Here is a 57,671-nt window from a genome sequence, read left to right on the forward strand (position 1 = left end):
GTCTGCAAGCTTTCCAACAGCGAGTGACCCGATCTGGTCCTCGACGCGCATCGAGTAGGCACCATTTATCGTGGCCATACGCAGCGCCGAATCCAGTGGGACTACCTCCTCAGGCTGGAGAAGCCCCACAGAGCTGATCTGGGTACAGGCAAAATCCAGTTGCGCGAGAGGGTTATCAATTGTCGGTCGGCTAGCCGGCCAATCACTGCCCAGCGTGACCGTAATCCCAGCGTCGGACCACGACTTGATTGGAAGCCCCCACTCCTCGATAACGCGTTGGAACCCTTCGCTCTTGTGAACTGCCCCAGGTTTGACAAGGCCCAGTTTGTCCATTTCAGCGCCCATGCTCACGGTTCGGGCCGCGGCGGCGGAGCTCAGGGTCGGCTGGCAGGAGATGATGACGCCCAAGTCTGCAATTCGGCGAATAAGGTCGGGATCGAACAATCCCAGACCGTGCTCCCACGAGAACCGCCGAGTCGTGATGTCACGTTCCTTATTCGCCAACTCCAGGATCTCGACCAGCAGAGAGTTCACCTCGTCGGTATCGCCCGATCCGGCATGGAAGGCGAGATCCCATCCACGCTTGTTCGCCTCCAAGACGATGTATTGAGCCTTGTCAGCAGAAACCGACTGCCAACCATCGCTCTGGATGATCACCTTCACACCTGCGATGCGCATCCAATCATCGATCACCAATCCGTGGAGGCGTTCATAGCGATCGAGCGTGGGAGCAATTTCGTCTTTGGTCAGGTAGTTCGCCGGCAGCCCGATGGTGACCTCCGTTCTGCAGGTCGCAGTTCCCGTCGAAGCCACATGGGCGTAGGCGTCAATTTCTTCCTCCGTGGCGCCCAGATCGCGAAAACTGGTGATTCCCACAGAGTTGAACTCGAGCATTTGCAATTTGATCGCACGAACCGCGTCATCGAAGCCCAGATGCGGGAACCCGAACAAGCGAGGCGGCTTGCCCATGAGTTTCCACCACTGAGCCTTCCCCACGTCGCCACCACCAGCAATCAGGTGACCGGTTGGCTCGCCGTTCTCGTCACGGACGATTCGACCTTCCGCACCGTCGGGAATTCCGGTCGGATCGGGAGTGTCCCGATCTATTCCCGCCATCCCGAGCGCGAGCGAATTGACAATGATATTTCTTCCAGACTGCGCGACGAACACAGGATGATCTACAGTCGCCCGATCGAGATCCCAACGATTGGGCATGCGCCCTTCCTCGAGCGCCACCCGCGGCATCGCGGTGGTCATGATCCACTCTCCCGGCGGAGTCGTCTTGGCCCGCTCAGCGACCCGCGTGACGATCTCCTCGACGCTGCTCACACCCGCCAGTTGAACCCCGATCCCCGTCAAGAATGCTCCGGCGATCAGCGCGTGCGTATGGTTGTCGATCAACCCCGGGATTATGGTCCTCCCGCCCAAGTCAACAACCTTGGTTTGGGGACCAGCGAAAGCAGATGCGTCCGACTCGCTACCAACCGCCACCAGACGTCCAGCCCGGATGGCCAATGCCGCCGCTCTCGGAAGCCCCTCGTCCACCGTGATGACATTGGCATTGCGCAGGATCAGGTCTGCTGGCCTGTCGTCATTCTGTGTCATTGCTATCTCCGTTCTTCTGAGTCTGGTGAGACAGCAAGACTCAACGCGTCCAGTTGTATTCGCTGGGCTCGAACGTTTTAGTCATATTCCAGTAATCAACAAGTCGCCACGGCAACGTCGACGTCACGCGACCCGCGGCATTCCTGTACCAATTGTTAACCTTGACGTTCGACCAGACCATGCGCGAGTTCTGATCGTCGAGCCGCTTGTTGTACTCGTCGTGCACCGACTGCTGGCACTCGACGGATGTGTAGCCTTCCTCCAGCAGTACCCGGATCGCCTGAAGCAGGTAGTTCAACTGACACTCGGCAACGAAGACGAAGCTACCGCCGTGCGCGAGAGCGCTGTTGGGACCGAACAACGTGAAGAAGTTCGGCAGGTGCGGAATGGCCGCGCCCAGATACGCACGCGGATCATTGTCCGCCCAAAGTTCCCTTACGGTGACCCCGTCCCGGCCGATAACTTCGTACGAGCCGAGCATCTGTGTCATGTCGAAGCCCGTTGCGAAGATAGTGACATCAACATCATGTTCGACACCATCGGCGGTCAGAATGCCACGATTGGTGAAACGCTCGATTGGCGATGTAACCAAGGAGACGTTCTCCCGACGAAGCATCGGAAACCAATTGTTGTAATAGAGCATACGCTTCGTGAACGGAAGAAAGTCCGGCGTGACGGCGGCGCGCAAGTCGGGTCGATCTTTGAGCTCATGCTCGATGAATGTGGTCAACATCCCGCGCAGGGCCTCGATTTCCGGCGAGTCACTGTGCATCATGGGCCACGCACGGTCGAATCCGGCCCACATCACAAGGAATCTACGCCACGACGCAAAGTACGGAACGTTCTCGGCTGCCCATATTTCACCCGGTGTGCGATGTTCGTGATAGGCCGGATCGGGAGCCGACCAGTGCGGCGACCTCTGAAACACGCGGAGGTGCTCTACAATTGGAGCAATAGTCGGCCCCGTCTGCATTCCGCTGGCACCGATTCCAATCATCGCGACTCGGCGGCCGGTAAGGTCTGCTTCCTCATTCCACTGCGCGGTATGGAGAACTTCTCCGGAGTACTCCTCGAGCCCCTCGAATGCAGGCACCTTGGCGTTGTTGAGTGCGCCAACCGCCGAAATGACGATGTTGGGCGTCAGGGCGTGTTCGACACCATCCTTGGTGTATTCGACCTGCCAGCGCTTCTTGTCTTCCAAGAACTCAGCCTTCGAGACTTTTGCACCCGAGACGATGAATTCTTCAAGTCCATGGGCAGCAATGGTCGACTGCAGGTAGGCAAGGACCTCATTGCGCTTGATATAGGGGCCTGTCGTGGACTTGTTGGGGTAGAAGGTGTACTGATAGGTGTCACTGGGGGTATCGAGACCACACCCCGGGTATTTGTTCTCCCACCAAGTGCCGCCCGGGGCCTCGTTCTTGTCGAGGATGACAAACGGGATCCCAGCCTCGCGAAGCCGTACTCCGGCTGCGATCCCGGATACTCCGCACCCGATCACCACGACCGAGAAGTCGCGGAGGAGGTCAGCCGGATCCTTTGTCCAGGCAAATGGTTGACGGTACTTGTGTTCGATGTCCAGGTGGTTCTCGCTCAGGCCCATCGGGACGTATTCGTGCGGAACTTCTTCACCGGCACCGATATTCATGATCTTGTGGAGTTCAGATTCGGCGAGGTCGGGAATGGAACCGCCCCTTGCGAGATCACGCAGGACCCCGATCAGCTGCTCAACAGCCTCTTCATGCAATGACCGTGGGACCCGCCGTCCATCCGGGGAAGGCCCGGTGATGTATTCCTGTGCACGCTCGAGGAGCGTCGAGTCTCCCGACAAATGCGCGAGCACCATCAGGCTCGTGACAGCGTCCGCGTCGAGCAGCGCTGCACGCAATGCCGACTCATCCTGGACTGCACTAGCAAATGCGTCGCGGGTGGTCTCTTCCATAAACACCGATCCTTGTTGAATGAGCCGGACACCTAGTCGCGGATCCAGGAGATATCGAGCATTGCTACAGCGTTGCGCCCGGCCATAGCCACAACCAATGCCCGGTGATGGCGCCTCACGTTCGCACGCCTCGAAGTCATGCCCGAGGGGGCGAGACTTCGAATCTGTTCGCCAATACTCCCCCTTGGTGACATGTCTTACCAATGCAAGTTTCAACACTTGCCATGCCTTTCAGGGCATGTGTCGATTGACTGTCAGATGCGCGTTGGTGCAGCCCTCACTGCACCGTTGGTGCAGGTGGAGCTTGAAGGCATCGAGCAGACCGCGGCGGCGTCCGGTGCCGTTGTTGACCAGCAGTTCCTCGACGAGGCCGGCTGGGCGCAGCGTCCCACACGCGAGGCCGAGGCGTTTGCCGATGCCGCGCAGACTTCACCCTCGGCGATCAGTGCGTGAATATCGTTGTAGCGCTAGCGGGTTCGCATCGCCGTTCGGTCGGTGCGCTGTTGCGGTGACAGCACGGCCATCGGCGCGGCCGGGTCCTGATCGCCGCGACCGTGTTGTTGCGCGATGCCGCCCACGATCAAGCTGGCGATCTCGCGAATCGTGCGATCGCGCCCCGGTGCCTGCTTACCCGCCGGACACACCCAGCCCTCCAAGACGACCAAGCCGATGATCATGGGGAACAGCACCGATCGTCGCGGGGTTCTTTTCTCCCCCAGCAGGCCGTATCGCGCGGCGATACTGCCCGAGGCGTCGTGCACCACCGCAACAGCTCGAGCACTCCGCATCCCGAGGCTGAACCCGATATTCCGGAACGTGGGCGCCCCGCCACGGTCACGCCTACCTTTGGACCGATTCGTGTTCAAGTGCTTGAGTAAGCGCGGTTGCTTCGACTCGGAGATGTTCGAGCAGGGCCGAGGCAGGCGCGATCAGGGGTCTTTCGGTGGCCCACGACACGCCAACGACTTGTCGGACCGACTTCAGCGACGTCCCGATGAACTTGAACCGTTCCTCTTGCAGTGCGATCGATGCGGGTAACAACCCGATCAGGTCATTCTGTACGAGAAGCTGCCACATCGTGAGCACCGCAGGACATTCGATCCGATCCCTGGGTATTGCGACGCCCGCAGACACAAACACTTCCTCGAGCTCCCAGCGGAGGGCGGTTCGGTCGCTCGGAAACACCCATGCGTATGAAGCGAGTTCGCTTAATGTTGGATGGACCAGCGCGTGCGCAGGGTGAGTACTCCGGGCGACTATTTTGATCGGCTCCAAGTAGAGCTGCTCTTGGGTCAGTCGGGGCGGCGGTGCCGCGAGCAGGCGTCCGACCGTCAAGTCGATCTCGCCAACGAGTAAGTCGGCTTCCAGAACGTCAGGCGTGGCTTCGACGACGACCACGGTCAACAAAGGGTGGCTCGATTTCAGAGCGGCGATGGCCCGAGGGAGAAGAACGTTTGAGCCGGCGAGGTAGGTACCGACGGTCACTGTTCCGAGGTCCGAGGACTGCAGCAGCGAGATCTCCTCCCCCGCGTGCCGGATTTGAGCAAGCACGGCTCGAGCATGATCCACAAAGGACTTCCCGTAGACGTTCAGCGTCACCCCACGGCTATAACGGTCGAACAATGGAACACCGAGGACTTCTTCCACTTCCCGCAGGCTGCGGGTCACGACGGGTTGCGTCACATGCAGAGCCTCGGCGGCGCGCATGATGCTGCCGTGCTCTGCAATCGTCACAACGAGCACCAGATGCCGCAGTTTGAGGCGCCCATCAAGCAGCTTTTCGGTGGCCTTAGCGTCCAACACCATGTGCGCACCCTATGCCTAGAAGGGCATGTCCACAATGCGAAAGGCTGAGGCAAGGGCATATCCTACGCCGCGGCTCGCCCGCAATAGTCCGGACGACTCCACCGAATCGCACGGTAGGCATCGAGATATTGCGAAGCGGGGTAACCGCGAACTGTTTCAAGTACCGACCCAAACTTCCATAGCCGTGCGGGCATATCTAGTACGCCGATTGGCATTGGATTGGCATGCCATTGTGCGGCAGTCTTGGGCAGGTGCAGCGATGCAGGCAATCACCCGGGAAGAGGTGGTAATCCCTTGGCTCCGCGAACAGTGCGAAACTTCATCGGCGGGCAGGCTATCGAGGACGGAGCGGTCGCGTCGTTCTTCGACAAGATCGATCCGGTAAGCGGATCGGTCAGTGCAAGGGTTCAGGAGGCTGACCGGAGACTGGTCGACGATGCTGTGCGCGCGGCCCGGCGGGCCGTCGAGGGAGCCTGGGGTGCAACGCCGGCGGGTCAGCGATGCACACTGCTTCGCCGCGTCGCCGACCGTATCGAGGAACGATTCGAGGACTTCGTCGCTGCCGAGATCGCTGACACCGGCAAGCCGGTCACACAAGCGCGAGAACTCGATGTTGCGCGAGCAGTGCTGAACTTCCGCTCCTTCGCTGACACGATCGCCTCAGCCGGGCAAACGTCCTTTCTGACCGACCTTGCGAACGGTCGCCAGGCCCTTAACTACGCGATGCGCAAGCCTCTCGGTGTGGTGGCCGTCATCGTGCCCTGGAACCTTCCCCTGCTGCTTCTCACCTGGAAGGTGGCACCTGCCCTGGCGTGCGGCAATGCCGTCGTCGTCAAGCCGAGCGAAGAGACCCCCTCGACGGCGACCCTGTTGGGTGAGGTGCTGACCGAGGTCGGTATCCCCGACGGCGCCTACAACGTCGTGCACGGTTTCGGCGCAGGCTCGGCCGGTGAGTTCCTCGTCGGACACCCCGGCATCGACGGTGTTACCTTCACCGGCTCGACTGCGACCGGCTCTGCGATCATGGCTGCGAGCGCGCCTCGAGTACGTCCCATCTCGTTCGAGCTCGGCGGGAAAAATGCGGCCATCGTGTTCGACGATGCCGACATCGAGTCAACGTTGGACGGGCTGACTCGATCTGTGTTCGCCAATACAGGCCAGGTCTGCCTGTGCACCGAGCGGATTTACGTCCAGCGCGGAGTGTTCGAGGAGATCGTCGAAGGTCTGGCCGCCCGAGCGCGAGCGCTGACGCTCGGCAACCCGTACGCGGAAGGGACGACGACCGGTCCGCTGATCTCGACGGCGCATCGGCAGAAGGTGCTCGCCTACTACGCGCTCGCCGAGGAATCCGGAGCCAAGACCATCGTCGGGGGCGGCGTGCCGACCCTGGCTGATGATCTCAACGGGGGCGCGTGGATCGAGCCGACCCTGTGGACCGGCCTGACGAATGCCGATCGGCCCATGCGCGAGGAGATCTTCGGACCGGTCGCGGGTCTGGTTCCCTTCGACACCGAGGAGGAGGCGATCGGCCTCGCCAACGACACCGATTACGGACTCGCGGCGTCGGTCTGGACGACCAACCTGTCCCGAGGCCATCGGGTCGCGCAGCGGATGAACGTCGGCATGGCTTGGGTGAACACTTGGTATCTGCGGGACCTGCGCTCGCCCTTCGGGGGTGTCGGGCTCTCCGGCATCGGCCGCGAAGGCGGAACGAACTCGCTGGACTTCTACACCGAGCAGACCAACGTCTGCGTGCAGCTATGACCATGGTCGGTGGGCAAGAAGACATGATCCTTGATGTTGCGCTCACCATGGTCAACGCGCGAGAGGAAGCATCGTCATGAGCACTTCGATCTACTCATCAGCGTCCATCGAACTCGACGATGCGCAACAGCATTCGACCGCGATACCGCAGCTACCGGAAGGGCTCGACCTCGAATCGGCCTATGGGATCCAGCATGAGCTGATCGCGCGGCGCTGCGCTCGTGGCGAGCGGCTCGTTGGTGCCAAGCTGGGCTTCACCAGCCGGGCGAAGGCGCTCCAGATGGGTGTCTCCGACGTGATTGTCGGCCAGCTCACTGATGCGATGCGAGTGGCGGATGGAACTGATGTCGACCTAACGAGGTTCATTCATCCTCGAATTGAGCCCGAGGTCGCGTTCAGGCTCGCCCGCGACGTCGATGTCAACGATGCACTGACCGACCTCGGTGACGCGGTTGACGCAGTGGCGCCGGCGCTGGAGATCATTGACTCCCGCTATCGTGACTTCCGATTCAGCCTGCCTGACGTAATCGCTGACAACACGTCCGCCGCGGCCTTCGTGATCGGCCAATGGCAGCCATTTCATGTCAGCCACCGAACCGATGACATCGGCAATCTCGCCGTCGAGCTGCGCATAGACGGTGCTCTGGCCGATGTCGGATCCACCGCCGCAATCCTCGGCCATCCACTCCGAGCGCTGCCCGCGCTACTCGCAATGGCTCGCCGAAACAAGATCGAACTCCGCGCCGGACACGTCATCTTGGCCGGCGCGGCAACTGCTGCGGCGCCCTTCACGGCCTCCGTCGTCACGGCCCACATTGCGCGACTCGGCACAGTCACCGTACGAGGCGTGCGGCGCTCACATGGCTGATCACACGGTGCAGGCCCGACTGGTCTCGGGCAAGGCCAAGCCTCGTGGCCGATTCCCCCACGTCAAGGTGGTCGGTAGCTTCGCGTTCGTCTCCGGGACCTCAGCGCGAAGGACCGACAATTCGATCGATGGGGCAGAGGTAGACGACCTAGGAACGACGTGCCTCGACATTCGCGTCCAGACTCGCGCGGTGATCGAGAATATTCGCGACATCCTGCGTGACGCCGGCGCCGATCTCAGCGACCTGGTTCAGGCCACCACGTACCTCGTGTCCATGAACGACTTCGGCGGCTACAACGAGGTCTGGGCCGAGTTTTTCGACGAGACCGGACCAACTCGAACCACCGTCGCGGTGCATGCGTTGCCGCACCCTCATCTGCTTATCGAGATCCAAGCCGTCGCATACGTGCCGCATAAGGAGACGACGTGAATCAGTCACCGGTACCGCCGACCATCAATTTTGCCGGGTGGATCGCGGACAACCAGCACCTGCTGAAACCGCCAGTGGGTAACAAGACAATGGCACTCGGCAAAGACTTCATCGTCCAGGTCGTCGGCGGACCGAACCAGCGCACGGATTTCCACGTGGACCCCTACGAAGAGTGGTTCTACCAAATCAAGGGCAACATCCACGTCAACATCATCGTGGCTGGGAAGCTGCAGCGAGTAGACATCGCCGAAGGCGAGACGTGGCTCCTTCCCGGTGACATCCCGCACTCGCCGCAACGACCCGAGACCCGGTCCGTGGGCTTGGTCATCGAGCGAGTTCGCGAAGAAGGCACGCTCGAGAAGTTCCAGTGGTATTGCCTGAACTGCTCGGCGCTGGTCCACGAAGTCGAGCTTCAGGTGCGTGACATCGTCGCTGACCTGCCGCCGGTGTTCACCTCCTTCTACGACGACGGCGCCGCTCGCACGTGCACTAATTGCGGCGCCGTGCATCCCGGGAAGGGCTGAGTTCTGAACGATGAACGACATCATCGACGTGCACACCCACTACATACCGAGAGGCTGGCCCGAGCTGCCCTCCTCGAATGGCATCGACGTCCCTTGGCTCCGCATGGAGTCCGAACGAGACGCGATGGTCATGGTGGGATCGGCCGAGTTTCGCCGAATCCAAGCCAACTGCTGGGACGCAGAACAGAGGCTCGCAGACATGGACTCCGACGGCGTCACTGCGCAGGTCGTCTCGCCGACCCCGCTTTTCTTCGCCTATGGCAATGAAACCAAGGACGCGACGGCAATCTCACGAATCTTCAACGATCTCGCCCTCGAAATTTGCGAGCCTGCACCGTCTCGATTGCTCCCGTTCTGCCAAGTCCCACTGCAAGATCCGGACGCGGCATGCGCAGAGCTGGAACGGTGCCTTGAAGCCGGGCACGTCGGCGTGGAGATCGGCAATCACGTAGGCGACCGAGATCTCGACGACGAGGGCATCGTCACTTTCATGCAGCATGCCGCTTCACTCGGCGCACCAATCTTCGTCCACCCCTGGGACATGGCCGACTCCCCGCGTCTGCGGCGCTGGATGGCGCGGTGGCTCGCCAGCATGCCCGCGGAGACACACCTATCGATCCTGGCGATGATCCTCGGGGGTGTCTTCGATCGTGTAGGTCCAGAGCTACGCATCTGTTTTGCCCATGGGGGAGGGTCATTCCCATTCTGGGTCGGGCGGATGGACAACGCCTGGCGCGAGCGCAACGACGTCATCGGCACTTCGGAGTTGCAACCGTCGGACTATCTCGGTCGGTTCTACGTCGACTCGGTAGTCTTCGACGACCGGGCGCTCCGCCTCCTCGTCGACACAGTCGGAGCGGACCGCGTCGTCGTAGGAAGCGACTACCCCTATCCGCTCGGCGAACGACCGGCTGCCGGATTGGTGCGCTCATCCACCGTCCTCGACGACGCCACCCGGACGAAAGTCCTGTCGAGCAATGCCCGCGAATTCCTCGGCCCTGCGGCTTTGAAGCGGATGGAGCCGGCTACTGACTTCCCGCCGCCTTTGAGAACACAGGCGAGTAGGCACCGGTCCGTCGCCGCACCAAGCTGGCCAAGGTACCCGACTGTTTCTCGAGACTGACGCGGATGCCGCACGCACATTGTGGAGCTACAAGATAATGCAAGTACGGACATCGTCGAACGGCCGCGTCGGCTGGGATATTTCGGTGGAGAATCCGGTTCTGAACGGCGAACTGCCCGAGGATCTGCCCTCCCAGGACGATATCCAGGACGCGAAGAGCCGCTTCACCCTCATGGTGAATCCGGCTCGGCGCGAACGGCATAGGCTGTGGCAGCTGATATTCCGGACCGAATCTACCGAGACCACGCTGCGCGGGCACTACGGCCTGACCTGGGTCGGTAACCACTCCTCGGCGACAGCCGAGGTCGTGGTCGCCGGATGACTCGCGATTGCGTTCTTTCCGTCAACGCGGTCACTGGTGACCGCGCCGACGGCTGGGTGCGATATCTGCTGCGGCGCTGCGCATCCCATCGGCGGACGGCGCTCATAGCGGGTATCGGCTCGGTGTTGTCGGGAGTTCTGACCGCCATCCTGCCGCTGCTGGTGCGACATGTGGTCGACACCCTGACGGTCACCGCAGCATCGGTGCTGCCGTGGGTACTGGTGCTGCTCGCACTCGGGTTGGTGCGTTTCGTCGCGAGCTGGGTGCGCCGGGTCGAGTCATCCCGGTTATCCCTGGATGTGCAGCACGATTTGCGGCGTGACCTGTTCGCCTCGCTGCTGCGCATGAACGGGCGGCAGCGCTCCGGTCTCTACACCGGGCAGGTGGTGAGCCGTGCTATCACCGACGTGACGCTCATCCAGATGTTGCTGCAGTTGGTTCCGCTGGTCGCCGGCAATGTGGTGATGCTGGCCGCGTCGCTGATACTGATGACTTCGATGTCACCGCTGCTGAGTGTGGTTGCGCTGCTGGTGGTTCCGGCGCTGTGGCTCGTTGTCTCGCGCAGTCAGCGGGAACTCTTCCCCGCCAACTGGGATGCCCAGGCCCGGGCCGCCGATGTCGCCATGCGAGTGGAGGCCGCGGTCGCGGGCGTGCGGGTGGTGAAGGGCTTCGGCCAGGAATCGCACGAGCTGGACCAACTGGCCGCCGCCGCACGGAACCTGTACCGGTCCCGGCTGCGCATTGCCCGGATCACCAGCCGGTTCACCCCCGTCATGCAGGCGGTGCCCGCCGCGGGGCAGGCGCTCATCCTGATCGTCGGTGGTCTGCTCGCGCTGCGGCAATCCATCACGCTGGGCACCTTTTTGGCGTTCATGACCTACCTGGGATCGTTTGTCGCTCCGATTCGCATGTTCGCGATGCTGCTAACGGTCAGTCAGCAGGGCAAGGCGTCATTGGATCGGGTGCGCGAGGTGATCGAGGGTTCGACCGCAGTCGAGGGGCCGTTGCCGGATACCGATCCCGTGCACCGGCCGGACAGCCCGCCGCGCATCGAATTCCAAGGTGTGCGTTTCGGATTCGACGGTCAGCCGCCGGTGCTGGACGGCCTGGAGCTCGGTGTCGAGCCTGGGGAGACCATTGCGATCGCGGGTGCGGCCGGTTCCGGGAAGTCGATTCTGACGCTTCTGCTGCCGCGCCTGTTCGATCCGGATGCGGGGCGGATCCTGCTGGACGGCACTGATATTCGCGAGTTGCGGGACCTGCGCTCGCGGGTGGCGATGGTCTTCGAGGACACCTCGCTGATAGCGGATACGGTGCGCGCCAATGTGTCCTACGGTTATCCGGACGCGGATGACGAACAGGTCTGGCACGCTTTGCATCTGGCCGCCGCCGACGAATTCGTCGCCGCGCTGCCCGAGGGTTTGGACACCATGATCGGAGACCGTGGGCGGCGGCTTTCCGGCGGCCAGCGCCAGCGCCTCGCCCTGGCCCGGGCGCTGATCACCGACGCCCCGATCCTGGTGCTCGACGACGCCACCTCCGCCATCGACGCACAGGTCGAGGAGGAGATCTTCGCGCGCATCACCGTAGAGGTGCGGCGGCGCACCACCATTGTGGTGGCACACCGGATCTCGACGCTGGCGCTGGCGGATCGGGTCGCGGTTCTGGACGGTGGCCGTGTCGCCGAGCTCGGCACGCTGCACGAGCTGCAGAGCTCAGCCGAGTTGTTCCACGCGCTGTTCACCCCGCCGGATCCGTCTGGTTTCGCCGAGGATGCGGGCGTAGCGGCCGAGACGGTACCCACGGCCGAACTGTGGGCGGCGGCCGAGGCCGACGGCGACGAGTCGCGCACCCTCGAACAGATGGCGAAGGCGTTCTCGCAGCGGGCCGCGGCCTCCCCGCACGCAATAGGCGGCGGCGGGGTATCGAGCGCGCCGCCCTCTGGCGATGTGGGCGCGCTGATCGACCGGCTACCCGCGCTCAGCGGCGAACCCGAAGTGCCCGAAGACTTCTCGCACACCCCAGATTCGGATTTCTCGCTGGTCCGGTTGCTGCGGCCGTTCGCACTGCCGCTGCTGGCCGGACTCGGCCTGGTACTTCTGGATGCGCTGGCCCAGATCCTGATTCCGGTCCTGGTGCGCTACGGAATCGACCGCGGTGTACTGGCGGGCGCGCGGGACGTGCTGCTGATCGCCGCCGGTTCGGCGTTCGTTATCGTGATCGTGGACTGGGCTATCACTGTCGCGCAGGTGCGCGTGACCGGGCGGGCCGGCGAACGCCTGCTCTACGGATTGCGGGTCAAGGTATTCGCGCAATTGCAGCGCCTGGGTCTGCAGTTCTACGAGCGAGAACTAGCCGGCCGCATCATGACTCGCATGATCACCGATGTGGACGGACTGTCGGCATTCCTACAGACCGGGCTTTCGGTGGCCTTGACCAGCACACTCACCATCGGTGGCGTGGTCGTGGCACTGGTCGTCATCGATGCCGGGCTGGCCCTGGTGGTACTAGCGCTGATGCCGGTGCTGGTGGCTGCCACCGTCGCCTTCCGACGGGCCTCGGTGCCCGCCTACAACCTGGCGCGTGAACAGGTCAGTGCCTCGAATGCCTATCTGCAGGAGAACGTCGACAATATCGCGGTCACCCAGGCTTATCGCCGGGAAGCAGTGAACCAGCGGGAATTCGAGCGCCGCTCCTGGGGCTATCGTAATGCGCGGATGCGCAGCCAGACCTTGGCGTCGCAGTTCTTCTCGTTCATCGAGTTCATGTCGGTCATCGCCACGGCCGCCGTACTCGTCTTCGGTGTGCACCAGCTGCGTGAAAGTATGCTCACCGCAGGCACATTGATCGCCTTCCTGCTCTACACCGATCTGCTCTTCTCACCCATCCAGCAGTTGTCACAGGTTTTCGACAGCTATCAGCAGGCGGTCATCGGTGTGGAACGGCTCGGCGGGCTGATGCGTGAACCGGTGGCGACGCCGGATGCTCCCGACGCCCGCCCGGTGCGGAGTTTGACGGGTGCGATCGAATTCCGTGATGTCGGCTTCGCCTACGATCCGACGGGCGCGCGGGTGTTGTCGGGCATCGATCTGCGTATCTCGCCGGGGCAGAAGGTCGCAGTGGTCGGGGAGACCGGTGCGGGTAAGTCGACGCTCGTGAAACTGCTTGCGCGCCTGTATGACACGACCGAGGGCGCGGTGCTCGTCGACGGCGTCGACATCCGGCACTATCGCCTGCGGGACTTCCGCAAACGATTGGGTGTGGTGCCGCAGGAACCCTTCCTGTTCGGCGATACCGTGCAAGAGGCCATTGCCTACGGCAAACCCGATGCGGCCCCCGCCGATATCGAATGGGCCGCCCGGGCAGTGGGTGCCCACGAGATGATCGCCGCCCTGGAACACGGTTACCGGCAGCCGATCGGCGCACACGGTGGCAGTCTTTCGGCGGGCCAGCGTCAGCTTCTCGCCTTGGCGCGGGCGCAATTGGTAGAACCCGACATCCTCATACTCGACGAGGCCACTGCGTCGCTGGATCTGGCGACCGATGCCAGGGTCCGTGCGGCCGTCGATCTGCTGACCGCCGGCCGCACCACCATTGTCGTGGCACACCGCCTGGCCACCGCCGCGGACGCCGACATGATCGTCGTTGTCGGCGAGGGCCGTCTCCTGCAAACCGGTCGTCACGCCGACCTACTCACCACCGACGGCCCCTACCGCCGTCTCTGGGCGGCATACGTCGGTGACGAGGCCGCAGCCAGTCTCGAGTAGCACTGACGACGGTCGGCCTGACGAGATCTGTTGGCATCTACGAAATCTGACGTCGATGGCGAGTGCGTCCGGATGCCTGGGCGTGTCCGGCCTGCGCACGGAAAAGTCGATTTCCGTGCGCAGGCCGACCGAGTTTCGGTTCTCGAACAGGGTCACCCGACAGAGTCGCGCGTGCGGCTGTCACCGTTCGAGGGGACCGAGGCGATCGATGGAGATCGCGCTCGGACCATGCACCGAGGGTCCGGCCGGCCGGGTGCAACGATCGGGACTCAACTCATTGAACTCCAAGTCCCGATCCCAACCGACTACTCTCCTAGTACCAAGGCCGCGCAGTTAACGCGTGAGCTGGTGTGTCAAGCGGGGTGGGGTGGTGAGTGGGGACAGCGGAACTGTTGGTAGAGAGGTGTTGTCCGCCAAGACAATCCGCTCGATCGAGGAGTTCCGCTGTCAGTTCAGTGTGTCATTGATCGTTCCTCGCCGGTCGCGGAGGGTGTGTTCGCGCCGGGGCATCTGGGGGAACTGACCCGGATCGTGTCGTTCGACCTGGTCGACGCGGCGCTGGAAACGGCCGGTGCCGTGCGGTCACGAGTGCGGCTGCTGCCGTCGCGGGTGGTGGTGTATCTGCTGCTGGCCGGAGCGTTGTTCTCCGATATCGGGTATCGGCAGGTATGGGCGCGGTTGTGTGCCGGGCTGCCCGGCGGATCGTTCGTGTGTCCTGGTTCCCCGGCCTTGTCACAGGCGTTGCGCCGCGTCGGGGTCAAACCCCTGAAGGCGTTGTTCGATCTGCTCGCCGGCCCGGCCGCCGGGACCCGGCGGTGGCGGGGACTGCTGGTGTGCGCGATCGACGGCACCAGTGTGTTCGTGGCTGACAGTCCAGGCAACGTGGCCGAGTTCGGGCGTCACGGCGGCGGTCACGCCCAGGCTGGGTATCCGATGCTGCGGTTGCTGACGGTGGTGGCGTGTGGCACCCGCACCGTCGTCGATGTCGTGTTCGGCCCGTTGCGGATCGCGGAAACAGCCTATGCACCACAACTTTTGGGGTGCCTGCGCCCGGGCATGCTGTTGCTGGCCGACCGGAACTTCGCGGTTACGGCGTTGATCGAGCAGATCACCGGCACCGGAGCAGATCTGCTGATCCGCGCCAAACTCAACCGGCGCGTCCCCGCGATCGCGCGGTTGGGTGACAGATCGTGGCTGACCCGCACCGGTACGGCGACCGTGCGCGTGATCGACGCCGAGATCGCCGTCAGCTGCGCCGGCGGGCCACGCCGGGTCGAGCGGTACCGGCTGATCACAACCCTGACCGACGACAAGCGTTATCCAGCAAAGGAATTGGTGGATCTCTACCATCAGCGGTGGGAGATCGAAACCAGCTATTTCGAACTGAAATCGACCATCCTCGGCGGGCGGGTGCTGCGCGCCCGCACCCCGGCCGGGGTCGCCCAAGAGGTCTACGCCTTGTTGATCACCTACCAGGCGCTGCGCACCGCGATCGCCGATACCGCGCTCGCCACACCGAGTTTCAGCCCCGACCGCGGCAGTTTCACCATCGCCGTGCACACCGCCCGCGATCAGCTCATCCAGGCCACCGGAGTTCTCGCCACCACCACGATCAACCTGATCGGCACCATCGGCCGCGCGGTCCTGTCCAGCCCGATGCCACTACGACGCCAACGCTCCAGCCCCCGCATCGTCAAACGTGCCATCTCCAAACACCGCGCCAAGGGCGAGGTCGACCGCAACATCTACAAAACCCAGATCAGCGTTCATATCCTGCCCGGTTGACAACCGAGCAGAAACCCAAACTGCGCGGCCTTGCTCCTAGCACGACAGTTGTATTTCGTTGTGTCACAGTCGTTGTCGATGGTATCTGGTTTGTCGGACGCGGGTTTGGTGGCGTCGGCGCCAGCGGGAGGCGGCGAGTGCGTGGGTGAGGGTGCGGGCTGGGTGGAGCACTATCGCCAGGAGACGGCGGATTTCGGCGACTGTGATCGGGCCCAGCCCGCGTGGGCTTTTGGGTCGGTGGCGGCGGTGACTGCGAGGAAGGCGTGGGCGAGCATGGCCAGGGTGATGTGGCGGTACCAGGGGTCCCATCGGCGTACCTGGTAGTGGTCGAGGCCGCATTGGTCTTTGGCGGCTTGGAAGCATTCCTCGATCGCCCACCGGGCTCCAGCGACGGCGACGATCTGCTCACGAGTCACGGTGTCGGGGTGAAAGCACAGGTAGTAGGCAATATCGGCGGGGTCCTCGACCGATCGCCGGGCGAGTAGGGTGCGCACGAACCCGGCCGGGAGGTCACCGAAGCCGGGCAGCGTGGCCCACGCGAAGTCGTAGACGCGCTCGCCTCGAACCCCAGGTCCGCACGAAACCCGGTGCCATGCCTCGGCGGGAGCACGGCCGATGAGAGTGTCGACCCGACGACGCCCGTCGATATCGGTGACGGTCTGTTTGACCGGCACCTCGAGGACATAGGACATCCGACGAGCCTCCAGGAATGCCCGGAACTTCCCGTCACGGCCGTAGGCGGAGTCAGCGGCCACCCACCCCGCGACCACCCCGGCCCTCAGTGTCCGCTCGATCATGGCCTCGGCCAGTCGCGGCTTGGTCAAAACACCTTCACTGCAACGCTTTTCGGGTATTCCCGCTTCGCTACAGCGGTCTCGGTCGCTGATCCATGATTCGGGTATATACAGCTCCCGGTCGATCAACGCACGCCCCGAGCGGCCGGAGTAGGCCAGAAACACCCCCAGCTGACTGTTCTCCACCCTGCCCGCGGTGCCGGAATACTGGCGTTGAACCCCGGCCGACTTCGTGCCCTTCTTGACGAACCCGGTCTCATCCGGCACCAGGACACCGTCCGGGCAGGCCAATGACTCGGCCACATACGAGCGCACATGATCACGCAGATCATCAGCACTCCACCTGGACCTGTTCAGGAAATGCTGCAAACCGTCCGGCTCCACCACGCCGGCGGCATCGGCCAACTGCCAGGAGTTCTTGCGCTCCACCGGCGCCAACAACCCCGTCAGATACGCCCGCGCCCACCGCCGCGGCTCAGTCCGATAGAACACCCCCGCTACCCGCGCGAACACCTCATCGAAACCCACTCGCCAAGCCGAAACATCCTCGGCCACAACATCATCCAGCACCCGCGCCAAACTACCCCAGAACCAACTCGCTTGCAGCACAACGAAATACAACTGTCGTGCTAGGTAGAGCTGGCCCGGCGGCTTTGAAGCGGCTAGCGCCGGCTGGCAGAGACCTGCGCGGGGTCTCCGGCAGCGGGCTTGCGCAACGCTTCGCAGTCGATGGTCACACCCTGTTCGGCCCACCCGTTCGAGGACCGTCAGCCGATTCACTGACCATGTCGAATCGCATTGTGGTGGGATTTTCCCCGGCGTAGCGCTCCCACTTCGGCAGCGCGGCATGGTTGGGATCTCCGGTGCGAACGAAGGAGATCCAGGCCTGGTGCATCGCAGTGCACAAACCGTCGCGGTCCGGTGATTCGATGCCGTCCGTCAGGAGCGCGAGCGACCACTTGTCGAAGTTGTCGAAAACGAACGGCAGGTCCAGGCAGTGCGCGGCACCCAGACGACCGAAGTATGCGGGGCTTTGAAAGTCGAAGCGGTACGCCCAGACCGGTCGCCCGCGCGCGGCCCGCTGCTCAGCCACCTCGATGGTGGGTGTGGCGAACAACTCCTCGGTGCCCAGGTCCATGAGGACCTCCAAGGGCGTCGCGCCCGGACGTCGCGCTTCAAAGGATGCGTACGCTTCGGCAGCACCATCACCGAAGGACTCCTCGTAGCGGGCCAGAACTTGCTCCCGGGTTACGTCGGCGTACATCGGGTTGGTAGGAAAGTAGGAATTCGCTTCCTGGTTGGTCCACCCGATCAGCACGTCGATATCGAGCGCGGCATCGTCAAGGAGATAGTGCACAGGATCGCCGATCAGGCTCACACCGTCCATCACCGGAGGGAAGGGCACCGTCCAGTGGCCCCACTTGAAGGTGCGCTCGAACATTGCGGACCACGCGTCGATCAGAGGCTCCCAGGGCAGCTTGCGGAGCTCGTCGATATTGTTGACGCCGAGGATGTCGAGGTAAGTGTCGGTGATTTCCCGCGCCTCGGCACGATCAGGCATAGGCCCGTCGAACGGCGAGCTCTGCACGATGGCACGGTGGAACAGGCTGCGAGAATCCGGGTGCGCAGCGAGCGCAGCCGCCGAGAAAGCGCCAGCGGACTGCCCTGCGATGGTGATGGCGGTCGGATCTCCGCCGAACGCGGTGATGTTGTCACGCACCCAGCGCAGCGCAGCGATCTGATCGGTGATCCAGAAATTGGCGGATTGCGCGTCAGGTCCGTCGCTTTCGGACCCGGAATAGAGGAAACCCAGCGGCCCGAGACGATAGTTGATCGTCACCACGACCAGGTCTCCGTCGCGCGCGAAAGTATCGCCCGAGTAGATGGCCAAAGACCCGGATCCCGTAACGAACCCACCCCCGTGGATCCAGATCACGACCGGCCGGCAAGCACCGTCGGCGGCCGGCGTCCAGATGTTGAGTGTGAGGCAGTCCTCGTCGAATGGCGGGAAGCCGTGCCCTCCCAGGATTGGCTGTCCACCCTCCACGTAGGGCTGCGGTGCACTCGGGCCGAATTCTGTGACGTCCAGAACGTCGACCCAACCAGAGTGGGGCACCGCCGGGCGCCACCGAAGGTCGCCGACCGGGGCCGCGGCGTAGGGAACGCCTTTGAAGACCGCGAGCCCGTCCTGATGTATGCCTCGCACGGGGCCACTCGTCGTGGCGACCGAAGTCGTGGCCGTGGAGCCCATACTGCTTCCTTTCCTACGGTGTTCGCTGTTTTTGAGACCGAACGTTGAGTGAAGAAGGTTTCAGCGCCCGGTAAATATGGGCTGCTTGCGTTCGAAGCTGGCGGTGAGGCCGATTGTGAAGTCCTCGGTGTCTCGGAGTCGCTGTTGCTCGGAGGCTTCGTGCTGGACTGCTGTCAGCACGCGATCAGGCAGTCCACCCCGGAGCGTCTGTTTGATCGATCGCACCGCCAACGGTGCCATGGCGGTGAATGTGCGGGCGAACTCGATTGCGGCGCTTTGCATTTCGCTGTCTTCGGCGAGAACGTCCACGAGCCCGATTGCCAGTGCTTCTTGACCTGTCAGACGTTGCGAGGCGCACATGATGTGCAGCGCGCGCTGCTGCCCGACAATCTGCGGCAGGGTCTCGCTGAGTCCGAAGCCAGGGTGAAAGCCCAGCTGCGAGAAGTTGCAGTGGAACCGTGAGCTTTGAGATGCGACGCGGAAGTCAGCGGCACAGGCCAAGCCGAGGCCGCCGCCGACCGCGGACCCCTGCACCGCGGCGACGATCGGAATCGGCAGTTCCAACAGCCGTATTGCCTCCGTGTACAGAAGTCGTGCCGTATCCACACCCAAGTCCCTGCGTGTGAAGTCGGCGCCGGCGCAGAAGTGCTTTCCCTCCGAACGGATCACGATGGCGCGGGTGTCACCCGCTGCCAACTCCTCCCCGGCATCAGCAAGGCCCCGCACGAGATCGAGATCGAAGAAGTTGTTGGGCGGGCGCCGCATCGTGAGCACTCCGACGAAGCCATCAAGCGTCTCAACAGACAGGTCAGCGGTCATATTATTCGCCTTTCAAGTTGCTCAGGTGCGGCTGGTCAGCTGTCACCAAATGCGCGATCGAACTCACGCCTGCTGCGCCATGTCCGATCATCTTCGAGAGCTCTGACACGGTGCCGAACTCTGACCGCCACGCTTGCAACCGACGCGTGTATCGATGCAGGGGATATTCCTTCGTCATACCGATAGCGCCGTGAGCCTGATGAGCTGCCCGTACGGCATGTTCAGCGTTCTCCGAGGTCACGAGCTTCGCGGCAAGACACTCGAACACCCCGTCCGCCGATGACGCCGCGTCCGCCGCTCGCTCCACTGACAACTCCGCCATCGCCGCCATTTGTGCCAGCACGACGAGGTGCTCCTTGACCGCGGGGAAGGAGTCGATGGATCGACCGAACTGGTGCCTCTCGGAGGTGTACTTCTGAGTGAGAGCTGAGGTCTTGTTCATCGCTCCGACCATCTGCGCCGCACGGACAAGTCCTGCACGTGCGGTCAGCTCGACACGACTCACAGAGACCGGCACGACCTGCACGGGCGCTTCCCGGAACACGAGTGTGTCCCTGGGCTGATTCGCATAGTCCGATCCGTGGCGGATCGTGGCGGTCGCAGGGTCGAGCAGAACAACCTTGTTCTGGCCCGTCCCTTCGGACTCCACGAGCCCGACTACAACGCTCGCTCTTGACCCCCAGGGCACATCCTCGACGACACCCGTGGCTCGGCCGTCCACGACCTCGAGCGACAGGGGGCTCGTGGAAGGTACGACCGTCGCGGGTCTCGCATCGATCGTCAACCCTGCCGACGCGATCAGCCACCCCGCCAAATATTTCTCGGCGATAGGTAGCGGTACCGCGTGCATCCCGACGGCACGATGGACTGCCAGAGCGTCTTCAAGACTGCCCCCGGATCCACCGGCCTCCTCCGGAATTCCCACGGCTGTGAAGCCCAGCTCTTCAGTTGCATCCCACAGGTCGCTCGGCATGCCTTCACGTTCGGCAACGCTGACAACCTCAGTGGTGCAACGCTGCTCGAAGAAGCGATTGACGATCGCTTCGAGTTCAGCGTCCGCCCGGCCAGCCGTGGCGCTCATGCCTTGATTCCTTTCGCGACAACGCTTCGAAGGACCTCGGTGGTCCCGCCGCGGATCGTCCAGGATGGGGACACAAGCACGGCGCGGGCCAGCAGGGACTCGTACGGGTCCTCGGACATCAAGTCAGGTGCTCTGCCGAGGTGCTTCACGACCGTCCGGACGCAGTCCTGCTCGAACCTGGTCGCCATTTCCTTCACCAAGGCTGCCTCTGTCACAGGCGACTCCCCCACGTCCACCATGCGGGCAATCGAGAGCGACATACCTCGGAAAGCCCACAGTCGCGCGACGATCGACCCGAGATCGAACACCGCGTGTCCGCCGGCCGAGGGGTCTACCTGGAGGGCCGCCCAGTGCGTCAGGATCGACATGCACGACATCCAGCGGTCGACACCACCGCGTTCGAGTGCGAGTTCACTTGTGTTCTGTGACCAGCCTGCCCCGACCTCACCGAGGCGGCAGGAATCAGGTACGAAAACATCGACGAATACAACTTCGTTGAGTTCCCAAGTGCCATCGAGGAACTCGATCGGCGAGATCGTCATCCCCTCGGTCTTCGTGTCGACGATGAACTGTGTGAGCCCATGGTGGCGATCGTCCGACGTGCGCACAAGTGTCAGGATGTAGTCGGCCCCACCTGCATACGAAGTCCAGACCTTGGTCCCGTTGAGAAGCCAGCCACCATCCACCCTGGATGCCCGAGTCTTGATCGATGCGAGGTCCGAGCCCGAGTCCGGCTCGCTCATCCCGATAGCGAAGCACAACTCGCCACGCGCGATGGCTGGGATGAACGCGCGCTTCTGTTCCTCTGTACCGTTCTGCGCGATGTTGGCGCCGGACTGCCGGTCCGCGGTCCAGTGATACCCCACGGGCGCACCGCGCGCCAGCAACTCCTCGACAACGATCAACCGCTCCACTGCCGAACGACCTCCGCCCCCGTACTCTTTCGGCAGCGACATCCCCAACCAGCCCTTGCTGCCGAGGTCTCGCGAGAATTGCGGGTCGGCGGTGGCGGCCATGCCAAGCCCGAGCGGATAGCTGCCGACAGGCAGTCGCTGATCGAGATACGAGCGCACATCGGACTGCAGGTCCAACTCTTCGGCCGTCAGCCGGGTCGGTACCAGTCTCATTTGGAGGCGCCATTCGACACCGAGGCCGACAGCCATGGATCCCCTTGCAGGGCCGCCAGCACTTCGGCTGTGTGCTCACCGATCATCGGCGCCAACCGCCGTACTCCTCCCGGCGTTGACGAGAAGTTCGCCATCTGGGAGGTGAGGTGGAACTCGCCGACCACCGGGTGAGATACGACGGGTAGCTCGGCAACCATCTCCTCGAGCGTGACGACCTTCGTCACGGGGACCCCTTCTGCCTTGCAGAAGTCGAGCCACTCCTGCGTGGTGCGCGTCGCACACGCTTGACGAACATCGCGGTAGAGCGATTCCGCGTTCACGATCGTGGCACGTGTGTCCACATAGCGAGGATCAGTCGCGGCATCGGGTCGCCCCACCGCCGTGAACAGCGCGACGTAGTGCTTGGGCAGGTACGGCAGCATATGGACGAGGCCGTCCTTGGTCGGGTGCGCCCGACGCTCCTTGGACAGCACCCGCCCATAGCCGGCGACACGCTCTTGGTTCGCCTCTGTGTGGACGGCCGAGGTCGCACCACCACCATGCTCGGCCAACATGAACGCCTTCATCGCCTGAACCATCGGGACCTCGATGTGTTGCCCCTCACCGCTCCTCTCACGACGGAACAGCGCGGCCGTAACGGCCTGCGCCATGATCAGGCCGCACGCCTTGTCAGCGAAGATCGTGGGCATCAGAGCGGGCACTCCGAACACCCTCGACATAATGTCGCAGACGCCCGTAGCAGCCTGGATGATGTCGTCGTAGGCAGGCTCATTCGCTTGCGGGCTAGCGATCGAGAACCCCTGAGCCTGGCAATAGACGATGTCCTCGCGATACTGGCGAAGGCTCTCGTAATCAAGACCCAAACGCTTGAGCACATGTGGCCGCATCGTCGTGACGACCACATCGCAGGTAGACACAAGACGGTGAACAACCTCCATCCCCTCCGCGGTCTTGAAATCGACCACGACTGAGCGCTTGTTCCGGAGCAGATTTAGAGCAATACCCGACAATTCCGGATGCGGCCCAGAACCCATCACACGATTCGTGTCGCCACTCGCAGCCTCGAGCATGATCACTTCCGCGCCCTGATCGCCCAAGATCTGCGTCGCCAAGGGGCCCATGATCACCCGCGACAGATCAAGAACACGCACCCCTTCAAGCGGACCAAATCCACCGTCCACCTCAGCCGAGCTCACCTTGCAGTCTCCGTCCCGATGCCCCGATGCATCGCGTCCAGTTTGTTGTCTCGTTGCGGTCGATCTACCTGGGTCACGGACCAGGACTCAACTCGCTGAGCCACGAGTCCCGGTCCCAACCTTTCGGTCTTCCCTCCTAGGCGATTTCTCCCAGGCCCTTCTTGATGGGAGTCAGGCCGGACAGCCCATACCAGCCGAAGTAGATGCGGTGTTTGGTGATCTTTCGGCCGGCAATCTCCATCACCTCGACCATCTCGTAGGAGTCGCCGTCAGGCGTGTCGCGCTTGTACTCCCAGATGAGGTTGTGCCCGTCGAATTGATATCCGGTGCGGTAGAAGCGCACCTCGTGGAGCTTCATGATGGTTTCTCGGGTGCCGAAATTGGCTTCCATGAAACGGCGAATTTCAGCCTTGCCCGGAAGCACACCGCTGTCCTGCTTCAAAAGCAACCTGGCCATGAAGGTCTCCAGGACAGCATCGTCGGCGTACAGGTCCAGCAACGCCTCGACGTCCGAAGTCGTCACTGTCCGATGCCATTCCTCGTAGACAAACAAGGCATCTTCGGCGGACGCGGTCTCAATCACTGTTGCACCTTCAGGCATAGAACGTCTCCCTTTACATGGGTATGAAACGCCAGGATTCTGGGTTTGCTGCCCTATTGTTCCTCCACCGAAGCATGCCGTGCCAATGCCGTTTTGAAGCCAAACCATGCCCGTTAGGGCATGTGTCGATTGACTCCGTCTCCCGTTCATGGGACCTTGCTGAGCGGCATTGCCCAGTTCCCGCACCTGCCCGAGGCGCCTTGCCGGGCTCCTTCGAGTCTGCTGCACGAGTCGGCGACAGGCTCGCCTACCTGCGCTGCGGACCGTCGCGATGCTCGATGCCGGAAACCTCGACGTTGCGGATTCGTTTGACGGCCCCGTCAGCATCACCCAATCCGAGGAGGCGCCCGATGCGAATCGGCGTGGCGACGTCACCAAGCGGCGCCCTGATGCTTGTGGTCGAAGATCTGCACGCGCTGCAGACGCCTGTTCTCGACGTCGGCGATCTCTCCACCTTGCTGGATCGCCCAGTCTGGCCGGAAAGACCGCGCACTGATAACGACGCGCCAATGCACAGCAAGCTTCGCCGTTCGAAGGCCGCAATATGAACACAGACGGCACCTGGAAAGAAGCGAAACCGAGGCGGGCCGGCCCACCATGTGAGCACAAGCCGCAGCGCGCCTTGAAGCTGATAGTGCAAGCCCTTGCCGCTGTGGGCGGATGCTGGGGCGGTCATGTCGCGCCGATCCTTGCGACGTCACTAGAATGTCATATCTGGGGGATCCCCGCCGTCCCGCAGAAGTCGAGCCACTACTGCGTGGTGCCTTGCATTCTCCGTGCCGATGCGTCGTTGCGTTCGGTCTACTCGGGTCACGGACCAGGGCTCACGACTCAACTCGTAAGTCCTGGTCCCGACCCATTGATCTACTTTCCTCGAGTAAGGAGGCGCTGCAGGCCGGACAGTCCGTGCCAACCGAAGTAGATACGGTGCTTACTGATCTTTCGGCCAGAAAGCTCCAGCACTTCGCTCATCTCGTGGGAGTCACCGTCAGGCGTGTCGCGCAAGTACTCCCACGCGAGGGTGTGCCCGTCGAATTGATATCCGGTGCGATAGAACCGCACCTGATCGAGCTCCATAACGGATTCGCGGGTGGCGAAATTGGCTTCCAGGAAACGGCGAATTTCACTCTTGTTGGGAAGCAAACCGCTGTCCTGCTTCAAAAGCAACACGGCCATGTAGGTCTCCATGACAGCGTCGTCGGCGTACAAGTCCAGCAACGCCTCGACGTCGGAAGACGTTGCTGCCTGATGCCATGCCTCGTAGACGAACAAGGCATCCGCGGCGGACGCCGTCTCAATCACTGATGTGACCTCGGGCATGGAACGTCTCCCTTTACATAGATATGGAAAGCCAGGATTCTGGGTTTGTTGCCCCTATTGTTCCCCCGCTGAAGCATGCCGTGCCAATGCCATTTTGAACCCAAACCATGCCCGTTAGGACATGTGTCGATTGGCCGCCGCCTGGTATCAGTTCGAGGATCTCGATCCCCATTGCGCGAGATGCGGCGTCGGCAGCAAACATTTCTCTCGCGATCGGGCATAATTCGAGCGCCCCGGGGGTGGAGGCGTTGGTCATCTCTGTCCTCACGTGTCGAACGGTCGAAGCGCTTCGGCAGTCGGCGCGCTGAAGGACCGACTCGACGGCACCGCGGCCACGCCCTGGGTCTTCGATGGTACGAACCGGATCGACCGGCCCAACGAGAACGGGGTAGTCGACCTCACCAAGTGACCTTTCGAGCCGGGCAGTCGCGCTGCCCGGCTCGAACAGGGACCTATCAGACCGGCTCCACTTCACCCGTCTGGGCTTTAGCCGTATCGGTTTCCGACGCCATCTCCGCCAATTCGCGCGCCACCATCTCGTCGTGCTCCTTGGCTTCCTGCGCGGCCTTCTTCGGGCTCCAATGTCCGGCCATCAGGAAGACGAACGGCAGGAAGGCGATCTGCGCGAGCAGGCAGATCCACCACCAGCGCTTCCACTGCTCGGGTGAATCCTGCGCCGCCTGCTGTACTTCCTTGCCGTGCGCGGCAAGGAAGGCCTGATCATCGGCGGGGATGGCGCCGAGGGCCTGCAGGCGCGCGGCGGCGTCCTCCAACTTCGGGCCCACGGTGGTCAGGACCGTGAGGTCGGCGACCGGAATCTGCTGCAGGGCCTGCAGGCGTGCGATCGCCTGATCGATCGGGATACCGAGATTCTTCGAGACCTGTCCGACCGCGGCAAGTCCGGCATTCGCATCGGCGGGGTTCGCCGACAGCGTCGCGAAGGTGGCCTTGTCGATCGCCTTCACCGTCGCCAGTTGCTCTTTGTACTGCGTGCTCAGCACGAACGTCTGCTGCACTTCGCCCGCGGTCGCTCCGGTGAGCTTGGTCATCGCGGTGACCTGGGCAGCTTGATCCTGGGGATCCTTCTGCAACGCTGCCAGCGTATCGGTGCCGACCGTTTGGATGGTCGCGAGCTGAGCACCATAGGCGTGCTGGATCTCCCCGAGCCGCGGCCCATAGTTGACCAGCGTTCCTGCCGCATTCACCACAACCAGCAGGCCGAGCAGCACCACGGTGATTACACCGCGCAGCGTGCCGCCCCATACCGCGAGCCCGACGGCGGTCGCGGCCGGATTCTGGGCCTCCACCGTCTCGGTGAAGCTGGCCATCCACGTCGAGTAGGCGATGCCGGTGCCGAGCGCGATCACCACGAACGCCGCGACGAAGGTGTAGTAACCGGTGTCCGGTTTATCGGTGAAGCTGTTGAACCAGAACATGCCGACGCTGCTGATGAGTGCGCCGACGATCATGAACGGTTTACGGACCTTGATCTTGTCCGAGACAATGCCCGCCAACACCAGGGCTATCGCATTGGCAGACCAAAACCAATTCCCGAGCCCATTCGCCTTGGCCGGACTGTATCCGAAATTGGTCGCCATATACACCACGAGAAAAGAAGCGATTGTGTAGTAGAAGGCGAGGAACATGCTGATGCCCAACGCCGATCCTAAGATGTTGGGGCGCAGCATCTGTCGCCATTGCCCCTTTTCCAACTCGTTCACATTCAGGCCGAGGGCCCGTGCCTCGATCAGCGCCTTATCGCGCACTGACACCATGATCTGATCGCGTAACTGCGGGCTCAATTCGCGCAATCCGATGACGGCGATGACCGCGACCACGATGCTGATGATGCCGCAGACCCGGTAGTGGTACTGCCAGTCCGGGTGCGAGTCGAGGGTGTGGGTGGAGATCGCCGTGGTCACCAAGGCGCCGATGACAGGTCCGAGGGTCCAGAATCCCATCGCCGACGCCCGGCCCAGCTGCGGGGAGAAGTCGCGGATCAACGCCGGTGTCGCCACCAGTACCGCGCCTTCGACGATGCTTACCAGGATGTAGACGAGCAGGAATTGGCCCTTGGTGGTCGTCGCGGGCGCGGCGAACAGCGTGAGCAGCGAACAGATCACCACGCCGTATGCGACGATATTCGCCCGGCCCCACCGATCGAGCGCGCCTGCCAGTACCGAGGCGACCGCACCGAATGCGGCGCCGATGATGAAGATCCAGACGAAGTAGGCAAACGATAGATCGAAGTAACCGATCAGCTCATTGGCGACTGCGCCGGTGACGAACAGTTGGTAGTACAGCGCGATCGACGTGATGACGACGACGGCGAGATACCAGGAACGAGCGGGGGTGTCGGGATAATGGGGGAGTTTGCGCTGCCACAACCCCGTGATCAGGGTCGGTGGTGCCTCGGTACGGATCGAGCTCATGGATGATGCCTTTCTAGCCACGGCATTTCGAAAAGGACCTGATCCATAGCGGCCAGGACCAGTTTGCCGGTGAAAATAGGCTAGTGAGCGGATCGCGTTACCGCACGTGTTTCGGAATCAAAAGACCGATTGTTTTCTTATTGGAAACAACGGTGCCGGCGTGCGGGATGATAATTGCACGAAAAGGGTCCGTACCAGTTCACCCGTTAGGTACGGACTCTTTTTCGATCGATGACATTGTCGATTATGTTTCTTTATTCGATAAGGGCCTTGGTTGCGGTTGCCGCTTCTGATGATTTCTCTGATATGCCTAATTCGTGTTGCCGATATGCCTAATTCGTGTTTACGAACTCAGCGACCTCCGAAAGTCGGCTGCCGCTTGTCCAGGAAGGCGGCGACAGCATCCCGGTGGTCGTGGGACGCCCCTGTGAGGTTGATGCCCTCGAATTCGTGCTCCAGGGCATCCATGAGAGTGTGGCCAGCGGCGAAACCCACCGCCTCCTTGGTGGCGCCGTACGCGAGAGTCGGTCCGTCGGCGAGGATACGTGCGAGCGCGGTTACCGTCTCGTCGAGCTCCTCGTCGTCGACGACCTTTGTTGCGAGCCCCAGCTCGAGGGCAGCCTCAGCGTCGATCGCTCGGGGAAGCATCAGGAGCTCGATCGCCTTCGCGTGACCCACCAGGCGCGGCAGCGTCCACGACGTGCCGTTATCACAGGACAGCCCGATACCTGAGAACGCCAGACGGAAATACGCCGAGCGTCCAAGGACTCGAAAGTCGGCCGAGAAGGCGATGCCAGCTCCTGCCCCGGCGGCCACACCGTTGACAGCTGCAATCACCGGCTTGCGGATCTTGCTTATCAGCGCCACGGGAGAGTCTGTTACGTCGAATTCGATTGGCGGGCTGATGTCCCCGGCAGCGTTCCTCTCCGCTTGAACCTCCCGCAGGTCCCGTCCAACGCAGAACGAGCGCCCGACGCCGGTGATCACCAGCACGCGGACAGCGTCGTCGTGCGCGGCGACACTCAGAGCGTTCAGCAAAGCGTCCTTCGTGGCCCGGGTGATCGTATTCATCCCGTCGCGATGATTGAAGACGATCCTCGCGATCCCGTCCTCGACGACGTATGTGAGTCGCGCTGACTCGGTCATAAGGCTTTCCTCCAACTCACGGCGCCGACGGGATCGGTACGCCGCCTGGCGTTTCCGTTGTGCGAGTGTTCTCGGCCGACTGCATGTCCTGCACAGTCATATGCCTTCTCGTTGACGGCCGACAGAAGATCGACCCATCCTGCCTCAGTGACGAAACCATAGCGGCATCTAGGATGTCAACGGCTGTCACGAAAGTCGGCCCCCGGTCTCGAGCAGCGCGCAACCAGCCTTATCGTGTCGCAGCTTGCTGCCGTTCTACGAGGCGAATGCTCGAACTTCATCGAAGGCACTGACATTCGATCTCGCCGAAGCCGTTCGACTCGCCTACGACGGCGTCGTGCTACCGCGCCGAACGAATGACGCGCGCGACATGGTCGGCACACCTACCGCGTCGTGGCCGACCAGATTGAGATGCGCGAGCGGGCGACTACGCCCGAGGAGTACGTCCAGCTGGTTCGACACCGCCATGGACAGATCCTCGCCAAGCGCTGTTGAGCGACAAGGCGAGCTTCATCACCGGCAGTGTGCATCTGGTCGACGGCGGATGGCGCACGCCCTGACCTGTGACGGTCGTCGGCTCGGTCAACAGCCCACCGCCACCGTCCAGGCTGCGGAGAATCCTCCCGCCTCAGGAGTGCCACGCCACCGGATACTCCCGCCTTCTTGTCTGTGCACTTCCCAATCGGAAGGCGATCGCGTGGGCTTCCACCACTTATAGCGTATTCACAGTTACCGATACTGAACCTCGATAGATAAATCCGGGAAAACTCTTCAGAGCGCCTTTGGATGCGCCACCGAACCATCGCTTCCGTACCGCGAGCACTTCGCGCAGGAACCCCTCCCAGGCTATTGAACAGCACGTTCATACCCTCTAGAGCAGGCTCGGGCACCGTTCCGCTGGCCTGCCGTCGGCGCGTAGCGATGCGGTAGCACAGATCTCGCGAAAGATGGTGCTTCAGTTACGGTCGACACATTTTCGGAATAGTGCTACCTTTTTCCGATGCCTGAACGACCGCCCGGAAATACCGCTCTTGACCCCGTCATGCAGTCGGTACTGGAGGGCTTCCTCTCAAAACTCACCAGCGAGTTCGACCTCGAAGGACACCGCCAGATGTTGCTGGCGGTGCAGCCGCCGCGGGAGGCCTTGCCCGAATTGCGCATCGAGAACCGTGCGATCAGCTACGGGGACCTCACCGACATTCCCGTGCGCATCTACTGGCCCCCCACCGAGCAGCAGGAAAATCTGCCCATCGTGGTGTTCTATCACGGTGGAGGGTGGGTGCTTGGGTTCGCTGATCTGGACACTCACGACATGGTGGCGCGTGATCACTGCGTTGTCGCCGACGCGATCGTGGTGTCGGTGGACTACCGCCTCGCACCCGAGCATCCGTACCCGGCCGCGGTCGACGACTCGTGGGCGGCGTTGCAATGGGTGGGTGAGCACGCGGTCGAACTCGGCGGCGACCCCACACGCATCGCGGTCGCGGGCGACTCCGCCGGCGGCAACCTCAGCGCCGTGATGACACAACTGGCCCGCGACAACGGCGGACCCGCACTGGTGTACCAGCTGCTGTGGTACCCGGCGACCACCGCCGATCTGACACTGCCGTCAGCGCTGGAGAACAGCGACGCACCGACCTTGAAGAAATTCCAAATGGAGGCGGCGTACAGCTTGTACGCCCCGGATGTCGATCTCAGCGAACCCTCCAGGGCGCCGACGACTCTGGCCCCTGCGAACGCCACCGACTTTTCCGCACTGCCGCCTGCGTACATCGCCACGACGCAATGCGATCTGCTCCGGGACGACGGCTACCGCTATGCGGATTTGCTCTCCGCGGCAGGAGTTCCTGTCGAATTCCACAACTCGCAGACCCTGCCGCACGGGTATGCCAATTTCGCGCCGGTTGTCCCGGCCGCCGCCGAAACCACCCTCCTCGGATTGCAGGCACTGAAGGCCGCGCTGAAGGGTCGGTAACTCGGCAACGGGCGCTCTACCCACACATACCGCGGGTACGACCGACAACTGCAGAACGTGGCTGGAGATCATCGACGGCGCATCGATCACGGCCGCACATCCGATGCTCACCGGCCAGGAGATTTTGCTCCCCATCGATCCCAACGGCAGGCCAGTACTGCTGGGGTCTCGACCGAAGGAACGAAGACCCGACCTGCATCCGATCCCAATACCTCGACCCACCCGCTCTACGGAAGCGCCATGGATGTACTGACTATCTCTCTCATGCGAAGCGGCGTCGGTCCCTGCGCCGGAACGACGACCACGCCAGGTTCCCGCAATCGACCCAGCGCGGTGATGCCGGACGAACCGGTCGAACCTTTCATCCACGACACGAGGGTCACCGGCGTCTGGCCGGCCCATCGAGTAGGCGACGCACCCGCCACGTTCACCGCGTCGAGATCCAGCACTCGCGCCCGGACCGACTCGCGAGCGGAAAGAGTACCTGGTGACTGTTCAACGCGTGAATGATCCCGTCGGTGACGCACACGAGGGTCGCCGCACAGTCAACTGGTCAGCTTCGTTCACCGGTGTTCGCGCGCGCGTTCTGGCCATCGCGCTGATCCCCAGCATCGTGTTCGCCGCCGCTCTCGCCGCCGCGGGGATTCACCTGGTTGACAAGTACCGCCAGGACCAGGCGTGGGCCGAGATCATTCGGCGCTCAGCCCCTCACTCGCTGGCCTTCACCGAAGCCATCCTGAACGAACGCCGACTCACGATGCTTCTAATCGCGCACGTCGATGTCGATCGCACCGAATTGCGTATCGAACGCAGCCGCGTAGATGCCGGCGGTCAGGGTCTGGCCGAAACAGGGTCGTCGTTGGTTCGCAGTAAGCCGGGCGCGTATGACGAAAAGAATAGCCAGTTCAGCGGTGTCCTCAAAGGGCTGACCCCGTTGCGCACCCGTGTCGATACCGGCTCTGTGAGCGTGGACCAGGCATACCAGGAATACAGTCGGCTGACTTCTGTCGCAGTGCTCACTGTCGACGCCTTGGCACCAAATGCCCCAGATGTCGAGAGCGCCGTTGCCTTGAACAACTCCGCGATGTTGCTTCGTGCGGCCGATTCCATGTCGGCGGCGTACGCACTCCTAGCCGCTGCTGGTACCGGATCCGCACTCGACCGTGTTGCCTTGCCAGCATTCGTCGGAAGAGTCGGCGCATATCACGCCGCGCTCGACGCACTCACCTCCAACGGTGATTCGACTGTGCGCCAGAAGATTTCAGAACTCACCAGCAGCGCGGCGTGGCTTCAACTCACCGAGTTCGAGAACTCGATGGTCTCCCACGGGTCGCAGACCCCAGAGGTCATGGCCACGAATCCCGGCACATCTCGCGGAGATCTCCCGGCATCTCGGAACGCGGACTCGGTGACGGCACAGCAAAGTCTGCAGCAGTTCGTCGACGACCTGCTGAAGCTATGGCACATCAACGTTTTGAACCTCACGCAACGAACGACCGATATCGCCAGCGACGCGACATGGAACTCGGTACTGGGCGCCGCGGGCATTTCTGCGATCGCGGCTCTGACGTTCCTGATCACCTCATGGCTGGCAAACCGGCTCATTCAGCGGCTCCGGCGCCTGCAACTGCACACATTGGCAGTCACTAACGACCAACTTCCGGCAATCATGGCCCGCATACGTGACGGTGAACAGATCGACTTGAACGCCGAACTGCCTCCGGGGGTCTTCGGTGAGGACGAGATCGGCCAAGTCGCCAAGGCTTTCGACGCCGCCCAGCGAGTAGCGGTGTCGGCGGCGATGACCGAAGCCAAGACTCAGGGAGCAGTCAACGCGGTCTTTTTGAACCTCGCGCACCGCAGCCAAACGATGGCTCATCGGCAGCTGGAAGTATTGGACGCCGCCGAGGCTCGTGAAGAGAACCCGGCGCAGTTGGAGGTACTGTTCCAACTCGACCATCTCGCCACACGCGCGCGCCGGAACGCGGAGAACCTGATCATCCTCGGGGGTGAACGCCCCGGGCGGCAATGGCGAAGTCCGGTGCCGCTGCGGGACATCGTCCGAAGTTCGATCTCGGAAACTCAAGACTACGCCCGCGTGCGGGTCACTCGGTTTCCAGAGGTCAATGTCAGCAGCATGGTTGTAGCCGATGTCATTCACCTGCTGGCAGAACTCATCGAGAACGCTACCTACTTCTCGCCCCCAAATTCGCGAGTCGAGGCATCGTGCAGGGTTGTGGGCCGAGGGGCTGTCGTAGAGATCATCGACCAAGGGTTGGGAATGGTCGCCAAGGATCTCAGTCGAGTCAACGATCTGCTCAGCAGCGCACCGGATTTCGGCGTCATGCAACTGTCGAGCGACTCACGTCTCGGGTTGATCGTGGTTTCGATTCTGGCCGGACGCAACGGGATCATGGTCCGTCTCATCGAATCGGACTACGGCGGGATCAAGGCGATCGTTCTCATTCCGACCGCCTTGTTGGAGGATCATTCCAACTCTCAGCCACCTGTAAACGATCTCGATCCTTCGAATCCCTCTTCCGGCACCATGCCGGGGAAATCGCGCGCGATATCAGCGGGAACGACCGGGAATTTCTCTCCGGAATCTTGATACACGACAGGGTGACAGCGGTGATGAACTGCAGATTGGTTCGACGAAGTAGTCGATTTCCCAACCCCCACGAATCTACGGATCAAATGTCGCCGAACGAGAACTAGTCGGAGCCGGTCGCCTGCCACCGAAGGCCGCCGGACGGAGACAAACAATGAAATGCCATATAGCGGTGACCTTCCCTGGCTGGTCCCCACTTGACTTCGCCGCAGAGCGCGACGCAGCCGTGGCGTTCGCCATCGCCTTAAGTCACCGAGTGCACATAACGATCGACGAAGAAGTTCGCGAATCTATGCCACTGCTGCCGTGCGAGCGACTATGGCGGCAGGTCTGACATCACCACGCCCGCAGCACTTCCACACCGCGACGATCAGAGGCCGGCGTTGAACATCGAAAGGACAATCATCCACTCCGGCCACAGATCAGCGCGCTGCGCGACCGACACGGCGAGATGCCGAGCCCGGTCGAGGGCCATCATCGGCACGCGGACGCGAAATTGCTGCCCTGGTGCCGGGCATAGGGCGAGGTGAGGTACTTGGATGCCGATCAGCGCCGTCAGAGCTTCGAGCTCCTTGCCGACACGGTCGTGGAGCCGCTGCGTCGGTACCTGGCCCGGCGCACGGATCCGGCCACGGCAGAGGATGTGCTCGCCGATGTCCTGCTCGTGCTGTGGCGCCGGTTGCACACGGTGCCCGCGCAGTTATTGCCCTATGCCTACGGTGTCGCCCACCACTGCCTGGCCAACGCTCACCGCAGCGCACGCCGACAACAGCGCGTGGCGGCACGGATCGCAGTCATGGATCCTCCGGCAGCCTCGCGTGCACACAACGACGAGCCGGATGAGCGAGTCACAGCAGCCTTGCAATCACTGCGCCCGGCCGAGGCCGAGCTCCTGCGGCTGTGGGCCTGGGAGGAGCTGGGCCCGAGCGAGATCGCCGCGGTCCTGAACATCACCGCCAACGCCGCGGCGATCCGGTTACATCGAGCACGCGAAAAATTCAAGGAGGCAATCGGAAAGGTTTCAGGCGGCACCGGACATGAGCTGACAGATGAAGGGACAAGGCTATGACGAGCAGCGACGACGACTTCGACACAGACGAACGGACCCGTCAGCTTCTACGCGCACTCGACCCGGCCCGGGTCCCTGTCGCACGTCGACGCGCACGCGTTGGCCTCGCTTCTGGAGGACACCATGAGCCGGACCCACACCGCCCCGCTTCCGCACCGCGTCGGATCGCACACGGGAGTCCTGCTCGCCTGCGTCGCGGTCGGTGCCGCACTCTCGCTCGCTGTTATCGCTTCGCCGTGAAGGCATGAACGCCCGAATACCGAGATCGTGCGGCCTCCATATGAGGGCCACCCGCCCTGCGGCGAAAATGCGCGCGGAGCCCCGGGGGGCAAGCATCTTCGCCGCAGTGCAGACGGCATTCAGGGTGGTCTTTCGGAATGACGAGCGGGGCTTGTCGAACCGACGGTCAGGCGGTGTCCAGGCTCTCTGTGCGGGGTGAATCGTCCAACCACTCGAGGATCGCGGGCCAGTGCGGTTGCGTGGTGTCGATCAGCGGGTGATGCGTCACGCCCTCGAGCTCGATGTAGTCGATGCTCGCACCGGCCTCTTTCATCGCCGTGGCGTAGTCCCTGCTGTGCTCGACCGGTACCCGCTCGTCAATGTCACCGTGGATGAGCAGTATCCGACGCGAAAGAACGTTCAACAGTGGCGAGGCACTGTCGTACGCGTGCGGATCGTCGATGCTTCGGCGTTGCATGAATTCCAGCGCTGCACCTTCGCCGAGTTCTTCGCGCTCGGTGCGGCGCATGTCGGTGACCGGCGCGAGCGCGACCACTCCATCGAGGAGATCTCCCGCGAGCAGACCGAGCTGTCCGCCCGCGGAATGACCGATCGCTACGGCCACCTCGATGTCGCCCAGGACGTCGGCCTTTCGCACGTACTCGATCGCCGCGCGGACATCGTTGCACGCTACGGGCCACTCCCCACCGGTGCCCGTGCGGCGGTATTCGATGTTGGCCACCGCCCACCCATCGGCCACGAGCAGATCACGGACCCCGGTCATGAGCGAGGCGGAGAACTTCGAACGCCAATAGCCCCCGTGGACCAGAAAGATCAGCCCACGAACAGCGCGAGCGGAAATCGACAGCTCCACGTGCTGCTCAGGGTCCTGGCCGTAGTTCAGGACCTCGACACGAGCAGATCGGTGCTGGCTTCGATCAGCAGCTTCGAGCTCGCTCACGCGCCCTCGATCGCGCCCACCGGCAGGAAGTCGACCTCACACTCGGCGGACAGGCGCACCACTTCCTCGGGATCGGTGACCTTGTGCAGCTTGTCGAACAGCTCGGCGAGGCGTCGCGCCGGCGACACCCAGAACAATCCACGAGTGGGGACATCGCCGCGGTTGTAGTAAGCGTGGGGCAAACCCTTGGGCATGCGCACGGTGTCGCCCGGACCGGCTGTTTCCCACGCCCCGTCGAGATAGAGCGTGAACACGCCCTCCAGGACGTAGATGTGCTCGTCCTGGGTGGGGTGGATGTGCGGGGGCACGCCGGTGCCCGGCGGGTCGTAGGTCTCGAAGGCGAAGCTCGATTCGCTGTTGGCCTTCATCTGGTAGGTGTGCCCGAGCACGTGCCATTCCCGCGCGAGTTGGGGTTGGCCTGCCAGCGTGATGCCTTTGGGCAGGTCACCGACGACGATTTCTTCCCACATGTCATGTCTCCGTCTCGTACAGCGATTCACTGGCTCTGTTCAGATGCGCCGCGTTGCACACACCGCCGTGCTGGTGTTCGGTGCGCTGGATCGGCGTCGAGTGCGTGTCGAGCGAACTGGCCATCGGCCCGGCGGTACCGAACTCTGTCCGGTTTCGGTGGAGGTGGGCGCGTGCGGGCGAGGCCGATCGAGGGTGGTGAACCGAGTCTGTCGACATCGGTGCCGTGTGCCCTTCCAATCGGAATACGACCGCATGATTTGCCTCATGCCGATTCCGTGACCTGCGACAATAAGTAACTACATATCGGCTGTCAAGAGCAAGCGTGGCGCCCTGCACCGTCGACGCTGCACGGGGTCCGATCCGGGCGGGGCGGCAGGGCCGGTCCGAACGTCTCCTCAAGGGGGACAAACTGCAAACATATCCCATCTGTGACCGCGCGCGAGGCCCGTGAGCCTACCGATCCCGGTCTCCGGGAGACGGTGTGGGACACCAACCCTGATAGCATGTTGTCATCTAAACGGCCGACACAAATACAGAATAATGCTACGGTTTTGCCATGTCTGAGCAAAACCCTGAAAAGGCCCCCATCGACCCCATCTTGCAGGCCATTCTGGATGCGTGGACGTACGAGTTCACCAGCGAATCCGACGTCGAAATTCCCCGCGCGCAGCTGCGGGCGCTCAAGGCGCCGCCGGAGCTGCTTCCCGACCTGCGCATCGAGAACCGCACCATCAGTTACGGGGACATCAAAGACGTTCCGGTGCGTATCTATTGGCCCCCCACCGAGCAGCAGGAAAACCTCCCTGTCGTGGTCTTCTACCACGGCGGCGGATTCGCGATCGGTGACCTGGACACCCACGACCCGACGGTGCGTGATCACTGCGTTGTCGCCGAGGCGATCGTGGTGTCGGTGGACTACCGCCTCGCACCCGAGCATCCATACCCGGCCGCGGTCGACGACTCGTGGGCGGCGTTGCAATGGGTGGGTGAGCACGCGGTCGAACTCGGCGGCGACCCCACACGCATCGCGGTCGCGGGCGACTCCGCCGGCGGCAACCTCAGCGCCGTGATGACACAACTGGCCCGCGACAACGGCGGACCCGCACTGGTGTACCAGCTGCTGTGGTACCCGGGGACGACCTTCGACCGGAGCCTGCCGTCGGTGACCGAGAACGCGAACGCGCCACTGTTCGACCGGGTCAAGTACGACGCGTTCGTCAAGTGGTACGCCCCCGATTTCGAGGGCATCGATCCCTCCGAAATACCGGCCACTCTCGTTCCCGCGAACGCCAAGGACTTCTCCGGCCTGCCGCCCGCCTACATCGCCACCACGTCGTGGGACATCATCCGCGACGACGGCTACGTCTACGCCGACCGGCTCCGGGGCGCGGGAGTTCCCGTCGAGTTCCACAACGCCGAGACGCTGGTGCACGCGTACATCAACTTCACCCTGGTCGTCCCCGCAGCCGCCGACGCCACCGACCTCGGACTGCAGGCACTGAAGAAGGCGCTGCACGCTTAAACAAACCCGCGGCGAGCGTGTCGGCACACGCCCGCACGACGCCGGAATCAACAGTGCCCGAAGCACTGTCACGACACGGCGAGCAAGACCTGGCACCGGCAGGACCCCCTGCGCTGGTGCGAAGACCACCCGTTTCGAGGTCGCAACAGCGCTCCCCTGCCATGCCGTACGGATCGCCGCGCCGCCGTCGTCGCCGACGCTGCCATTCGACCACTTCACAGACCACTAGGAAAAATCATGTCTCCCAAAACAGCAGTCGTCACCGGCGCAGGCGGCGCAATCGGCTCCGCGATCGTCGAAGCACTGGTCGCCGCCGGAGCCCAAGTCCTTGCCGTGGACCGCAACAAGGACTCGCTCACCCAATTCGACGGCAACGACCAGGTCCGCACCCATGTCGCCGACGTCACCCAGGAAAACGAGGTGCGAGGCTATGCCGAGGCCGCCGCGGAATGGGGAGGCGGACACATCGACTGGTTCGCCAACAACGCCGGAGTCGGCGGAACCTACGCACCGGTCCAGGACTACGGCACCGCCGACTTCGACCAGGTCGTCGCCGTGAACATCCGCGGAGTGTTCCTCGGCATGAAGTACGTGCTGCCGCTGATGACGCCCGGCAGCGCGATCGTCAACACTGCCTCCACGCTCGCCTTCCAAGGCGCACCGGGCACCTCTGCCTACGTCGCCAGTAAGTGGGCGGTGGCCGGGCTGACCAAATCCGCCGCCCTGGAACAAGCCACCAACAACATCCGGGTCAACGCGGTGGGCCCGGGCCCGATCGCAGGCCCCATGATCGAGCAGGCCGACGCGGTGGCGTTCGCCGGCAGCGGCATGAGCATGAAGAATTTCGTGCCGATGGGCCGCCTCGGCCTCGGCTCCGAAGTCGCCGATCTCGTGGCATTTCTGTTGAGCGACAAGGCTTCCTTCATCACCGGCAGCGTGCACCTCGTCGACGGCGGGTGGGGCACACCCTGATATTGGATGGTCGTCGACTCGGTCAACAGCCCACCGCCACCCTGTGGCACCGTCCAGGCCGCGAGAACCTCCCCGCCCGGACGGTGCCACAGCACCGGAATCGACGCAGTACACGCCCGGTCCGGACCTGCGGCTGTAGCAGGGGCCTGAGCATGGGTGAGACCGCTTGGCACACAACCCATCTCGCCGTGGCAGGGACACACTCGTTTTGCGTTTTCAGGGGTGTTCGGGGGCCACACGCAGCGCCCGGTCGGGCGCACCGATGAGCGCCGAGGCGGCGTGCGTTGCCAGCACACCCGAGACGATCATCATCAGGGCGTGCATGGCTCGTTCACGCGTGGCGATGGGGTCTTGCGCGCCGGCCACGACGAACCCGGCTTCTATGGCACTGCTGATCAGCAACTGCGCCAGGATGGGGATGTCCACGTCCACCAGTCGGCCCGATTCTCGCGCCGCGATCGCTTCCTCGATCTCGGCGCTGTTCTCGCGTTCCACCTGCTCGAGCACCGCGATGAGCAGGCCGCGCTTGTCGCCGTAGTGATAGTGCAGCGCGCCGCGGGTCATGCCCGCGGCGGCCACTATCTCATCGGCGGACACGTCCGCGAAGCCACGTTCGGCGAAGAGCTGGCGTGCGGCCCGCTCGAGCTTCAATCGGGTTGTGCGATAACGCCTTCTGCGCATCGCCAGGTTGTTCTCCTGTGCCCTATCGTCGTTCATCAGCTGCTGCCATGAGCGTCGATGAACCGGCGAAAATCCCAACCACCCGCGTCGGGGTTTGTGATCATGCGCGTGAATAGCCTTCGAGTGTCGAGTCATCGACCTCGGGCAGGTTCACGACGATGTTGTCCGGAGTACGGCACGTCAGCCACACCAGCTCTTCGGTGGTGCTCATGTTCGCTTCGACGTGCGGCATGAAGGGGGGAACGAAGACGAAATCACCCGCTTGCATGTCCAGGTAGTTCTGGTAGTTCTCGCCGAAGTAGATCCGGGCCACACCGGTCAGGACGTAGCCGCCGGTCTCGGCCTCGCCGTGGTGGTGAGGCAGGGACCGATATCCGGGTTCGTTGGTGACTTTGCCGTACCAGATCCTCGTGGCCGCAGTGTGTTGCGGACTGACACCCGATACACGCACCGCGCCACCGGATTGCGCGGTATCGGTGTGCTCGTGTCCGGCCCGGGTCAGGATCGGGACCGCGGTGGTGTCGAGTTCGGCTGTCATGGGGTGTCCTTTCGTTTCCGCCCGTGCGGGTGGGTTCTTATGTCGAGGCAGCGGTGATGCGATTACGCAGCACCCCGATCCCTTCGATCTCGGTCTCCACCACGTCTCCACCACACAGGTACCGGGGTGGTTTATGCGCGGTACCGACTCCGCCGGGCGTCCCGGTCAACACGAGGTCTCCGGGTCGCAATGTGGTGAAAGAGGAGATGTAGGACAGCAATTCGGGGGCGTCGAAAACGAGGTCATCGGTGGAACCGACCTGCTCCTGGACGCCATTGACCCGACACGTGATGCGCAGTCCGTCAGCCGGGTCGATTTCCTCCGGTGTCACCAACTCCGGGCCCAGCGGGGTAGTGGCATCGAATGCTTTGCCCTGCAACCACTGCGGAGTCCGGCGTTGCCAGGACCGCACGGAGAAGTCGTTGGCGACGGTGTAACCGGCGATCGCGGCGCGCGCGGTGTCACGATCGGCGTGGCGCAGTTCGGCGCCGACCACGACGGCGAGTTCGGCTTCCCAGTCGAACATCACCGACTCCGCGGGGCCCGGAAGTGCGATGTCGGAATCCCAGGCGGTCAGGGTGTCGGCAAATTTCGCGAACAGGGTCGGGAATTGCGGAGTCGGATGACCCAGTTCCTCGATGTGCGCTCGGTAGTTGTGGCCGCAGCACACGATCTTCGTAGGATTCAGGACCACCGGCGCCACACGCTCGGCAGATCCCGCGCCCACCTGCCCTCCCAGCGTCGATCGCCAGTCCGGCTGCGTGAGCAGCGAGGCGACCTCGGAGGCGGAGCTGGTGTACCACTGACCGTCGATACGCACTTGAGCGCGAGACTCGCCGCTATCGGTGAAGACTGTACGCAAACGCATGGGATGCCTGCACTTCGCATTCCCCCGGCTCTGACCGGTCAGGACGAACACCAAAAGATGTATGTTGCTCTAATGACGGTAGCGACATTATCACTATATACTGACGCGAGCTGCCAGCTGGTCCCGTGCAAATTCTCACCTGGGTAGCTCCCGTACGAAATCAACTTCGCATGACCACCGAACGACGCTCGTCATGGTTACAAAACAGCGACCGCGCACTCCCTGTTAGCGACGCAGTTCACCGGGCAGGCTGTCCTCCGAAGCGCCTTGCAGCATCCCGATTGAGCCGAAGGTTTTGCGTTGTCGCAGGTCGCGATGGCGAGACCTCAGCGGCGAGTCGAATTGGCCAGGCCGAATACCGCAGCCAACCCCAGCACCGATTTGGGTTCGTAGGCCGTGCGCCGCTCAGCGACGGCTCCGCCACACCGTTCGCACCGTCACGCAGGTCGACCTCACCGAGAGGGACGTCGGATCCGTTGGTCCACACCAGGTTTCGCCGAGCGGAGGCGAGCCCGTCGGTCGCGACTGTGCGAGCGAGTGTGGCGGTGGCGGTACTGCTGGTCGATTCGGCCAGCAGGTGCGCGTAGTCGGTGCACCACGCGCGGGTGTGGCGGATACGTTCGGACAGCTCCGGCGTGGCCGTCGCGGTGGCATCGGCGAGGATCTGTCTCAGTGGCTGGGAAGTGGGGCGGGTCCCGCCTGCTTGCGGGAAATTGACGGTCATGTCGGTGGGTTCTTCCGATGATCGTGGAGCGTGAGGTTACCGAATAGGCCCACAGGCATCGGGCGTCGTTGCTCGAGAGTTCCGATTCCGTTCGGGGGCAGCGGTTTTCGATCGTGTACGCACGGGTGTGGGGTTGGTACGCGTGCGATTCCGCGATTCATGTGGGATCCGTGATCGAAGGTGTCGTGCGAGGCGAACCGTGCGCACGCGCGGTGCCGCGGGGCATCGCGGTGGGCGGACGCGTTCGGTTTGCCGATCAGCACCGATGCTGGGCAGCGAGAGGTGAATTCGTGGTGGCCGTCTCGGCATGGCCGGTCGTGGTGGCGTCGAGGACGAAGATCTCGCCCGGGCGCGACAAGGCACAGACCGCCCGAGTCCCGACTCCGACCGGGTGGGGCGAACACTTCGATTTAAGTGTGCCGCTTGGTTGACGATGGCTACATTATCACCATAGATTGATGTGACCCAGGTTTCGGCCGAAACCGAGTCACCCACCAAGAGGCACCCATGACCGTCGAACGCATCAACGCCCCCACCTTCGCCTTGGTCAAACCCTCCGGCTTCTCGCACGCGACGCGCTTTCGCGACATCGTGCACCTCGCCGGACAGACCGCACTGGACGCCGACGGCAAGATCGTCGAGGGCGGAATTCTCGCCCAGTTCCGCCAGGCGCTGTTCAACGTGCTCGTCGCCCTCGAAGCCGCCGGCGGACAACCATCCGACCTGCTCAGCGTCACGATCTACTTGACAGATATCCCCGGCTATCAAGCCAACGGCAAGGAGATCGGCCGGATTTGGCGAGACCTGGCCGGGGCGGACTACCCGGCCATGGCCGGCATCGGCGTCGTGGCGCTGTGGCAACCGGAGGCGCTGGTGGAGATCCAGGCGGTCGCCGCGATCACCACCCGAACCGACTGACCGCGAGCGCCGTTCACGCCGCGCCGACACCGGCACCCGTGTTAACTTCTTATGACAGACCTCTAACGCTCGTCAGTTTTACGCGATACTTTGGCGGTGCAGGCCTCTCGGCCATCTCCACCATTCGAAAGGGCAGATCGATGCTCACCCCCTCAGCACATACGGACACCTTCTGCCGTGACAGACTTCCTGCACTGGCGCAGTGGCCCGAGTTCGCGTTCGAACTGCCCGCCCTGCAGTACCCCGCCCGATTGAACGTCGCGACCGCACTGCTGGACGCCGCCGTCGCCACCCATGGCCGTGACCGGGCCGCCATCCACACGTTCGACTGCACATGGACCTACGGGGATCTGCTGGACCGGGCCAACCAGATCGCGGCGGTGCTGACCGAGGATTTCGGGCTCGTGCCAGGCAACCGGGTACTGCTGCGGGCACCCAATACCGCGTGGCTGGTCGCGTGCTGGTTCGCCGTCATCAAGGCAGGCGGCGTGGTCGTCACCACGATGTCGCTGTTGCGGGCACCGGAACTGTCGAAACTGATCGACACGACCTGCCCGAGTTTGGCCCTGTGCGACCGCCGACTGCTCGAGGACCTCAAAGCCGCCGACCCCACCCTCGGGATCGTCGCGTTCGGCACCGACAATGACGAGCTGGCGATCCGGGCCGCGACCAAACCGACCACGTTCGCCGACATCGACACCGCAGCGGACGACATCGTGATGCTCGCGCCCACCTCGGGAACCACCGGGACACCCAAGGCCACGATGCACTTTCACCGCGACGTGCTCGCCATCGCCGACACCTTCTCCGCGCAACTGCTGCGCCCGAACGCCGACGACGTATTCGCCGGATCCCCTCCCCTGGCGTTCACTTTCGGCCTCGGAGCACTCGTGATCTTCCCGTTGCGCGCCGGCGCAGCGGTCGTGCTGCTCGAGCGCCCAGACCTGGATTCGATGCTCGGGGCCATCGAACGGTTCAAGGCAACGATCCTGTTCACCGCGCCCACCGTGTACAAAGCAATGATCAAGCGGCACGACCTGCACCACCTCACGACGCTGCGACGCTGCGTCTCGGCAGGAGAACACCTCCCAGCGTGGGTCTCGGACTCCTACCACCGCCGCACCGGCATCAGGATCATCGACGGTATCGGCGCCACAGAGCTGCTGCACATTTTCATCTCCGCCGTGGACGCCGACATCCGCCCCGGCGCCACCGGAAGGGCCATACCCGGGTATCAGGCCGAGATCCAAGACTCCCACGGGCGCCCTGTCCCCGACGGCACTCCGGGACTGCTGGCGGTCAAAGGACCGACAGGTTGCCGCTACCTGGCCGATCCCCGCCAACTCGACTATGTCCGTAATGGGTGGAATATCACCGGCGACACATACCTGCGGGATTCGGACGGCTACTTCTGGTACCAGGCCCGCAGTGACGACATGATCGTCAGCGCGGGATACAACATCGGCGCGCCCGAGATCGAGGCGGTCCTGGAGTTACATCCCGATGTGCTCGAAAGTGGCGTGTTCGGCATACCCGACGAAGACCGCGGCATGATCGTGCACGCCGCGGTCGTGCTGCGGGCCGGGGTGCCCGCCGACGCGGACAAGGTCCACGAACTCCAAGAATTCGTCAAGAACACCGCCGCACCCTACAAATACCCCCGCAGCATCGAGTTCGTGACCGAACTCCCCCGCAATCCCAGTGGCAAGTTGCAGCGCTACAAGCTGCGTGAACCCCGGAATCGCGCATGACCGAGATCGTCCTCGAGCGTTGCGTCGATTGGCAAGACACCGATGCCGCGGGCCACTATCACCACAGCACCGTCATCCGGTGGGTCGAGGCCGCCGAAGCCGCCTTGCTCGAGCGACTCGGACTGCAATGGCTGTTCGGCTTCATCCCGCGCGTTCGATACGAGGTCGACTATCTGGACCGATTGTGGTTCGGCGACACCGCCTCCATAGCCCTGTCCATCGCCGAGGTCGGCCGGACTTCGCTGCGCTACAGCTTCGTCGTCACCCGTGTTCCACCGTCGGACCGACAACCTGCCGAACCGTCGTCGGTGGCCGCGCGCGGTGCTCTGACCGCGGTACACGTTCCCGCCGGAGGGCGCGAAGGTGCCGAGCCTTGGCCGCCGGCCATAGTCGCGGTCCTGCGCGGACACGACCTGACCCGCTACGCCTTGAATGCGGCCGGGGACCCCGACCTCGCCCGCCTATCGAGTCCCGACCAGAAGATGTGAGGCTTCCAATGCGTATCGCAGTAGTCGGCGGAGGACCTGCCGGGCTATATTTCTCCGCCCTCATGAAACAACTCGACCCCACCCACGAGGTCACCATCTGGGAGCGCAACGCCCCCGACGACACCTTCGGATTCGGCGTCGTGTTCTCCGACGAGACTCTCGGCGGCATCGAGCACGCCGACGAACACGTATACCAGGCGATGAGCGAACAGTTCGCCCGCTGGAGCGACATCGACATCACCTACCGAGGTCAGGTTCGCACCTCGGGCGGGCAAGGGTTCGCCGCCATGAGTCGCAAACAGTTGCTGCACATCCTGCAGACTCGATGCCTGCAACTGGGGGTACGAATTCACTTCAGCACCGAGGCGCCCGACATCGAAGTACTCGCGGCCACCCACGATCTCGTTCTCGCCGCCGATGGCCTCAACTCCGCCGTACGCACTCGCTTTGCCGACGTTTTCCAACCGAGCCTGGACCGCAGGCACAACAAATACATGTGGCTGGGCACGGACCGCGTCTTCGAAGCGTTCGAATTCATCGTCGAGCACACCCCCTACGGCGTCATGCAGGTCCACGCGTACCCGTTCAGCGCCACCGAGAGCACGTTCATCGTCGAGATGCACGAATCTGTGTGGCGCGCCGCCGGTTTCGACAAACACGCCACCGACGACTTCGCTCCCGGGCAAAGTGACGAAGACTCGATCAATGTGGTGCGCGGGCTGTTCGCCGACCATCTGGGCGGACATGCGCTGCTGGCCAACAACTCCCGATGGATCAACTTCACCACCGTGCGCAACCGGACCTGGCGCCACGGCAACATCGTTCTCATCGGCGACGCCGCCCATACCGCACATTTCTCCATCGGCTCAGGCACCAAACTCGCGATGGAGGACGCCCTCGCGCTCGCGGCGTGCCTACACGAAACCGACTCGGTCACCACAGGACTCGACGCCTACGAGACCGAACGCCGACCCGTGGTGGAATCGATCCAGCGCGCGGCCCAAGCCAGCCTGGAATGGTTCGAGTCCATCTCCCAGTACACCGACCAGGATCCCCACCAGTTCGCATTCAACCTACTCACCCGCAGCCGCCGCATCACCTACGACAACCTGCGACTGCGCGATAACGACTTCGTCGAGGCCATCGACGGCTGGCATCTCGCCACCCAGTCCACTTTCGCTGTCCAGCCCGCCGATACCCGTCCGCCCATGTTCTACCCCTTGCGGCTCAAGGGCATCGAGCTGGTCAACCGGATCCTGGTCTCCCCCATGGACATGTACTGCGCCGTCGACGGAGTACCCACCGATTTCCATCTGGTGCATCTGGGTGGCAAAGCGCTCGGTGGTGCCGGGCTGGTGATGACCGAGATGGTGTGTGTTTCCCCCGAAGGCAGGATCACCCCGGGCTGCGCGGGTCTCTACACCGAGCAGCAACAGCGGGCATGGGCCCGCATTGTGGACTTCGTGCACGGCAGCTCCGAGGCGAAGATCGGTGTCCAGCTGGGGCATTCCGGACGCAAAGGTTCGACGAAAGTCATGTGGGAGGGCATCGACGACCCCCTCGAGACCGGAGGGTGGGAGACGGTGAGCCCGTCTGCGATCCCGTATGGTCCCGACAGCCGCACACCCCGGGAGATCTCGACAGACGAACTCGACACCATCACAACACAATTCGTGTCCGCGGCAGCCGCGGCGGCCCAGGCCGGGTTCGATGTGCTCGAACTGCACTGCGCACACGGCTACCTGCTCTCCTCGTTCCTCTCACCATTGACCAATCAGCGCACCGACGAATACGGCGGTTCGCTCGAGAACCGGCTCCGGTTCCCGCTACGGGTGTTCGACGCGATCAAGGACGTCTGGCCCTCGGATCAACCTGTATCGGTACGCATTTCGGCCACCGACTGGGCCGAGGGCGGCAACACCATCGACGACGCGGTCCAGATCGCTCGCGCGTTCGCCCAGCACGGCGCCGACGTGCTGCACGTCTCCTCCGGCCAGGTCGTCAAACACGAGAAGCCAGCCTTCGGGCGCAGCTACCAGACACCTTTCGCAGATCGCATCCGTCACGAGGTCGGAGTGCCGCTCGGTGTCGCAGTCGTCGCGGTCGGGGCGATCTCGTCCTACGACGATGTCAATTCGGTCCTGCTCGCCGGCCGCGCCGACCTCGTCGCCATCGGCCGCGCGCACCTGTGGGATCCGCAATGGACCCTGCACGCCGCCGCCGAACAGGACTATCGAGGCGACGGAGCCCAATGGCCCACCCCCTATCGGGCCGGTAACCGCAAGCCGCCCACCGCCCGTACCGACGGTCCCCCACCGCGCCTGGAACTCGTTCGCGCCGCACACCGATCAACACCAACCCGCCGCCGGTGGCAGCCCACCGGGTGGGCCACCGCCGGGTGATGACCGTAGCAACCCCTCGACGCGACCGCCGGAGACACACATGACAATCCGTACCGCAGCGACATCGGCGATATTCACCGAAGCCGTCACGCTGACCCCCGCCAAGGCGACCCGTTTCGACCTCGCCTTCGAAGCCGTGACACAGCCGTGCCCGTGGCCCAAGGCCTACGGCGGCGACCTGGTCGCGCAGGCCGCGACCGCCGCCATCCATTCGATCGCGGAGGAGAAGGCGCTGCACTCGATGCACAGCTACTTCCTGCGCCCCGCCGAGATCGGGGCGAGCGTGCACTACGAAGTCGAAAACCTCCGAGACGGCCGCGGTTACAGCACCCGGCAGGTGCGCGCTTACCAGAACGGCAAACCGATCTACGTCTGCCTGGCGAATTTCGCGGCCGGGCACAGCGGCGGGCGATTTCGCGCCGAGTTCCCGTTTTCGTTTCCGGGCCCGGAACAGTTGCCCAGCGCGGCGGAGTACCTCACCGAACGCAGCGGCGGGACCATGACCGAATTGTCGAAAAAGTACTGGTCGACCGGGCGCGGCTTCGACATCCGTCATGCACCCGAACCGGTGTATCTCAGCACCGATCCACACCACTCTCCCCGGCAAGCGGTGTGGGTCAAGCCGTTCGATCCACTGCAGCCCGTCGCCGGCCTCACCGCCGGTCAACGAGACACCGCCGCGCTCGCCTACGTGTGTGACTACACAATCCTCGAGCCGGTACTGCGGGTGCTGGGCCACGCATGGGCCGAGCCGGGGCTCGTGACCGCCAGCCTCGATCACGCGATGTGGTTCCATCGCCCGGTCACGTTCGACGACTGGCTGCTCTACGTCCAGGACGCGGTCGCGGCCGACGCCGGTCGCGGCGTCGGCGCAGGTAGTTTCTTCACCCGCGAGGGCCTGCATATCGCTACCGTGGTGCAGGAGGGCATGATTCGCCCGTCTTGAACGCTTGTTGCCCCGCCACGACACCCCCGCTGAACCTCACAGATGACGTATGGTGCAATCATGACGGCAGAGTCTCAAACGATCACTACCAATTCCGGCGGCCGAGACGCTCGCCTCGCACACCTCATCATCACCATCTTCGGTCTGTGCGCTCGCGCGGAGGGCAACTGGCTGCCCACCAAAGCCGTGGTCGCTCTGATGGCCGATGTCGGTGCCGAGTCCCCAGCCGTGCGATCGTCGATCTCACGGCTCAAACGCCGCGGCGTGCTCCTGAGCGAACGCAACGGCACCACCGCCGGATATGCACTGTCCGAAGCCACCCTCGACGTGCTCGCCGAGGGTGACGTACGAATCTTCGAACGCACCCGCGCCCGCGATGACAACGAGTGGGTCATGGTGGTGTTCTCCGTGCCCGAATCCGAGCGCGAGAAACGGCACGCGCTGCGGGTGAGCCTGACTCGTTTGGGCTTCGGCACCGCCTCACCCGGGGTGTGGATCGCTCCGGGTTCGCTGGCCAATGAAACACGCCAAACTCTCGAACGGCGCGGATTGTCCGACTATGTCGACATCTTCACCGGACAGCATTTCGCCTACGGCGACCTGCGGTCCAAGGTCGCGCAGTGGTGGGACCTGGACGACCTCGCCCTGCGCTATGGCGACTTCCTGGCACGCTACCGACCAGTGCTCTATCTCACGATAAAGCAGCGGCCCACGCCCAAGGAAGCATTCTCGATCTACGCGTCGATGCTCACAGAATGGCGGCGACTGCCCTATCTCGATCCCGGTCTTCCGCTCTCGCTGCTGCCCCGCGCCTGGAAAGGCGAGGCCGCCGGCACCCTCTTCGACGAGCTCAACGACGTTCTCGCCCCCCTCGCGCAGAAACACGCCCTCGCGGTGATCCACGGTCAAAGCCGAAGCCGCGCAGGGCACAGCGCCGACCCCAGCTGACCAGGCCCCGTACCGACCGGTGGCGCGCGTCTCACATATGATGTAATCATTTTTCTAGTCACAGTTAAGCTATTGCCCGCCGCAACCAGCCGTCCCCGCAGAAGGTATGGCAATTTAGACATACCTCACGAGTGTTTTTGCATTTTTCCAGCATGTGCTGGTAGTGAAGTATCAACCCATGACATCGACCGAACGCTGGTTCCGCAACTTCGTGGACGGCACGTTCGTCGAACCTGATCCGGGCTACTGTTTCGACAACATCGACCCCGCGACCGGTCTGGTGCTCGGTTTGGTCCACGAAGCCGACCAGACATTGGTGGACAATGCGGTGCGGGCGGCGCGGCACGCACTCGATACCGGCTGGGACGACACTCCGGTGCGTGAGCGTGCCAACGCGCTGATCCACGAGGCGGATCTGCCGCCGGTGTTCACCAAGTTCTATGACAGCCTCGAAACCCGCATGTGTGAGAACTGCGGAACGCTGCACCCCGGTCGGGGGTGAGAACCATGAGCGGAATGATCGACGTCCACACCCATTACGTGCCCAACGGATGGCCGGACCTTCAAGATGACGCCGGGCCCGAGGCGCCGTGGCTCAAGGCCCACACCGAGATCGAAGCCTCCATCATGATGGGCACCCGGGAGTTTCGCCGCATCCAGGCCGACTGCTGGAACATCGAGTGGCGGCTCAGAGACATGGACGCCGACGGCGTATACGCACAGGTGGTTTCACCGACCCCGGTGTTCTTCAACTACGGGCGATCCCCCGCCGAGGCGACCCGCATCGCGCGCATCTTCAACGATCTCGCGTTGGAGATCGTCGCACCCGCACCCGATCGCCTGATCCCGTTCTGCCAGGTGCCATTACAGGACACCGATGCGGCCTGCCGCGAACTCGAACGGTGCCTCGAACAAGGCCATCGAGGCGTGGAGATCGGAAACCACGTCGGCGACGTCGACCTCGACAGTGCAGGCGTCGTAACCTTCCTTCAGCACTGCGCATCCCTGGACGTCCCGGTTTTCGTGCATCCCTGGGATATGGCCGACTCGCCGCGCCTGGATCGCTGGATGGCCCAATGGCTCACCGCCATGCCGGCCGAGACACATCTGTCCATCCTGGCCATGGTCCTGGGTGGGGTGTTCGACCGCATCGACGACCGACTCAAGATCGCGTTCGCGGGCGGCGGATCCTTCGCGTTCTGGCTGGGACGCATGGAAAACGCCTGGCACCGCCGCAACGACGTGATCGGCACCTCCAAGTACCCGCCGTCACACTACCTGGGCCGCTTCTACGTCGATTCGGTCGTCTTCGACGAGCGAGCCCTGCGACTGCTGGTCGACACAGTTGGAAAAGACCGGGTCTTGGTCGGCAGCGACTACCCGTACCCACTCGGGAAACGACCGGTCGGGGAGGTGGTACGCAAGAGCGACTTCCTCACCGACGACGTATCGCAGTTGATCCTGCGTGGAAACGCCGAACGGTTCCTCGGCCTGTCCTCTACGAACTGACTCACCAACCCACGACCGGGACCTCACATCCTGCTCGATCATGCGCATGCTTCCCGCACGCGTAATCCGGAACGCTTCCTCGATGGATCTCGCCGATGCCCGCCGTGAGCACGGCATGGGAGATACGGCCAGGACGGCATCGGGTCCTGAGTGTGTCGCGCTGTCGTGTGGGCGTGACACCTTGCCCGGTAACGCCGGATCGCCGTCATGCCAGCGGGCCCCCGAGCGCGTCGTCGGCTCGAGGTCTCGCGGTGCCGGGAATCGAAGGTCCGCTACGAGATCCGGTCCGCCGCACGCCAATACGCGGCACCGTCGGAGAAATCGACCGAATTTGATCATCGAATTCGCATGCGGAATGAAGATCAAATTGTGTTACCTCCGCAAAATGTACTGTTTGCCAATTGTTAACGGTGATTATTACCACAATAATAGAAGTGGATTTTCAGATTTCTTCTTCATAACATTTGTGGTGTACGCCGTGATGGCGTCGTTATCCATCTGTGAAAGGAAACTCCGTACATGGTCTCTCGCAAGGTCTTTGCTGCCGCCGCCACCATCTCCGCCGCCGCCCTGTTCTTCGGCCCGGTCGCGGTGGCCTCCGCCGCCAACCCCGCCGCTAACTCCGCCGCCACCGGCTCCGCGGGCTCGGGTTCGGCCGACGGCGGCTCATCCTCGGGTTCGGCCGGATCGTCCTCCGGCTCCGCCACGCTCGACTCCGGCAGCTCGGCCCTCGACGGCGGCACCTCCGCCATCCTCAACATCATCAATTCGATCACCGGTATCAGGGACCTGAACCAGCCCAAGCCCGCCTCCTGATTCGGTCTCGGTAGATCACCACTTCGTCCGTGTCGCCCCTCGGGGCCGGATTTATTTTGTGTCGCTGCGCTACGCAGCGGCGAGTACGAGCTATTGCAGTAAATTTGCCAGAATCAAGCCGGGCCATTCTTCGTGTCGAGTTACCACGGCGGGTGAACTCTGACGATTCCGATTGCCTGCCAACGAGATAGCTCTTCGCGCTGTGCGTCCGGGGCTTCCTTGAACACCGGGTTTCGTGCCGTTCGAAGACCTCGCCGGACGGCACAAAACTTCCGGGAGTTCGAAACGCAACCCGTCGTGGCGGCAGTGCCGTGGGACGCGCGACCCTCTCAGCGGCGCCTCCGCGCCAACCGCCTACAGGGTTGACCGCGCCGAGACCGCCGGGCCAGGTGGGGCGATGGGCAGCGAAGAGGAGCGCGTGCTCGACCGAAACGCCTTCATTGGCAGCCGCAGTGGCCGCAGCATCCCAAATCCTCATCGATGCTCGCTCTTGAACACCTCCACCGAGACCATGCAGTACTCCGTGACATTGCCTGCGAGTAGATGCGTTGCCCGACAACGGGTTAGACGGCTGCGGCTACCGCGACTCAGGGTTACTCAGCCACCCGGTTGAACGCTCTGAATGCGGCATAGAAAGACGTTCTGTGACACCTACGGCTTGGCCCGACGAGGTGATCGGCGGTCCGGCCGGGGCCCCGGAGTCCGGCACCCCTGCGTAGTCGGGCAGCTCGACGCCGTTGATCGCGCGCTCGACCAGTTCGGTGAACCATTCGCTGTCGAAATCGATGCTCGGCTCGGCGTCCGGCCCGGGGACGTCGCGGCTGCGCGCGTTCAACCGGCCGATCTCCTGGTTGGCCTCGACGAACGAGCGCATCCGCCCCTCGTAGCCGGCGAACCCGGCCTCCGGGTCCCACCCGGCGGCCGCCAGCTCTCCGGCCAGCAGGTAGGCACCGACCAGGGCCAGCCCGGTGCCCTGCCCAGACATCGGCGACGAGCTGAACGCCGCGTCCCCGAGCAGCCCCACCCGTCCGCTCGACCAGCGGTCCATCACCACCTGGGCGACCTGGTCGAGGTAGAAGTCCGGGGTGTCGTCCAGGTGCGCGAGGATGTCCGGGGTCAACCAGCCCAGGCCGGCCATCCGCTCGCGCAGCAGGCGCTTCTGGGCCTCGACGTCGCGGTAGTCGACGTCGAGGTCGGCCGAGGGGAAGGAGAACATGGCCATCGCCCTGGTGGCGTCCTGGATTGGCCGCAGGCCGGCGGAGCGCCCGGCCTCCTGGTAGTCGATCAGCCAGCGGTCCAGCCCGAACTCGTTGGGCACACTGTAGAAGGCCAGCACGTGCCCGAGGTGGCGGACGAACCGCTCGCGCGGCCCGAACACCATCGCTCGCAGCGCCGAGTGCAGCCCGTCCGCCCCGACCACCAGGTCGAAACGCCGCCGGTCGCCGCCCGCGAAGGCCACGTCGACCCCGTCCGCGTCCTGGGTGAGCTCGGCGATCCGGTCGCCGAAGACGTACTCGACACCGTCCCGAGTGTCGTCGTAGAGCACCTGGGACAGGTCCCCGCGCAGGATCTCGATCTCCGCGATGAACCCGTCACCACCGTCGTCATCGGCGCGGTAGGTCTCCAGCACGTTCCCGTCCACGTCCACGGTGTGCGCGCCAGCGGTCTCGGTGCGCGCCGCACGCACCGCCGCGTCCAGCCCCATGCGCCGGATGACCTCCTTGGCAACCCCGCGCGCGTCCACCGCCTGCCCACCGGGACGCAGCTCGGGGGCCCGCTCCACCACGGTCACCTCGGCCCCCCGCCGACCCAGCCAGTGGGCCAGCGCGGGCCCCGCGATGCTCGCCCCCGCCACCAACACCCTGGTACCGCTCACTGCGCCTCCTGCTCACCCGTCCGGATCACGTCCGGATCGTTTGCTCCTGCTCTGACCCACCGCTGTCGGCGTATCCAGAGGTATCGACGACTGATCCACACAAAATTCATCGGTGCAGCCGAGATCGTGTACACGCTCGTGCGAACGCCCTGGACTTCGGCAGATGCGGACGTTCGTGAACGCGCGGGTCGCGGTAGAAGCGGATGTTCGCGGCGAGACGATGCTCTCCGTCTGACCATTGAATGTGTTGGTGCGCCCGCAGTGGGTGGTGTCAGGAATGCTGAAGGGTCGCCCTGATGCTGGAGATGGCCCCGTTCCGGCGCTGGGCCGTTCACCACCGGGTCACTTGATCCGCTCGGCCAGCGCGACGAGGATGCCTGCGGGGCCGCGGAGGTAGCAGAGCCGGTAGCTGTTCTCGTACTGCACCAGCTCGCCGAGGAGTTCGGCTCCGTGTGGCCGCAAGCGGTCGAGGATGTCGTCGATGTCTTCGACGGCGAACATGATGCGATGCATGCCCAGCGTGTTCGCCGGAGCGCGCGGGTCACCGTCTCGGGTCGACGGCGTCTGGTACTTGGTCAGCTCGAGCCGTCCGTGGCCGTCCGGGGTGCGCATCATCGCGATGTCCGATCGGACTCCCGCGAGCCCGACGAGGCGATCCACCGCGCTGCCCTCGACTGTCGCCTCGCCCTCCAGCTCCAGTCCCAGTGCGAGGAAGAACGCCGTAGCAGCCGCGAGGTCGTCGACGACGATGGCGATGTTGTCCATCCGCTGGATTGTCCCGCGCCCGGGTTGGGGGCCTCGCTGGTTGGTGTCGTCCATAATGATCTCCTTTCGGGGCCGGCCGCCGGGTTCGGCAGCGCGTGTGCGTGTTCAGGCGCGCTGGCGTTCCTTCTGTTGCTGCATGAGCTCCTCGATGGCGGTGGGCAGGGTTGTCTCGAAGTCGATCAGCTCGGCCCAGGTCGGCTTCACCACGACCCGGACCATGCCGTCGTAGAGCGACTTCACGCCTTCCTCCCACTCGGCCCGTTGCTCGGGCGTCATCTCGTAAGTGCCGTTCCACTGGAGGTACTCGTCCGGGATGCCGTCGACGACATCCAGCTCCGCTTGGCCGCGGATGAGCAGGACCTTCGGCGGGTGCGACTCGGTGTCGATCGTCAGCGCGACCGCGGGATTGCGGCGCAACGCCGGGAGTTTCCGCGCGTTCGTCGCGGTGCACATGACGATTTCCGTGCCGTTCCAGACAATTCCGATCGGGATCGACCGCGGGGTGCCGTCCCACCCGATGAAGGCCAGCCTGGCCAGATCACGGGCCAGCAGTTCCTGGCTGAGTGGGCGGTTCAGTACCTCGTCGATGGCGTGCTGGTCCATGGTTCGAACTCCTCAGTTGTAATAGCGGCGGGCGCTGGACCCGACGCGGGTGATGTCGGTGCCGTAGATGTGCAGGCTGATGGCGGTCTCGTCGCCGACGTTGCGGATGCGGTGGATGTCGCCGGGCGGCGCGAAGCCGCTGACCTCGCCGGGAGGGTTGTCCCACGCGCCGATGGGATCGAGCGCTTCGTCGAACAGTTCCTCGTGCTCGATGCCCGACAGCACGCCCACGACGCACCAAGTGATGTGGTCGTGGATCCGGGTGGTCTGCCCGGGGCGCCAGACCAGGCCGAGCATGGAGAACGCCCCGTCGGGCTCGGCGTGCAGCAGGTGGCCCGCGACCCGGTCGGGTCGGCCGAGACGCTGATCGGGCGTCAGGATCTGGGGGCCGGGCAGGTGCGCGCGGAGCTGATCGGCGACCAGTTCCGCGGTGTCCGTCCAGCCGGTCCGCACGTCGACCGCCTGGCGCACGGCCGCAACGAGATCGGTGAGCGTCGCCAGTGAGCGGGTCATGGCCGTGTCCTCCTTCGCAGAGCGGGTTTGTCCCCCTCAGCGTCCCGTGCGCCGACTCATTCGTCCAATGACAATACTTGGGCGAACTCATGCGTATTCTTTATGCATGCTGGATATCCTGCGGTTACGGGTTCTCGCGGCGATCGCCGCGCAGGGCTCGGTCACCAAGGCCGCCAAGCACCTGAACTACTCCCAGCCCGCCGTCAGCCGTCATCTGGCCAGGCTGGAGGCCGAGACCGGGGCCAGGCTCGTCCAACGGGTCGGCCGGGGCATCCGGCTCACCCCGGAGGGCGAGCACCTGGCCCGCCGCGCCACTGAGATCGTCGGCCGGGTCGACACCGCCGCCGCGGAACTGTCCGCGATGGTGGGCCTGCGCACCGGCCGCGTCCGGGTCGCCGGCTTCCAGTCGGCGCTCGCCGTGCTGGTGCCGCACGCCGCGGGCACCCTGCGCCGCGAGCACCCCGGCATCGAACTGCACCTGATCGAGGCCCACCCGCGCGTGGCACTCGATCTGCTGCGGGCCGGGCAGGTCGACGTCGCGATCGTCTTCCGCTACGACGACACGACCCCGGACGACATCCGCGTCACGCATCTGTTCGACGACCCGATGTACCTGCTCAGCCTCGAACCCGGCCAGACACTGGCAGGCAACCGCGACTCCGCCTGGATCGCGGGTTGCGAGAACTGCCGCCGCGAGTTCCTCGAGGCCTGCGACCAGGCGGGCTTCGTCCCGCCCATCGCGTACACCAGCGACGACATCATCGTCCAGCAGGCACTGGTCGCTGCGGGCATGGGCGTGACCACCATGCCGGGGCTGGCACTGCGCACCCACCGCGCGCCCGGAATCGAGGCCAGCGTCCTTCGCGACTTCCGGCGGCACGTCTACCTGGCCACCTATGGCGACCCGCCGGATCCGCCCGCGACCACGGCCTTCGTCAGCGCACTGCGCCACGCCGTGCAGCAGGTTCGACTAGGCGAGCCGACCCCACCCACGTAGGGTCCCGCACTCGACGAGCACCAAGGAGGCGACAGAAGATCCACCGAATCCACAAAGCCATCCCAGACGTCCGCTGACCGAGCCTTCCAGATCGACACAGGCGAGTCCCAGCTCAGTGAGTCGACCAAACGGCCGATAGTCGGTCGTGCTCCGCACGGCCTGGTTGCTACCGTGCAGCCATGAAGGTCAATTCACGAATCGCTGCCGCGGCCGCACGAGCTCTCAGCTCGCCGGTCGCTGCCGCCTGACCTCTTTCTCCCATGCCGGCGACCGGAAACGGTCCGCTGGTGTGCGTCGGTCTTGTTGCCGGACTTGCCATGTGCGGTCGCTTCCGGTCGATTTCACATCGATGGAGCAACCACCGTGATCACAACAGACCAGACCGTTCAGACCTTCCTCGACTTCTTCCGCGAACGCGGGCATGAACTCACGCCGGGCGGATCGCTCATCCCCTCACCGGGGGATCCGGTGCTGTTCACCACCTCCGGGATGCACCCGTTGACCCCATATCTGATGGGCCGACCCCACCCGCTGGGCCAGCGGCTCACCAGCCTGCAGCGATGCTTGCGCACCACCGATCTCGAGGAGATCGGTGACGACACCCACCTCACCGTGTTCGAAATGCTCGGGTCCTGGTCACTCGGCGACTACGGCGGCCCGCAGAGCCTGCGTTGGGGATTTGAACTGCTGCGCGACGGCTTCGGCATCGACCCCGGCCGGATGTACGTCACGGTGTTCGGCGGTGACGAACACCTCGAGCCTGACCACGAGTCGTGGCGCACCTGGGACGGTCGCGGTCATGTACTCCGCCGTTTGATCCGCCGCACCCTGACCACGCTGTGGCGCGACGATCCGACCCGCACGCTGTCCGACCTGCCGATTGAGCTTGTGGAACACACCCTCGGGCACTTCCGGCAATCTGTTCACTCCCGCGAGGTGCGCACCATCCTGCTCGATGAGGAACGCAAATTCGATCTGCTGCTCCAGCGCGGACGAAAGGTCTTGTCCCACAGCCGTTTCACCGGACCCTTGACCGACGACGACTACCACTACCTGCACGACACCCACGGCCTGCCCCGCGATCTCGTGGTGTACCTGAACACCGAAGCCGGTGTCAGTTGACATGTCAGGCTGTGTCAGGCCGTGGCCGATCCGATCAGCGCCGTAAGCGGCTAATAGCGTGCGTCCGGCTGGAGTCGGATGTCCGCAGCCCGTTGATCTTCCGAGGTGCCAGGCAGCCGGTCCGGTCAGCGCGGGATGCGGCTGATCAGTACATTCGGGAGACCCGGAGGCATCCATATCTCGTGTGCGTCATGTGTCAGGACTCTGCGATCTTGACCAGCTGCTTGCCGAGGTTACGACCCTCGAAGACGGCACGCAACGCGCTCGGCGCGGATTCCAGTCCACTGCTGACGGTCTCGGCAATGGTGATCGCTCCCTGGGCCTGCCAGTCACGCAATGCCATGAAGGCTTCCGGAAAACGGTCGAGGTAATCGAGGAAGATGAACCCTTCCATACGCGCCCGGTCCAGCGCCAGCCTCATATAGTTCCGCGGCCCACATGCCGGATCGGCGCCCTGATACCCCGAAGAGATGGCCCCGGCCAGAACGACACGCGCACGACAGGCCAGGTGCGCCAAACCATGCTCGAGGATACGGCCGCCCACACCGTCGAAGAAGACGTCGACGCCGTTGGGGGCAAGACGGGTCAAACAGGCATCGATATCATCGTGTTTGTAGTCGAGGGCGGCATCCAGACCCGCATGCTCGGTGATCCAGGAGCACTTATCCGGGCCGCCGGCGATACCGATGACCGTGCAGCCCAA

53 protein-coding genes (2 of these 53 only partly in view) are annotated in these 57,671 nt (G+C 63.6%); 27 read left to right on the forward strand and 26 right to left on the reverse strand.

Features of this window, described 5'->3' with window-relative positions:
• Both OG874_RS16395 and OG874_RS16400 read right to left on the reverse strand, forming a co-directional pair.
• Nucleotides 1-1,605 carry the 5' portion of an amidohydrolase gene (locus OG874_RS16395; RefSeq protein WP_330255997.1) on the reverse strand. The gene continues 126 nt to the left of window position 1, outside the view, so only the first 1,605 of its 1,731 coding nucleotides appear in the window; its start codon is at nt 1,603-1,605; the stop codon falls past the left edge of the window.
• A gap of 40 nt (nt 1,606-1,645) precedes the next feature.
• Nucleotides 1,646-3,547 carry a flavin-containing monooxygenase gene (locus OG874_RS16400; protein WP_330255998.1) on the reverse strand — a complete coding sequence of 634 codons (1,902 nt, stop codon included), beginning with the start codon at nt 3,545-3,547 and terminating at the stop codon, nt 1,646-1,648.
• 288 nt (nt 3,548-3,835) lie between these two features.
• Here OG874_RS16400 and OG874_RS16405 point away from each other — a divergent pair, with 288 nt between their 5' ends.
• On the forward strand, nt 3,836-4,000 hold the full coding sequence (locus OG874_RS16405) for a hypothetical protein (RefSeq protein ID WP_330255999.1): 165 nt from the start codon (nt 3,836-3,838) through the stop codon (nt 3,998-4,000).
• Nucleotides 4,001-4,014: 14 nt separating this feature from the next.
• Here the strand turns inward: OG874_RS16405 and OG874_RS16410 are convergent, their stop codons facing one another.
• Together OG874_RS16410 and OG874_RS16415 are read right to left on the reverse strand one after the other, a co-directional pair.
• Complete coding sequence (locus OG874_RS16410; RefSeq protein ID WP_330256000.1) at nt 4,015-4,335, reverse strand: hypothetical protein; 321 nt, start codon at nt 4,333-4,335, stop codon at nt 4,015-4,017.
• Between the two features lie 52 nt (nt 4,336-4,387).
• Nucleotides 4,388-5,353, reverse strand: coding sequence for a LysR substrate-binding domain-containing protein (locus tag OG874_RS16415; RefSeq protein WP_330256001.1), 966 nt, complete (start codon nt 5,351-5,353; stop codon nt 4,388-4,390).
• Nucleotides 5,354-5,647: 294 nt separating this feature from the next.
• Here OG874_RS16415 and OG874_RS16420 point away from each other — a divergent pair, with 294 nt between their 5' ends.
• The 8 genes from OG874_RS16420 to OG874_RS16455 all read left to right on the forward strand — a co-directional run bounded on the left by OG874_RS16420 (nt 5,648) and on the right by OG874_RS16455 (nt 15,936).
• Nucleotides 5,648-7,117, forward strand: a complete 1,470-nt coding sequence (locus OG874_RS16420; RefSeq protein ID WP_442943352.1) for a 2-hydroxymuconic semialdehyde dehydrogenase — start codon at nt 5,648-5,650, stop codon at nt 7,115-7,117.
• Between the two features lie 280 nt (nt 7,118-7,397).
• Nucleotides 7,398-7,985, forward strand: coding sequence for a 2-keto-4-pentenoate hydratase (locus OG874_RS16425; protein ID WP_330256002.1), 588 nt, complete (start codon nt 7,398-7,400; stop codon nt 7,983-7,985).
• Nucleotides 7,978-8,415, forward strand: coding sequence for a RidA family protein (locus tag OG874_RS16430; protein ID WP_330256003.1), 438 nt, complete (start codon nt 7,978-7,980; stop codon nt 8,413-8,415). The genes OG874_RS16425 and OG874_RS16430 overlap by 8 nt, the downstream gene beginning before the upstream one ends.
• A complete protein-coding gene (locus OG874_RS16435; RefSeq protein WP_330256004.1) occupies nt 8,412-8,939 on the forward strand; it encodes a 3-hydroxyanthranilate 3,4-dioxygenase in 528 nt (175 codons plus the stop codon). Before OG874_RS16430 ends, OG874_RS16435 begins: the two co-directional genes overlap by 4 nt.
• A 10-nt stretch (nt 8,940-8,949) precedes the next feature.
• On the forward strand, nt 8,950-10,062 hold the full coding sequence (locus OG874_RS16440) for an amidohydrolase family protein (RefSeq protein ID WP_330256005.1): 1,113 nt from the start codon (nt 8,950-8,952) through the stop codon (nt 10,060-10,062).
• Nucleotides 10,063-10,099: 37 nt separating this feature from the next.
• On the forward strand, nt 10,100-10,384 hold the full coding sequence (locus OG874_RS16445; RefSeq protein ID WP_330256006.1) for a hypothetical protein: 285 nt from the start codon (nt 10,100-10,102) through the stop codon (nt 10,382-10,384).
• Complete coding sequence (locus OG874_RS16450) at nt 10,381-14,151, forward strand: ABC transporter ATP-binding protein (protein WP_330256007.1); 3,771 nt, start codon at nt 10,381-10,383, stop codon at nt 14,149-14,151. The genes OG874_RS16445 and OG874_RS16450 overlap by 4 nt, the downstream gene beginning before the upstream one ends.
• Nucleotides 14,152-14,643: 492 nt before the next feature.
• Nucleotides 14,644-15,936 (forward strand): IS4 family transposase, encoded by a 1,293-nt coding sequence (locus OG874_RS16455; RefSeq protein ID WP_330252158.1) that lies wholly within the window; start codon nt 14,644-14,646, stop codon nt 15,934-15,936.
• Between the two features lie 170 nt (nt 15,937-16,106).
• Here the strand turns inward: OG874_RS16455 and OG874_RS16460 are convergent, their stop codons facing one another.
• The 7 genes from OG874_RS16460 to OG874_RS16490 form a co-directional block, all read right to left on the reverse strand.
• On the reverse strand, nt 16,107-17,285 hold the full coding sequence (locus OG874_RS16460) for an IS701 family transposase (RefSeq protein WP_442943408.1): 1,179 nt from the start codon (nt 17,283-17,285) through the stop codon (nt 16,107-16,109).
• Between the two features lie 178 nt (nt 17,286-17,463).
• A complete protein-coding gene (locus OG874_RS16465; protein ID WP_330256008.1) occupies nt 17,464-18,981 on the reverse strand; it encodes a carboxylesterase/lipase family protein in 1,518 nt (505 codons plus the stop codon).
• A gap of 60 nt (nt 18,982-19,041) precedes the next feature.
• On the reverse strand, nt 19,042-19,800 hold the full coding sequence (locus OG874_RS16470) for an enoyl-CoA hydratase/isomerase family protein (RefSeq protein ID WP_330256009.1): 759 nt from the start codon (nt 19,798-19,800) through the stop codon (nt 19,042-19,044).
• Between the two features lies 1 nt (nt 19,801).
• On the reverse strand, nt 19,802-20,881 hold the full coding sequence (locus OG874_RS16475; protein WP_330256010.1) for an acyl-CoA dehydrogenase family protein: 1,080 nt from the start codon (nt 20,879-20,881) through the stop codon (nt 19,802-19,804).
• The gene (locus OG874_RS16480; RefSeq protein ID WP_330256011.1) at nt 20,878-22,008 is read right to left on the reverse strand and encodes an acyl-CoA dehydrogenase family protein; all 1,131 of its coding nucleotides are present in this window, start codon (nt 22,006-22,008) and stop codon (nt 20,878-20,880) included. Before OG874_RS16480 ends, OG874_RS16475 begins: the two co-directional genes overlap by 4 nt.
• Nucleotides 22,005-23,204: a CaiB/BaiF CoA transferase family protein gene (locus OG874_RS16485; RefSeq protein ID WP_330256012.1), complete on the reverse strand. Its 1,200-nt coding sequence runs from the start codon at nt 23,202-23,204 to the stop codon at nt 22,005-22,007. The genes OG874_RS16480 and OG874_RS16485 overlap by 4 nt, the downstream gene beginning before the upstream one ends.
• A 136-nt stretch (nt 23,205-23,340) precedes the next feature.
• Nucleotides 23,341-23,805, reverse strand: a complete 465-nt coding sequence (locus OG874_RS16490) for a nuclear transport factor 2 family protein (RefSeq protein ID WP_330256013.1) — start codon at nt 23,803-23,805, stop codon at nt 23,341-23,343.
• A gap of 350 nt (nt 23,806-24,155) precedes the next feature.
• Here OG874_RS16490 and OG874_RS16495 point away from each other — a divergent pair, with 350 nt between their 5' ends.
• Nucleotides 24,156-24,353 (forward strand): hypothetical protein, encoded by a 198-nt coding sequence (locus tag OG874_RS16495; protein ID WP_330256014.1) that lies wholly within the window; start codon nt 24,156-24,158, stop codon nt 24,351-24,353.
• Between the two features lie 316 nt (nt 24,354-24,669).
• On the opposite strand, the gene OG874_RS16500 is transcribed toward OG874_RS16495, so the two are convergent.
• Entirely contained in the window at nt 24,670-25,125 is a 456-nt protein-coding gene (locus tag OG874_RS16500; protein WP_330256015.1) for a nuclear transport factor 2 family protein, read from the reverse strand.
• 268 nt (nt 25,126-25,393) lie between these two features.
• Here OG874_RS16500 and OG874_RS16505 point away from each other — a divergent pair, with 268 nt between their 5' ends.
• Nucleotides 25,394-25,534, forward strand: a complete 141-nt coding sequence (locus OG874_RS16505) for a hypothetical protein (protein ID WP_330256016.1) — start codon at nt 25,394-25,396, stop codon at nt 25,532-25,534.
• A gap of 46 nt (nt 25,535-25,580) precedes the next feature.
• On the opposite strand, the gene OG874_RS16510 is transcribed toward OG874_RS16505, so the two are convergent.
• The 3 genes from OG874_RS16510 to OG874_RS16520 form a co-directional block, all read right to left on the reverse strand.
• Nucleotides 25,581-27,557, reverse strand: a complete 1,977-nt coding sequence (locus OG874_RS16510) for an MFS transporter (RefSeq protein ID WP_330256017.1) — start codon at nt 27,555-27,557, stop codon at nt 25,581-25,583.
• A gap of 351 nt (nt 27,558-27,908) precedes the next feature.
• The gene (locus OG874_RS16515; RefSeq protein WP_330256018.1) at nt 27,909-28,703 is read right to left on the reverse strand and encodes an enoyl-CoA hydratase-related protein; all 795 of its coding nucleotides are present in this window, start codon (nt 28,701-28,703) and stop codon (nt 27,909-27,911) included.
• Between the two features lie 324 nt (nt 28,704-29,027).
• On the reverse strand, nt 29,028-29,171 hold the full coding sequence (locus OG874_RS16520) for a hypothetical protein (protein ID WP_330256019.1): 144 nt from the start codon (nt 29,169-29,171) through the stop codon (nt 29,028-29,030).
• A 532-nt stretch (nt 29,172-29,703) separates the two neighbouring features.
• Here OG874_RS16520 and OG874_RS16525 point away from each other — a divergent pair.
• The 3 genes from OG874_RS16525 (at nt 29,704) to OG874_RS16535 (ending at nt 34,358) form a co-directional block, all read left to right on the forward strand.
• Complete coding sequence (locus OG874_RS16525) at nt 29,704-30,678, forward strand: alpha/beta hydrolase (RefSeq protein ID WP_330256020.1); 975 nt, start codon at nt 29,704-29,706, stop codon at nt 30,676-30,678.
• A 502-nt stretch (nt 30,679-31,180) separates the two neighbouring features.
• Nucleotides 31,181-33,289, forward strand: a complete 2,109-nt coding sequence (locus OG874_RS16530) for a sensor histidine kinase (protein ID WP_330256021.1) — start codon at nt 31,181-31,183, stop codon at nt 33,287-33,289.
• 535 nt (nt 33,290-33,824) lie between these two features.
• Nucleotides 33,825-34,358 (forward strand): RNA polymerase sigma factor, encoded by a 534-nt coding sequence (locus tag OG874_RS16535; protein WP_330256022.1) that lies wholly within the window; start codon nt 33,825-33,827, stop codon nt 34,356-34,358.
• Nucleotides 34,359-34,764: 406 nt separating this feature from the next.
• Here the strand turns inward: OG874_RS16535 and OG874_RS16540 are convergent, their stop codons facing one another.
• From OG874_RS16540 to OG874_RS16550, 3 genes are read right to left on the reverse strand one after another with little or no spacing between them, the layout of a single operon-like run.
• Nucleotides 34,765-35,538, reverse strand: coding sequence for an alpha/beta hydrolase family protein (locus OG874_RS16540; RefSeq protein ID WP_330256023.1), 774 nt, complete (start codon nt 35,536-35,538; stop codon nt 34,765-34,767).
• The gene (locus OG874_RS16545) at nt 35,535-36,008 is read right to left on the reverse strand and encodes a cupin domain-containing protein (RefSeq protein WP_330256024.1); all 474 of its coding nucleotides are present in this window, start codon (nt 36,006-36,008) and stop codon (nt 35,535-35,537) included. The genes OG874_RS16540 and OG874_RS16545 overlap by 4 nt, the downstream gene beginning before the upstream one ends.
• Before the next feature lies 1 nt (nt 36,009).
• Nucleotides 36,010-36,132 carry a hypothetical protein gene (locus tag OG874_RS16550; RefSeq protein ID WP_330256025.1) on the reverse strand — a complete coding sequence of 41 codons (123 nt, stop codon included), beginning with the start codon at nt 36,130-36,132 and terminating at the stop codon, nt 36,010-36,012.
• Nucleotides 36,133-36,565: 433 nt separating this feature from the next.
• Between OG874_RS16550 and OG874_RS16555 the strand changes: the two genes are divergently transcribed.
• On the forward strand, nt 36,566-37,531 hold the full coding sequence (locus OG874_RS16555) for an alpha/beta hydrolase (protein WP_330256026.1): 966 nt from the start codon (nt 36,566-36,568) through the stop codon (nt 37,529-37,531).
• A 237-nt stretch (nt 37,532-37,768) separates the two neighbouring features.
• Nucleotides 37,769-38,503, forward strand: a complete 735-nt coding sequence (locus OG874_RS16560) for an SDR family NAD(P)-dependent oxidoreductase (protein ID WP_330256027.1) — start codon at nt 37,769-37,771, stop codon at nt 38,501-38,503.
• A gap of 216 nt (nt 38,504-38,719) precedes the next feature.
• Here the strand turns inward: OG874_RS16560 and OG874_RS16565 are convergent, their stop codons facing one another.
• The 3 genes from OG874_RS16565 to OG874_RS16575 form a co-directional block, all read right to left on the reverse strand.
• On the reverse strand, nt 38,720-39,220 hold the full coding sequence (locus tag OG874_RS16565) for a TetR/AcrR family transcriptional regulator (RefSeq protein WP_330256028.1): 501 nt from the start codon (nt 39,218-39,220) through the stop codon (nt 38,720-38,722).
• Between the two features lie 64 nt (nt 39,221-39,284).
• A complete protein-coding gene (locus tag OG874_RS16570; protein ID WP_330256029.1) occupies nt 39,285-39,722 on the reverse strand; it encodes a cupin domain-containing protein in 438 nt (145 codons plus the stop codon).
• 37 nt (nt 39,723-39,759) lie between these two features.
• Complete coding sequence (locus tag OG874_RS16575; protein WP_330256030.1) at nt 39,760-40,590, reverse strand: fumarylacetoacetate hydrolase family protein; 831 nt, start codon at nt 40,588-40,590, stop codon at nt 39,760-39,762.
• A 1,231-nt stretch (nt 40,591-41,821) separates the two neighbouring features.
• Between OG874_RS16575 and OG874_RS16580 the strand changes: the two genes are divergently transcribed.
• The 9 genes from OG874_RS16580 (at nt 41,822) to OG874_RS16620 (ending at nt 51,092) form a co-directional block, all read left to right on the forward strand.
• On the forward strand, nt 41,822-42,232 hold the full coding sequence (locus OG874_RS16580; protein WP_330256031.1) for a RidA family protein: 411 nt from the start codon (nt 41,822-41,824) through the stop codon (nt 42,230-42,232).
• 140 nt (nt 42,233-42,372) lie between these two features.
• Nucleotides 42,373-43,983 carry an AMP-binding protein gene (locus tag OG874_RS16585; RefSeq protein WP_330256032.1) on the forward strand — a complete coding sequence of 537 codons (1,611 nt, stop codon included), beginning with the start codon at nt 42,373-42,375 and terminating at the stop codon, nt 43,981-43,983.
• Complete coding sequence (locus tag OG874_RS16590) at nt 43,980-44,471, forward strand: acyl-CoA thioesterase (RefSeq protein WP_330256033.1); 492 nt, start codon at nt 43,980-43,982, stop codon at nt 44,469-44,471. The genes OG874_RS16585 and OG874_RS16590 overlap by 4 nt, the downstream gene beginning before the upstream one ends.
• An 8-nt stretch (nt 44,472-44,479) precedes the next feature.
• Entirely contained in the window at nt 44,480-46,873 is a 2,394-nt protein-coding gene (locus OG874_RS16595; RefSeq protein ID WP_330256034.1) for a bifunctional salicylyl-CoA 5-hydroxylase/oxidoreductase, read from the forward strand.
• A gap of 40 nt (nt 46,874-46,913) precedes the next feature.
• A complete protein-coding gene (locus OG874_RS16600) occupies nt 46,914-47,819 on the forward strand; it encodes an acyl-CoA thioesterase (protein ID WP_330256035.1) in 906 nt (301 codons plus the stop codon).
• 60 nt (nt 47,820-47,879) lie between these two features.
• Complete coding sequence (locus OG874_RS16605; protein ID WP_330256036.1) at nt 47,880-48,767, forward strand: PaaX family transcriptional regulator; 888 nt, start codon at nt 47,880-47,882, stop codon at nt 48,765-48,767.
• A 178-nt stretch (nt 48,768-48,945) separates the two neighbouring features.
• Nucleotides 48,946-49,269, forward strand: a complete 324-nt coding sequence (locus tag OG874_RS16610) for an aldehyde dehydrogenase family protein (protein ID WP_330256037.1) — start codon at nt 48,946-48,948, stop codon at nt 49,267-49,269.
• 5 nt (nt 49,270-49,274) lie between these two features.
• Nucleotides 49,275-50,276: an amidohydrolase family protein gene (locus OG874_RS16615; RefSeq protein ID WP_330256038.1), complete on the forward strand. Its 1,002-nt coding sequence runs from the start codon at nt 49,275-49,277 to the stop codon at nt 50,274-50,276.
• Between the two features lie 519 nt (nt 50,277-50,795).
• The gene (locus OG874_RS16620) at nt 50,796-51,092 is read left to right on the forward strand and encodes a hypothetical protein (protein WP_330256039.1); all 297 of its coding nucleotides are present in this window, start codon (nt 50,796-50,798) and stop codon (nt 51,090-51,092) included.
• Nucleotides 51,093-51,669: 577 nt separating this feature from the next.
• On the opposite strand, the gene OG874_RS16625 is transcribed toward OG874_RS16620, so the two are convergent.
• The 4 genes from OG874_RS16625 to OG874_RS16640 all read right to left on the reverse strand — a co-directional run bounded on the left by OG874_RS16625 (nt 51,670) and on the right by OG874_RS16640 (nt 54,849).
• Entirely contained in the window at nt 51,670-52,968 is a 1,299-nt protein-coding gene (locus OG874_RS16625; protein ID WP_330256040.1) for an FAD-dependent monooxygenase, read from the reverse strand.
• 342 nt (nt 52,969-53,310) lie between these two features.
• Complete coding sequence (locus OG874_RS16630) at nt 53,311-53,787, reverse strand: VOC family protein (RefSeq protein WP_330256041.1); 477 nt, start codon at nt 53,785-53,787, stop codon at nt 53,311-53,313.
• A gap of 51 nt (nt 53,788-53,838) precedes the next feature.
• Nucleotides 53,839-54,336, reverse strand: coding sequence for a pyridoxamine 5'-phosphate oxidase family protein (locus OG874_RS16635; RefSeq protein WP_330256042.1), 498 nt, complete (start codon nt 54,334-54,336; stop codon nt 53,839-53,841).
• 12 nt (nt 54,337-54,348) lie between these two features.
• On the reverse strand, nt 54,349-54,849 hold the full coding sequence (locus tag OG874_RS16640; RefSeq protein ID WP_330256043.1) for a cysteine dioxygenase family protein: 501 nt from the start codon (nt 54,847-54,849) through the stop codon (nt 54,349-54,351).
• A 106-nt stretch (nt 54,850-54,955) separates the two neighbouring features.
• On the opposite strand from OG874_RS16640, the gene OG874_RS16645 reads away from it, so the two are divergent.
• Complete coding sequence (locus OG874_RS16645) at nt 54,956-55,846, forward strand: LysR family transcriptional regulator (RefSeq protein WP_330256044.1); 891 nt, start codon at nt 54,956-54,958, stop codon at nt 55,844-55,846.
• Nucleotides 55,847-56,209: 363 nt separating this feature from the next.
• Nucleotides 56,210-56,968: an alanine--tRNA ligase-related protein gene (locus OG874_RS16650; protein WP_330256045.1), complete on the forward strand. Its 759-nt coding sequence runs from the start codon at nt 56,210-56,212 to the stop codon at nt 56,966-56,968.
• A 196-nt stretch (nt 56,969-57,164) separates the two neighbouring features.
• Here the strand turns inward: OG874_RS16650 and OG874_RS16655 are convergent, their stop codons facing one another.
• Nucleotides 57,165-57,671 carry the final stretch of an NADP-dependent oxidoreductase gene (locus OG874_RS16655; protein ID WP_330256046.1) on the reverse strand. Its footprint extends 516 nt past the window's final position, so only the last 507 of its 1,023 coding nucleotides appear in the window; its start codon lies off the right edge, out of view; its stop codon occupies nt 57,165-57,167.

The sequence above is a fragment of the Nocardia sp. NBC_00565 genome (assembly GCF_036345915.1).
Taxonomy (GTDB): Bacteria; Actinomycetota; Actinomycetes; order Mycobacteriales; family Mycobacteriaceae; genus Nocardia.

What these genes read in the sequence shown, in the direction of transcription:
- OG874_RS16400 (WP_330255998.1), bottom strand. Translation starts at nt 3,547, where the DNA reads ATGGAAGAGACCACCCGCGACGCATTTGCTAGTGCAGTCCAGGATGAG.
- OG874_RS16645 (WP_330256044.1), top strand. Translation starts at nt 54,956, where the DNA reads ATGCTGGATATCCTGCGGTTACGGGTTCTCGCGGCGATCGCCGCGCAG.
- OG874_RS16630 (WP_330256041.1), bottom strand. Translation starts at nt 53,787, where the DNA reads ATGGACGACACCAACCAGCGAGGCCCCCAACCCGGGCGCGGGACAATC.
- OG874_RS16465 (WP_330256008.1), bottom strand. Translation starts at nt 18,981, where the DNA reads ATGGGCTCCACGGCCACGACTTCGGTCGCCACGACGAGTGGCCCCGTG.
- OG874_RS16550 (WP_330256025.1), bottom strand. Translation starts at nt 36,132, where the DNA reads ATGGCCAGTTCGCTCGACACGCACTCGACGCCGATCCAGCGCACCGAA.
- OG874_RS16600 (WP_330256035.1), top strand. Translation starts at nt 46,914, where the DNA reads ATGACAATCCGTACCGCAGCGACATCGGCGATATTCACCGAAGCCGTC.
- OG874_RS16565 (WP_330256028.1), bottom strand. Translation starts at nt 39,220, where the DNA reads ATGAACGACGATAGGGCACAGGAGAACAACCTGGCGATGCGCAGAAGG.
- OG874_RS16525 (WP_330256020.1), top strand. Translation starts at nt 29,704, where the DNA reads ATGCCTGAACGACCGCCCGGAAATACCGCTCTTGACCCCGTCATGCAG.
- OG874_RS16595 (WP_330256034.1), top strand. Translation starts at nt 44,480, where the DNA reads ATGCGTATCGCAGTAGTCGGCGGAGGACCTGCCGGGCTATATTTCTCC.
- OG874_RS16585 (WP_330256032.1), top strand. Translation starts at nt 42,373, where the DNA reads ATGCTCACCCCCTCAGCACATACGGACACCTTCTGCCGTGACAGACTT.
- OG874_RS16470 (WP_330256009.1), bottom strand. Translation starts at nt 19,800, where the DNA reads ATGACCGCTGACCTGTCTGTTGAGACGCTTGATGGCTTCGTCGGAGTG.
- OG874_RS16615 (WP_330256038.1), top strand. Translation starts at nt 49,275, where the DNA reads ATGAGCGGAATGATCGACGTCCACACCCATTACGTGCCCAACGGATGG.
- OG874_RS16605 (WP_330256036.1), top strand. Translation starts at nt 47,880, where the DNA reads ATGACGGCAGAGTCTCAAACGATCACTACCAATTCCGGCGGCCGAGAC.
- OG874_RS16515 (WP_330256018.1), bottom strand. Translation starts at nt 28,703, where the DNA reads ATGACCGAGTCAGCGCGACTCACATACGTCGTCGAGGACGGGATCGCG.
- OG874_RS16560 (WP_330256027.1), top strand. Translation starts at nt 37,769, where the DNA reads ATGTCTCCCAAAACAGCAGTCGTCACCGGCGCAGGCGGCGCAATCGGC.
- OG874_RS16580 (WP_330256031.1), top strand. Translation starts at nt 41,822, where the DNA reads ATGACCGTCGAACGCATCAACGCCCCCACCTTCGCCTTGGTCAAACCC.
- OG874_RS16520 (WP_330256019.1), bottom strand. Translation starts at nt 29,171, where the DNA reads ATGGCGGTGTCGAACCAGCTGGACGTACTCCTCGGGCGTAGTCGCCCG.
- OG874_RS16590 (WP_330256033.1), top strand. Translation starts at nt 43,980, where the DNA reads ATGACCGAGATCGTCCTCGAGCGTTGCGTCGATTGGCAAGACACCGAT.
- OG874_RS16495 (WP_330256014.1), top strand. Translation starts at nt 24,156, where the DNA reads ATGCGAATCGGCGTGGCGACGTCACCAAGCGGCGCCCTGATGCTTGTG.
- OG874_RS16490 (WP_330256013.1), bottom strand. Translation starts at nt 23,805, where the DNA reads ATGCCTGAAGGTGCAACAGTGATTGAGACCGCGTCCGCCGAAGATGCC.
- OG874_RS16640 (WP_330256043.1), bottom strand. Translation starts at nt 54,849, where the DNA reads ATGACCCGCTCACTGGCGACGCTCACCGATCTCGTTGCGGCCGTGCGC.
- OG874_RS16475 (WP_330256010.1), bottom strand. Translation starts at nt 20,881, where the DNA reads ATGAGCGCCACGGCTGGCCGGGCGGACGCTGAACTCGAAGCGATCGTC.
- OG874_RS16410 (WP_330256000.1), bottom strand. Translation starts at nt 4,335, where the DNA reads ATGCGGAGTGCTCGAGCTGTTGCGGTGGTGCACGACGCCTCGGGCAGT.
- OG874_RS16570 (WP_330256029.1), bottom strand. Translation starts at nt 39,722, where the DNA reads ATGACAGCCGAACTCGACACCACCGCGGTCCCGATCCTGACCCGGGCC.
- OG874_RS16635 (WP_330256042.1), bottom strand. Translation starts at nt 54,336, where the DNA reads ATGGACCAGCACGCCATCGACGAGGTACTGAACCGCCCACTCAGCCAG.
- OG874_RS16415 (WP_330256001.1), bottom strand. Translation starts at nt 5,353, where the DNA reads ATGGTGTTGGACGCTAAGGCCACCGAAAAGCTGCTTGATGGGCGCCTC.
- OG874_RS16575 (WP_330256030.1), bottom strand. Translation starts at nt 40,590, where the DNA reads ATGCGTTTGCGTACAGTCTTCACCGATAGCGGCGAGTCTCGCGCTCAA.
- OG874_RS16450 (WP_330256007.1), top strand. Translation starts at nt 10,381, where the DNA reads ATGACTCGCGATTGCGTTCTTTCCGTCAACGCGGTCACTGGTGACCGC.
- OG874_RS16555 (WP_330256026.1), top strand. Translation starts at nt 36,566, where the DNA reads ATGTCTGAGCAAAACCCTGAAAAGGCCCCCATCGACCCCATCTTGCAG.
- OG874_RS16430 (WP_330256003.1), top strand. Translation starts at nt 7,978, where the DNA reads ATGGCTGATCACACGGTGCAGGCCCGACTGGTCTCGGGCAAGGCCAAG.
- OG874_RS16610 (WP_330256037.1), top strand. Translation starts at nt 48,946, where the DNA reads ATGACATCGACCGAACGCTGGTTCCGCAACTTCGTGGACGGCACGTTC.
- OG874_RS16500 (WP_330256015.1), bottom strand. Translation starts at nt 25,125, where the DNA reads ATGCCCGAGGTCACATCAGTGATTGAGACGGCGTCCGCCGCGGATGCC.
- OG874_RS16620 (WP_330256039.1), top strand. Translation starts at nt 50,796, where the DNA reads ATGGTCTCTCGCAAGGTCTTTGCTGCCGCCGCCACCATCTCCGCCGCC.
- OG874_RS16445 (WP_330256006.1), top strand. Translation starts at nt 10,100, where the DNA reads ATGCAAGTACGGACATCGTCGAACGGCCGCGTCGGCTGGGATATTTCG.
- OG874_RS16440 (WP_330256005.1), top strand. Translation starts at nt 8,950, where the DNA reads ATGAACGACATCATCGACGTGCACACCCACTACATACCGAGAGGCTGG.
- OG874_RS16425 (WP_330256002.1), top strand. Translation starts at nt 7,398, where the DNA reads ATGGGTGTCTCCGACGTGATTGTCGGCCAGCTCACTGATGCGATGCGA.
- OG874_RS16480 (WP_330256011.1), bottom strand. Translation starts at nt 22,008, where the DNA reads ATGAGACTGGTACCGACCCGGCTGACGGCCGAAGAGTTGGACCTGCAG.
- OG874_RS16545 (WP_330256024.1), bottom strand. Translation starts at nt 36,008, where the DNA reads ATGTGGGAAGAAATCGTCGTCGGTGACCTGCCCAAAGGCATCACGCTG.
- OG874_RS16510 (WP_330256017.1), bottom strand. Translation starts at nt 27,557, where the DNA reads ATGAGCTCGATCCGTACCGAGGCACCACCGACCCTGATCACGGGGTTG.